At 48.3% G+C, this 57,671-nt stretch carries 49 protein-coding genes, 1 tRNA gene and 2 pseudogenes (1 of these 52 running past the window's edge); 37 read left to right on the forward strand and 15 right to left on the reverse strand.

Annotated elements, in window-relative coordinates; genetic code table 11:
- Window positions 1-150: 150 nt before the first annotated feature.
- From CBW46_RS00005 to CBW46_RS00045, 10 genes and pseudogenes are all read left to right on the forward strand, one after another.
- Window positions 151-255 (forward strand): annotated as a pseudogene (locus CBW46_RS00005) (GNAT family N-acetyltransferase); the annotation flags it as partial.
- 261 nt (window positions 256-516) lie between these two features.
- On the forward strand, window positions 517-741 hold the full coding sequence (locus CBW46_RS22205; protein WP_424445844.1) for a JAB domain-containing protein: 225 nt from the start codon (window positions 517-519) through the stop codon (window positions 739-741).
- A gap of 225 nt (window positions 742-966) precedes the next feature.
- Window positions 967-1,947 (forward strand): aldo/keto reductase, encoded by a 981-nt coding sequence (locus CBW46_RS00015; RefSeq protein ID WP_089198002.1) that lies wholly within the window; start codon window positions 967-969, stop codon window positions 1,945-1,947.
- Between the two features lie 326 nt (window positions 1,948-2,273).
- On the forward strand, window positions 2,274-2,714 hold the full coding sequence (locus CBW46_RS00020) for a DUF4395 domain-containing protein (protein WP_089198003.1): 441 nt from the start codon (window positions 2,274-2,276) through the stop codon (window positions 2,712-2,714).
- A gap of 227 nt (window positions 2,715-2,941) precedes the next feature.
- Window positions 2,942-3,424: a GNAT family N-acetyltransferase gene (locus CBW46_RS00025; RefSeq protein ID WP_089198004.1), complete on the forward strand. Its 483-nt coding sequence runs from the start codon at window positions 2,942-2,944 to the stop codon at window positions 3,422-3,424.
- A 522-nt stretch (window positions 3,425-3,946) separates the two neighbouring features.
- Window positions 3,947-5,869: a selenocysteine-specific translation elongation factor gene (gene selB / locus CBW46_RS00030; RefSeq protein WP_089198005.1), complete on the forward strand. Its 1,923-nt coding sequence runs from the start codon at window positions 3,947-3,949 to the stop codon at window positions 5,867-5,869.
- An 87-nt stretch (window positions 5,870-5,956) separates the two neighbouring features.
- On the forward strand, window positions 5,957-7,009 hold the full coding sequence (gene selD / locus CBW46_RS00035; protein ID WP_089198006.1) for a selenide, water dikinase SelD: 1,053 nt from the start codon (window positions 5,957-5,959) through the stop codon (window positions 7,007-7,009).
- A 364-nt stretch (window positions 7,010-7,373) separates the two neighbouring features.
- Entirely contained in the window at window positions 7,374-8,795 is a 1,422-nt protein-coding gene (gene selA, locus CBW46_RS00040) for an L-seryl-tRNA(Sec) selenium transferase (RefSeq protein WP_243633106.1), read from the forward strand.
- A 117-nt stretch (window positions 8,796-8,912) separates the two neighbouring features.
- The gene (locus tag CBW46_RS21985) at window positions 8,913-9,002 is read left to right on the forward strand and encodes a thioredoxin (RefSeq protein ID WP_165842150.1); all 90 of its coding nucleotides are present in this window, start codon (window positions 8,913-8,915) and stop codon (window positions 9,000-9,002) included.
- A 15-nt stretch (window positions 9,003-9,017) separates the two neighbouring features.
- Window positions 9,018-9,221, forward strand: a complete 204-nt coding sequence (locus CBW46_RS00045) for a thioredoxin family protein (RefSeq protein ID WP_089198007.1) — start codon at window positions 9,018-9,020, stop codon at window positions 9,219-9,221.
- 207 nt (window positions 9,222-9,428) lie between these two features.
- Here CBW46_RS00045 and CBW46_RS21095 read toward each other — a convergent pair.
- Window positions 9,429-9,525, reverse strand: a tRNA-Sec gene (locus CBW46_RS21095).
- A gap of 412 nt (window positions 9,526-9,937) precedes the next feature.
- Between CBW46_RS21095 and CBW46_RS21100 the strand changes: the two genes are divergently transcribed.
- From CBW46_RS21100 to CBW46_RS00070, 6 genes are all read left to right on the forward strand, one after another.
- Window positions 9,938-10,111 (forward strand): hypothetical protein, encoded by a 174-nt coding sequence (locus CBW46_RS21100; protein ID WP_165842151.1) that lies wholly within the window; start codon window positions 9,938-9,940, stop codon window positions 10,109-10,111.
- A 243-nt stretch (window positions 10,112-10,354) separates the two neighbouring features.
- Window positions 10,355-11,788, forward strand: coding sequence for an MATE family efflux transporter (locus tag CBW46_RS00050; RefSeq protein ID WP_089198008.1), 1,434 nt, complete (start codon window positions 10,355-10,357; stop codon window positions 11,786-11,788).
- Between the two features lie 58 nt (window positions 11,789-11,846).
- On the forward strand, window positions 11,847-11,939 hold the full coding sequence (locus CBW46_RS22210; protein ID WP_424445846.1) for an SUMF1/EgtB/PvdO family nonheme iron enzyme: 93 nt from the start codon (window positions 11,847-11,849) through the stop codon (window positions 11,937-11,939).
- A 269-nt stretch (window positions 11,940-12,208) separates the two neighbouring features.
- Window positions 12,209-12,511, forward strand: coding sequence for an HAD family hydrolase (locus CBW46_RS21565; protein ID WP_481353852.1), 303 nt, complete (start codon window positions 12,209-12,211; stop codon window positions 12,509-12,511).
- A 262-nt stretch (window positions 12,512-12,773) separates the two neighbouring features.
- A complete protein-coding gene (locus CBW46_RS00065; RefSeq protein ID WP_089198009.1) occupies window positions 12,774-13,157 on the forward strand; it encodes an NIPSNAP family protein in 384 nt (127 codons plus the stop codon).
- 92 nt (window positions 13,158-13,249) lie between these two features.
- Window positions 13,250-14,041 carry a PP2C family serine/threonine-protein phosphatase gene (locus CBW46_RS00070; protein ID WP_089198010.1) on the forward strand — a complete coding sequence of 264 codons (792 nt, stop codon included), beginning with the start codon at window positions 13,250-13,252 and terminating at the stop codon, window positions 14,039-14,041.
- Between the two features lie 1,190 nt (window positions 14,042-15,231).
- Here CBW46_RS00070 and CBW46_RS00080 read toward each other — a convergent pair.
- The 4 genes from CBW46_RS00080 to CBW46_RS00095 form a co-directional block, all read right to left on the reverse strand.
- Window positions 15,232-16,638 (reverse strand): sulfatase family protein, encoded by a 1,407-nt coding sequence (locus tag CBW46_RS00080; RefSeq protein ID WP_089198012.1) that lies wholly within the window; start codon window positions 16,636-16,638, stop codon window positions 15,232-15,234.
- A 108-nt stretch (window positions 16,639-16,746) separates the two neighbouring features.
- Window positions 16,747-17,574: a carbohydrate ABC transporter permease gene (locus CBW46_RS00085; RefSeq protein WP_089198612.1), complete on the reverse strand. Its 828-nt coding sequence runs from the start codon at window positions 17,572-17,574 to the stop codon at window positions 16,747-16,749.
- 46 nt (window positions 17,575-17,620) lie between these two features.
- A complete protein-coding gene (locus CBW46_RS00090) occupies window positions 17,621-18,511 on the reverse strand; it encodes a carbohydrate ABC transporter permease (RefSeq protein WP_089198013.1) in 891 nt (296 codons plus the stop codon).
- A gap of 96 nt (window positions 18,512-18,607) precedes the next feature.
- A complete protein-coding gene (locus CBW46_RS00095; RefSeq protein WP_089198014.1) occupies window positions 18,608-19,870 on the reverse strand; it encodes a sugar ABC transporter substrate-binding protein in 1,263 nt (420 codons plus the stop codon).
- A gap of 908 nt (window positions 19,871-20,778) precedes the next feature.
- Between CBW46_RS00095 and istA the strand changes: the two genes are divergently transcribed.
- The 19 genes from istA (at window position 20,779) to CBW46_RS00180 (ending at window position 43,365) form a co-directional block, all read left to right on the forward strand.
- Window positions 20,779-22,200, forward strand: a complete 1,422-nt coding sequence (istA, locus tag CBW46_RS00100; protein ID WP_111361051.1) for an IS21 family transposase — start codon at window positions 20,779-20,781, stop codon at window positions 22,198-22,200.
- A gap of 2 nt (window positions 22,201-22,202) precedes the next feature.
- A complete protein-coding gene (locus CBW46_RS21570; RefSeq protein ID WP_165842152.1) occupies window positions 22,203-22,379 on the forward strand; it encodes a hypothetical protein in 177 nt (58 codons plus the stop codon).
- Between the two features lie 72 nt (window positions 22,380-22,451).
- A complete protein-coding gene (locus CBW46_RS22215) occupies window positions 22,452-22,559 on the forward strand; it encodes an ATP-binding protein (protein ID WP_279386445.1) in 108 nt (35 codons plus the stop codon).
- Window positions 22,560-22,602: 43 nt separating this feature from the next.
- Window positions 22,603-22,929, forward strand: a complete 327-nt coding sequence (locus tag CBW46_RS00105; RefSeq protein WP_279386449.1) for an ATP-binding protein — start codon at window positions 22,603-22,605, stop codon at window positions 22,927-22,929.
- A 287-nt stretch (window positions 22,930-23,216) separates the two neighbouring features.
- Complete coding sequence (locus CBW46_RS00110; protein ID WP_165842153.1) at window positions 23,217-24,245, forward strand: LacI family DNA-binding transcriptional regulator; 1,029 nt, start codon at window positions 23,217-23,219, stop codon at window positions 24,243-24,245.
- Window positions 24,246-24,295: 50 nt separating this feature from the next.
- Window positions 24,296-25,618 (forward strand): ABC transporter substrate-binding protein, encoded by a 1,323-nt coding sequence (locus CBW46_RS00115; RefSeq protein ID WP_165842154.1) that lies wholly within the window; start codon window positions 24,296-24,298, stop codon window positions 25,616-25,618.
- A gap of 30 nt (window positions 25,619-25,648) precedes the next feature.
- Window positions 25,649-26,575 carry a carbohydrate ABC transporter permease gene (locus CBW46_RS00120; protein WP_207802208.1) on the forward strand — a complete coding sequence of 309 codons (927 nt, stop codon included), beginning with the start codon at window positions 25,649-25,651 and terminating at the stop codon, window positions 26,573-26,575.
- Complete coding sequence (locus CBW46_RS00125; protein ID WP_089198017.1) at window positions 26,569-27,411, forward strand: carbohydrate ABC transporter permease; 843 nt, start codon at window positions 26,569-26,571, stop codon at window positions 27,409-27,411. Before CBW46_RS00120 ends, CBW46_RS00125 begins: the two co-directional genes overlap by 7 nt.
- Window positions 27,412-27,437: 26 nt before the next feature.
- Window positions 27,438-28,493, forward strand: coding sequence for a zinc-dependent alcohol dehydrogenase (locus tag CBW46_RS00130; RefSeq protein ID WP_165842183.1), 1,056 nt, complete (start codon window positions 27,438-27,440; stop codon window positions 28,491-28,493).
- Between the two features lie 35 nt (window positions 28,494-28,528).
- Window positions 28,529-29,338 carry a sugar phosphate isomerase/epimerase family protein gene (locus CBW46_RS00135; RefSeq protein WP_089198019.1) on the forward strand — a complete coding sequence of 270 codons (810 nt, stop codon included), beginning with the start codon at window positions 28,529-28,531 and terminating at the stop codon, window positions 29,336-29,338.
- Between the two features lie 123 nt (window positions 29,339-29,461).
- On the forward strand, window positions 29,462-31,165 hold the full coding sequence (locus tag CBW46_RS00140; protein WP_207802209.1) for a sugar phosphorylase: 1,704 nt from the start codon (window positions 29,462-29,464) through the stop codon (window positions 31,163-31,165).
- Between the two features lie 233 nt (window positions 31,166-31,398).
- The gene (locus CBW46_RS00145; RefSeq protein WP_089198020.1) at window positions 31,399-32,415 is read left to right on the forward strand and encodes a Gfo/Idh/MocA family protein; all 1,017 of its coding nucleotides are present in this window, start codon (window positions 31,399-31,401) and stop codon (window positions 32,413-32,415) included.
- 125 nt (window positions 32,416-32,540) lie between these two features.
- On the forward strand, window positions 32,541-35,294 hold the full coding sequence (locus CBW46_RS00150) for a glycoside hydrolase family 2 protein (protein WP_089198021.1): 2,754 nt from the start codon (window positions 32,541-32,543) through the stop codon (window positions 35,292-35,294).
- Between the two features lie 695 nt (window positions 35,295-35,989).
- The gene (locus CBW46_RS00155) at window positions 35,990-37,312 is read left to right on the forward strand and encodes an ABC transporter substrate-binding protein (protein ID WP_089198022.1); all 1,323 of its coding nucleotides are present in this window, start codon (window positions 35,990-35,992) and stop codon (window positions 37,310-37,312) included.
- 59 nt (window positions 37,313-37,371) lie between these two features.
- Window positions 37,372-38,310 (forward strand): carbohydrate ABC transporter permease, encoded by a 939-nt coding sequence (locus CBW46_RS00160; RefSeq protein ID WP_243633109.1) that lies wholly within the window; start codon window positions 37,372-37,374, stop codon window positions 38,308-38,310.
- An 11-nt stretch (window positions 38,311-38,321) separates the two neighbouring features.
- Complete coding sequence (locus tag CBW46_RS00165; protein WP_089198023.1) at window positions 38,322-39,164, forward strand: carbohydrate ABC transporter permease; 843 nt, start codon at window positions 38,322-38,324, stop codon at window positions 39,162-39,164.
- A gap of 331 nt (window positions 39,165-39,495) precedes the next feature.
- On the forward strand, window positions 39,496-40,698 hold the full coding sequence (locus CBW46_RS00170; RefSeq protein ID WP_089198024.1) for an ROK family transcriptional regulator: 1,203 nt from the start codon (window positions 39,496-39,498) through the stop codon (window positions 40,696-40,698).
- Between the two features lie 46 nt (window positions 40,699-40,744).
- Window positions 40,745-41,926: an alanine racemase gene (locus tag CBW46_RS00175; protein WP_165842155.1), complete on the forward strand. Its 1,182-nt coding sequence runs from the start codon at window positions 40,745-40,747 to the stop codon at window positions 41,924-41,926.
- A gap of 119 nt (window positions 41,927-42,045) precedes the next feature.
- Window positions 42,046-43,365 carry an ArgE/DapE family deacylase gene (locus tag CBW46_RS00180; RefSeq protein WP_089198026.1) on the forward strand — a complete coding sequence of 440 codons (1,320 nt, stop codon included), beginning with the start codon at window positions 42,046-42,048 and terminating at the stop codon, window positions 43,363-43,365.
- 114 nt (window positions 43,366-43,479) lie between these two features.
- On the opposite strand, the gene CBW46_RS00185 is transcribed toward CBW46_RS00180, so the two are convergent.
- A complete protein-coding gene (locus CBW46_RS00185) occupies window positions 43,480-45,129 on the reverse strand; it encodes a hypothetical protein (protein ID WP_089198027.1) in 1,650 nt (549 codons plus the stop codon).
- Window positions 45,130-45,484: 355 nt separating this feature from the next.
- On the opposite strand from CBW46_RS00185, the gene CBW46_RS00195 reads away from it, so the two are divergent.
- The gene (locus CBW46_RS00195; RefSeq protein WP_089198029.1) at window positions 45,485-46,249 is read left to right on the forward strand and encodes a sugar phosphate isomerase/epimerase family protein; all 765 of its coding nucleotides are present in this window, start codon (window positions 45,485-45,487) and stop codon (window positions 46,247-46,249) included.
- 1,144 nt (window positions 46,250-47,393) lie between these two features.
- On the opposite strand, the gene glpK is transcribed toward CBW46_RS00195, so the two are convergent.
- The 9 genes and pseudogenes from glpK to CBW46_RS21110 all read right to left on the reverse strand — a co-directional run bounded on the left by glpK (window position 47,394) and on the right by CBW46_RS21110 (window position 57,065).
- Entirely contained in the window at window positions 47,394-48,884 is a 1,491-nt protein-coding gene (glpK, locus tag CBW46_RS00200) for a glycerol kinase GlpK (RefSeq protein WP_089198030.1), read from the reverse strand.
- 34 nt (window positions 48,885-48,918) lie between these two features.
- Complete coding sequence (locus CBW46_RS00205; RefSeq protein ID WP_089198031.1) at window positions 48,919-49,737, reverse strand: MIP/aquaporin family protein; 819 nt, start codon at window positions 49,735-49,737, stop codon at window positions 48,919-48,921.
- 1,187 nt (window positions 49,738-50,924) lie between these two features.
- Window positions 50,925-51,329 carry a Gfo/Idh/MocA family protein gene (locus CBW46_RS00215; protein WP_089198033.1) on the reverse strand — a complete coding sequence of 135 codons (405 nt, stop codon included), beginning with the start codon at window positions 51,327-51,329 and terminating at the stop codon, window positions 50,925-50,927.
- Between the two features lie 818 nt (window positions 51,330-52,147).
- Window positions 52,148-52,862: pseudogene (locus CBW46_RS00220) on the reverse strand (class I SAM-dependent methyltransferase).
- A gap of 217 nt (window positions 52,863-53,079) precedes the next feature.
- Complete coding sequence (locus CBW46_RS00225) at window positions 53,080-54,003, reverse strand: tyrosine-type recombinase/integrase (RefSeq protein ID WP_243633110.1); 924 nt, start codon at window positions 54,001-54,003, stop codon at window positions 53,080-53,082.
- An 855-nt stretch (window positions 54,004-54,858) separates the two neighbouring features.
- Entirely contained in the window at window positions 54,859-54,984 is a 126-nt protein-coding gene (locus CBW46_RS21995; RefSeq protein WP_279386446.1) for a hypothetical protein, read from the reverse strand.
- Window positions 54,985-55,396: 412 nt separating this feature from the next.
- Window positions 55,397-56,041: an SOS response-associated peptidase gene (locus CBW46_RS00230; protein ID WP_089198034.1), complete on the reverse strand. Its 645-nt coding sequence runs from the start codon at window positions 56,039-56,041 to the stop codon at window positions 55,397-55,399.
- A gap of 414 nt (window positions 56,042-56,455) precedes the next feature.
- Window positions 56,456-56,791 (reverse strand): hypothetical protein, encoded by a 336-nt coding sequence (locus CBW46_RS00235; protein ID WP_089198035.1) that lies wholly within the window; start codon window positions 56,789-56,791, stop codon window positions 56,456-56,458.
- 118 nt (window positions 56,792-56,909) lie between these two features.
- Complete coding sequence (locus CBW46_RS21110; protein ID WP_165842156.1) at window positions 56,910-57,065, reverse strand: hypothetical protein; 156 nt, start codon at window positions 57,063-57,065, stop codon at window positions 56,910-56,912.
- 202 nt (window positions 57,066-57,267) lie between these two features.
- On the opposite strand from CBW46_RS21110, the gene CBW46_RS00240 reads away from it, so the two are divergent.
- Window positions 57,268-57,671, forward strand: partial view of an AI-2E family transporter gene (locus CBW46_RS00240; RefSeq protein ID WP_089198036.1) — the 5' end (the start) only. 688 nt of this gene lie beyond the right edge of the window; 404 of the gene's 1,092 nt are visible here — the first part of the coding sequence; the start codon lies at window positions 57,268-57,270; its stop codon lies beyond the right edge, outside the window.

Genomic DNA, 57,671 nt, shown 5'->3' on the forward strand with positions numbered 1-57,671 from the left:
CGTCATCCATGGTTTTCAAGTTATTTTCTTTTACAAAAGCCTTCACTTGGTCTTTGTTAAATCGAGCCATTTCAGCCATCCTCTCAAACCAACCTTTCTTCCATTTTAATGTATGGTTTGAGAGTTTACACAAAATATTTTACAGACTCAATTGTTGGTGTGGATATAGATTTTTTCATTAGACATTACTCAGAAGAAATTTATGAGAACGGTATACAGTGCAGGGATATGATTCGCTTATGTCAGGATTTATAGGGAAACCTATTCTAATAATTTTCCAGTATAAGTGAGAGTATCGTCAGATCTAATCTCGATTTACTTTCACCAAGTTCCTTGTTGTCTTTATATGCTTTTAGCTCGAGAATATATTTTTTCTCACGAGCATCCTCATTATTTTTCACACTTAGAGTCGGGCTCTAGTAAATAATATCACCTGACTTTATATCAGTATTTTTCCCTTTACTAAGCACTTGAGAATCAGGAGGGGTCCAAGAGAAACATTCTCCATCTGTCCTGATCGTCAACACGCGGCATGAGGTGGTCGCCATCCACCGGTGCCACGTAGGAACGTTAAACACGTCGGTGGCCGCAGCCGAAGTATGCAAGACCGCGATCTTGAATCATGCGGCGGGTCTCATTGCGGCACATAACCATCCGAGCGGCCACGTCGAGCTGTCAAAGCAGAATATGCAAATGACTACCACACTTATGGAAACCGGGCATGTTCTAGGGAGATCATGACATTATGGGCGGGCAACACGTCTATTGGTAGCAGGTGCAGCTTTGCCGTTGTTACAGTCCCGTGCCTTTCCGAAACGCTCATTGAATTTTTCAATCAACGGGATACACCGCTCCTGCATAAAGCACTCACCGAAATGTAAGTAAATAACAGATAAGTGCGTACTTCTAGTCCACTGTGCTTCACAGTAAAATATAAAACATCCCACGTGAAGGAGGATGTTCAGATTGAAATTCACTTATTTAGGAAAGTCAGGATTAAAAGTGAGTCGTCTGTGCTTGGGCACAATGAACTTTGGCGTGGACACAGATGAGCAGCAGGCGTTCCGGATTATGGATGCAGCCGTAGACGCTGGCATCAATTTCTTTGATACAGCCAATGTGTACGGGTGGGGAGAGAACGCAGGTCGTACGGAAGAGATTATTGGGCGTTGGTTTGCACAAGGAGGCGGACATCGTGAGAAGGTAGTGCTCGCCACTAAGGTGTACGGCGATATGCACGATCCGGCCGATGGCCCAAACCGGGAAGGTGGCTTATCCGCGTACAAAATCCGCCGTCACCTCGACGCCTCGTTGCGCCGCTTACAAACCGATCACATCGAATTGTATCAAATGCACCATGTAGATCGAAATGTTTCATGGGACGAATTGTGGGAGGCATTCCAAGTGCATCTGCTGGCTGGTAAGATCGGCTATATCGGCTCTAGCAATTTTGCCGGCCGCGATTTAGTGAAAGCCCAGTGCGAAGCCAAAAATCACCGGATGCTCGGACTGATTTCCGAACAGCACAAGTATAGCCTTCTTTGCCGGTTGCCTGAGCTCGAGGTGCTCCCGGCAGCGGAAGAACTGGGCCTTGGCGTGATTGCCTGGAGCCCACTGGATGGAGGGTTACTCGGTGGCAACGCACTCAAGCCGGCCGAGGGTTCCCGCCGCGCAAATGATCCTAAGCGGGTGGAAAAACATCGCGCACAGTTGGAGCAATTCGGCGCGTTGTGCCGCGAGCTGGGTGAATCAGAGGCTAATGTCGCGCTGGCTTGGACGCTGGCTCATCCGGCGATGACTGCACCCATCATCGGTCCGCGCACATTAGAGCACCTGCAAGCCGCACTGCGCGTGGTAGATATCCGTTTGGATGAGAGCACTTTGAACAAGCTGGATGAGATTTTCCCTGGCCCCGGGGGCGATGCGCCTCGCGCATACGCCTGGTAAGATCACGTACATTCCGCACCGCGCACGGTTTTTCATACCGTCTGAATAAGCGGCTGGTTTATATGGGCGATCGCTGAAGAGCTCCGATAGCGTGTGACACTGGCCCGCAAAAGGACACATGATAAATACCAGGCGGTAGCTCAAGTTTATAGCGCAGGTAAGCCTGCACGCGACTTTAGCGTGCAGGCTGTATGCGTTGCACGCGTTAAGTCCCATATTTTACGAACGCTGCTCAACAACTCTCATTACAAAATAATTCGGACAAATTATAATGGCCGCAAGTATGTTACAATACACACATTGTTACATCTAGGAGGCGGCGTTATATGTCCAACTTTAACGAATCGAGCTACGATTGCGTAAATGATTTTCCGCTGCATTGGGTTCGGGGAAATCAGCTTGGGATTCTTCTCAGCGTTGTGGCAAGTGTGCTCACGCAGCAAGCTTGGGTGCTTGTCATTCCACTTGCGGTGCAGCTGATCAGCCGCTGGGCTGGAATCCGCTACAATATTTTTGTTCGAATTTTTTCCCCCATCTTCCCGAAAAGCTCTCGCACAGAAAGCCGGGAACTCCTTCGTTTCAATAATCTGTTGGCGATTCTGATGCTGGCGGTGGCGCTCATCGCCTGGCTGTTGCAGGCAACGGTCCTTATGTATACCAGTTTGATTATACTGAGTACTGCCGTGGTCGCCGCGTTATTCGGATTTTGCATGGGTTGCTTTATGTATTTTCAATGGAAGCAATTCAAGGCTCGGCGGCGGACATAATTAAAAGCCATTTCGAAACAAGAGGAAAAGCGCTCCGTGACGGCATGTTGTCAGGAGCATTTTTTATTGTTCTGTAGCAATGGCAAAGGTGGACGGCTGATGCACTTGAAATGAAATAAAAGGGCCTTAGCTTGGTCATGACGTCAACTCTAGCTAACAAGAAGCGCAGCACTTCCACAGACAGTTCAATTTAGTCAGCTCGAAGTCAGCGGTAAGGAGATGGGGAAGTGGAGCAAAAAATCGTTATCCAAAAAGTTAATCAACTTGATACAGCTTCGTTGATGTTGTTGGTCGGAGAAAGCTCATACGAAGGATTCCGTCATGTTAAACGATTGGTAAACGACTATGAAGATGGGGCGAACAAATTCGATGAGCCTGGAGAAGCACTGTTTATTGCTTATCAACACGACAATATTGTGGGCGTATGCGGTTTGAATCGAGATCCTTATTCGAATAACAAAGATGTTGGTCGTGCTCGGAGATTATACGTATCCCCCAGAGCACGTCGATCCGGGATCGCGCGAATGTTGATGGATTCGGTGGTTGCCGAAGCCACGAAACACTATAAAATGCTTGTGCTCAAGACCCATAATCCAATAGCCGATGCTTTTTATCGCTCTATTGGTTTTTCTGTTGATTGTGATTCAGAAAACAACAGTCATTTTCTCCGGTTAGAACGCCACACACCTAGCGACGTCTTTACATCATAGGCAATGACACAACACATGAAATCGCCCTGACCAGGCATTAGACTATAATATTTAAGTAATCTGTCTATAAAGCCCAGGGTTGGCGATATGTATTGAGCTCATGATAATTAACGCGGTCCCAAGGGGGACAGCTCACTAATGGCCGATGTGCTTCAATTTATGAATGGAAGCGAATGTGGAGGACGTAGCCCAAGCGAAAAGCGGGAGCGTTCTCTTTTTTTTGGATGTCTCTATTTCGCGGTTCAAATCACAGTCGCCTTTGGAAATATTTGTTAGCTACCTATGCACTGCTTTGATAGGCTGAGCAATAGTAAGTATAATACATTCGGTGTGCAAGTTTCGTGAGTTTCTAAACAGCCGATAGCAGATCCGATAATGCAGAGGCAGTTTACTGTCAGGGCATGATTCGTATCGGCAGAAAAGCCATCTCAGTCCGTCAATTGCAGACCCAACAGTGTTTGGATATCGGTTGTTAGTACCATATTTAATGATATAGGACCTTAATAAGAGAAGGTGGACCACATGAAACCTCACTATTTTACAATTGGCATGGCCGGTCATATTGATCATGGAAAAACTTCCTTAACCAAAGCTCTAACGAACGTAGATACCGATCGCTTGAAGGAAGAGAAGGAGCGGAAAATCTCTATAGAGTTGGGGTACGCGCCTTTTCCGTTGGATGAGTACAAAACGTCGATAGTAGATGTGCCGGGACACGAAAAATTTATTCGTCAAATGATCGCCGGTGTGGCCGGGATTGATCTGGTGATCCTGGTCATTGCCGCAGACGAAGGTGTCATGCCTCAAACAGAAGAACATATTGAGATCTTATCTTTTTTAGGAATTGAGCATGGCATTATTGCCGTAACAAAAGTGGATCGGGTGGAGCAGGACTTCATCGAATTGATCGAAGAAGATATTAAATCAACGGTGAAGAGCACGATATTCGAACATGCCGACATCGTATTTGTAGACAGTATAACGGGCACAGGATTAACAAATTTACGGTTAACAATCAAACAAAATTTGAGTAAGCTTCCGCAAAGGAATGCAATTGGAGCTTTTCGTCTTCCCATCGACCAGGTATTTACCGTCCAAGGACAAGGAACGGTTGTGCGCGGCACTGTATACGAAGGCACCATAGAGACAGGTGATGTTTTAACGGTTCTACCACAGAATGTATCTGTAAAAGCAAGGAAGCTGCATGTTCATAATCAGGAGAAGGAAGTGGCTGTCGCCGGTCAGAGGGTAGCAATTAATCTAAGCGGCTTAACCAAGGAAGAGCTCAAGCGGGGAGATGTCCTCGTTTCATCCGGTGAATTCCCAATGAGCGACACAATAGATATCTCGCTTACAACGGTGCATGATCTACAATTCCCGGTGAAGCAGCGTGCCCCCATTAAATTTCATTCAGCGACATCAGAAGTCATGGGCAAAATTATTTTTTTTGACCGCAAAGAACTGCACAAGAGTGAAGAGATACTGTGTCAGATTCGGTTGGAGGAGAAGATCATGATAAAACGAGGAGATCGGTTTGTCATTCGTCGTCCATCTCCTGTTGAAACAATTGGCGGCGGCTGGGTCATCGATCCATTGGGCGAAAAGCAAAAGTTTGGTGAAAAGACGATACAGAAGCTGGAACGAAAAAAAGAAGGCAGTCCGACAGAGAGAATACTAGATGCTTTACATTCCCTGCAATTGGTGACAAAAAAAGAGCTGCTTCAATTTACATCCATACCTGTGGAGACAATGGGTGAAGCACTGAACGTAGCGTTGACGGAAAACTCTATCGTAGAATTAGACTCAGACGTATTTACTTCGAAGGCTGTATATGAAGATGCTAAAAGCCAGCTTTTTGAGCTTGTGCGTAAATACCATGCAGTTTATCCATTGCGAACCGGAATGAACAAAGCCGAATGCATGAAAGCCCTGGATAAGAAGATCCCGGCCAGATTAACGGAAATAGTCATCGATAAGGAAGTGGAAGAAGGAATTTTGGCTAAAAATAAACAATACATCGCAGTTTTCGGATTTAAGCCACACTTTCCGGATTCATGGAAAAATCGGTTGGAACATGCATTCGCACGATTACAGGACGACGAATTAGCAGTTAAGCCATGGAATGAATATATGACGAATGAAAAAGTGCCTGAAAAGCTTTACCCGGAGGTCACACATTTTTTGCTGCAAAATCAGTTAGCTTTTCCGTTGGATGAGTCGCATTTGATTCATCGAGACGTATTTGTTGCACAGCTCAAAAAGCTCTATGAAGCCACTTCAGGCCAAGCCTTTGGCGTGCAAGAAGCGAAAGCTGGTATCGCGGCTTCAAGAAAAAACTTGATCTTATTTTTGGAACTGCTTGATCAATTGAAGATTACGCAAAGAACGGAAGAAAAACGAATCTGGGTCAAAGAATCCTGTCCCGTGCATTTTGAAGACGCCTAATTTTATGATAACATCCTATTATGTAAGCTATCTTACATAAGTGACTATTCAAGTAAAGGTATATCCTCAGGAGGGAGGTGCGCACCTATGGCACAAGGCGATAAGTTAAAATTAACTCATTTATCCAGCAAGGGTGGCTGAGGCTGCAAAATTGGTCCTGAGGACCTGGCGCAAGTTTTGCGTCATTTACCTAAAAATGCTCCAAATGCAAACCTGCTAGTTGGAATCGATACTTCTGACGATGCAGGCGTTTATAAGATTTCCGAGGACACGGCCTTGATTCAAACCGTGGATTATTTCACTCCGATAGTGGATGATCCCCGCATGTTCGGTCAGATTGCCGCGGCCAACGCGCTTAGCGATGTATACGCAATGGGTGGCAAGCCGCTAACTGTCATGAACATCGTGGGCTTTCCCGTGAGCAAGCTTGATATGTCCGTTCTGGCGGAGATACTGCAAGGTGCAAGCGAGAAGGTGCAGGAGTCCGGTGCCGTACTCGTTGGCGGACATTCCATCGATGACCAGGAGCCGAAATTCGGCATGTCTGTCACGGGCGTCGTCCATCCTGACAAAGTATGGACCAACAGCGGGGCTAAATCCGGGGATGCTTTGCTTTTAACCAAGCCGATCGGTGTGGGCATTCAAACCACAGCCATTAAAAAGGATGCGCTGACCGATCAGCAATTGGACCATGTAATGAAAACGATGGCGACACTTAATAAGACGGCTTCTGAGGTATTGCAGCAATTTGACGTGCATGCATGTACCGATGTAACGGGGTTCGGGCTTTTAGGCCATGCGAAAGAGATGGCATCGGGCGCTGACGTTGGTATGGAAATTTTCGCGGATAAGGTACCTGTACTCGATGGAACGAGGAAGTTGGCGGAGGATGGATTTGTTCCTGGAGGCACGAAGTCGAACCACAGATGGCTGAAAGACAATGTACAATACGCTGGCACCGTTGATGAAATTACGCAGCTGATTTTATGCGACGCCATAACCTCTGGTGGTTTGCTTGTCGCACTACCGCAAGAGCAAGCTGAGAAGGCGGTACAAAAGCTTGTTGAAGCTGGAGTGGAGTATGCGGCTTTGGTTGGCCGGGTAGTGAGCGAGCATGCCAAGACTATTGTCGTAAGCTAATTCATGCAAAAAAGATTCCTGTTGTGACAAACAGGAGTCTTTTTTTATTCTATCGATTGAGCCAAGAGGTTTCGGGATATCTTGATATATTCGTTGTTGAATCCCAGGTGTTACTTCAGTGGAATTCCATCAAAAAAGTATTCTGCGGGTTTTGCATTATCAAACGGGCAATGGCCACACAGTGCTTTTGCCCTCCGCTGAAATTTCTATCCTTTGCTCCATAAATCATGCCGCTGGAACCAATGATGCCAATGCACGCATAAAATCACCGACTAAGGTTGGAAGCCCAATGTATTTGAGAATAATTAAAATTGTATGTAAGATACATTACAAAGAAACAGGAATTAACGAGGGAGACATAGTGATGAACATCAGCACAGAGCAAAGGGGTATGCTCAGGGCCATACCTGCGATACATCGGCTCATCGAGCAACCGTTGGTGCAGCAGCTCAGAATGGATACGAATGTTCCCCATGAATTTATCGTCTATGCAGCAAAGCAGCTGACCGATGAATGGCGTGAACAGATTCTGACTGCATCAATACAGATTATGAATGAACAGCAGGTGCTCGAACATATGGAGCGGGATTTGTATAAAAAAATGACAGAATGGCTATCGCCGCGCCTACGCAGAGTGATCAACGGCACCGGTGTGGTCTTACATACCAATCTTGGACGGGCCCTGCTCAGTGAAACCGCTGTGAAACAAGTCATCGAAGCCGCGGCCTATTATTCCAATTTGGAATACGACATTCAAGGCGGAGAAAGAGGATCGCGGCACAGTCATGTGGAGGACCTGATCTGTCGGCTTACCGGAGCTGAAGCAGCCATGGTCGTCAATAATAATGCGGCTGCAGTTTACTTGATTTTGCGGGAAATGGCCAAAAACAAAGAGGTGATTGTATCAAGAGGGCAGTTGGTTGAAATCGGCGGATCGTTTCGGGTATCCGAAATTATGGCGGAAAGCGGAGCGAAGCTGGTTGAAGTGGGGACGAGCAATAAGACCCATCTTTATGATTACGAACGGGCTGTGCATGAAGAGACCTCATTACTCATGAAGGTGCATACGAGTAACTTTCGTTCCATTGGTTTTACCAGCTCGGTCTCCACTGAGGAACTAGCGGCACTTGGCAGGAAATACGCAATTCCTGTATATGAAGATTTGGGAAGCGGGGTACTCTACGACTTACGGCAGCATGGCATTGGTGATGAGCCCTTAGTTCAAGAGGTGATCAAAGCGGGAGCGGATCTTGTATCATTCAGTGGGGACAAGCTGTTGGGCGGTCCGCAAGCGGGAATCATTGCAGGCAATAAGCGTTGGATTGATAAATTAAAGAAAAATCAGCTGGCTAGGGTGCTCAGGGTGGATAAGATGACATTGGGAGGACTGGAAGCAACCCTTCGAATGTATTTGATTCCTGAACAAGCTAGAAAAGAAATACCTACTTTAAGAGACATTTTGAGTTCAGTGCAGGAAATTGAAGAAAAAGCACAGCACTTCATGACTCTAGTGGGAACGGATCAAAACATCACTATGAGCTTGATCGACGATGAATCGGCGGTTGGCGGCGGCACTTTGCCTGGAATTACCTTGCGTACGAAAGCTGTTGCACTTCAGTTCCCCGAATGGCCTGCGCATCATGCAGAAGAGAAGCTGCGAATGGGCACTCCTTCCGTCATTGTGCGTGTGGTTAAAGAGCAGGTGCGAATTGACTTTCGTACCATCATGAAGGAAGATATAGAGCTTTTGGCGGAGGCTGTGAAAAGGATTACTAAGCAGCGCTGAACAATCTTTTGTAATCTATGCTACTGTTTTTTAATTTCTTGGCTGTAAAATGTATGTTAATCCAAAAAGATGTACTTGGAGACAATATGCGTATTCTCTTGAAGGAGGTGAAATGAAATGGCCAAAACGATTACAGCTTCCGAGTATGAAACACTCGTAGCACATGCAACCAAACCGGTTGTTCTTGAATTCGGTGCCGATTGGTGACCGGGCTGCACTCAATTGAGACCGGTGGTCTCTAAGGTAGCCGAGCAGGAAGCAGGTGTGGATTTTTACTATGTGGATGTGGATCAATCTTCCGAGCTTGCCGATCGATTCGGAATCAGAAGTATCCCGACGCTAGTATTAATCAAAGAAGGAAAGGAAACCAATCGCTCCGTTGGCTTCATTCCTGAGGCAAAAGTGAAAGAATTTGCACTCTCGTAGGTAAAAATAAAGAGGCACCGAGCGTGTCTCTTTATCTCATAACTACTCAGGAAGTCATTTGTCCAACTTAACATAGGGATGAAGTCTAATGAAAACCGTTGTAGTAACACCTCATTATCACCAGCAAAGAGGACATAAAAATACTTAAATGCTTGTCCAATTAAAAAAAGACCAAACCTGGGCTGGTCTTTGTTCATTTACGTGATTTGGCGAGACTGTGTGGGAATCGAACCCACCAGAGACGGCACGCGCCTCCCAAATGGTTTTGAAGACCAAGGGGGACACCAGTACCCCAGCCAGCCCCATGTGGCATGAGCAGCAGTTCACTCATACAGGCGGCATTGACCTGAAATCGGTCAACATCGGAATGAGTTAAATCTTGATGCTGTAGTTTAGTATACCCTATTGTAGCCATGATTAATATAATCTGTGCTACAGACATACGTGGAAACGGAATCAGAATCATTGAATCGAACGAAGAAATTGGGTGATCACAGCGGAATTGAACTCTCGTCCCTTGCTGGGCGCGGAGTTTTTTATTTTTTCAAAAGGGAGTTTGGTAAATGGGGAAAAAAACACCTTCAATGAAATCGAAAAAAGAGCACGAAAAGTAACTAACGGAGTATCGGTTTGCACGTGTGCATACTCTGCCATAGTTCTGAGAAAAATATTCATGTATTTCACAACCAAATTCAACAATCTATGGAGGGGAAAAAATGACGCCACAAGATACCAACAATCTGGCTGAACGTACCCCAGCCGCTGCCAGCGGAGTGCCGACAAACAACGTTGGAGATCCGGATGCAGAATTGCAATCGACGAGATTTCCCAAACCTGAGGGGCCCGATGGAGTGAGGCGGCTACTTGAGGAGACGCAGGATCAGCGTTAGAACGCCCAGGGTTAACTCAGCTAGTGAGCCAAAAGCCGGACGATTGTCTTCGTCCGGCTTCTTTCTTGTACGCCCAGATGGGAGTCAATCTTTGGGTGCAAGTCCCGAACTGGGGATGGTCACGCTCTCAATAAAATATTTTCTTACTGCAGAAATGGTCGGAGTGATAGCTAATATTTGGTGAGCATTCGCAGCGATTAGTGTTAATATAGATTTAAAGCCGGTTACGAAAGGGAGAGAGCAATGTGTCCACAGTCCGATGAAGAGGTTGATGAACGTGTTGCCAAACAGCGTAGTCCGAAGAGGCTGCTTGACCCGCAGCAATTATTGAGACTGGAGTCAGGAGGAACGAATGAAATCCGAAAGGTCATCCGCCAGCTTGTCGGGCCGTCGTTAGTCGAGAACATTTTGCTGAATGTGCTTCAGATGATCGTGATGATTATGGTCGGGCACGTTGGAGCGGAGGCGGTCACTGCTGTAGGCTTAACCAATCAGCCCATTTTTTTCGCATTGGCAATTTTTATGGCACTCAATATCGGAACAACGGCAATCATCGCCAGAGCGATGGGAGCGGGAAATGTAGAGGAAGCGAATCTGACGGCCCAGCAAACTTTTATCCTCAGTATGCTGCTTTCTGTGGGAGTCATTATTCTTAGTTATTTGTACGCGGAAAACATCATGATATTCATGGGGGCCACGCCGGAAGTGATGCAAGAAGGAGTCGGCTACGCGCAGATCATGTTTCTGTCGCTAGGTTTTACGATTTTGTCGATGAGCTTGTCCGCTGTGCTGCGCGGAGCCGGAGATACGCGTACGCCAATGAAAATCAATGTGCTTTCGAATATCATTGTTGTGGTGCTCGGATATCCGCTCATTTACGGCATTGGCATCATCCCCGGCCTTGGCGTAGCGGGAGCTGCGATTGCTACAGCTCTGGCGAAAGCGTTTGCCGCGATATGGGTGTTGAAGGTACTGTTCGGCAAAGGCTCGTACATCAAGCTGTCCTGGAGCCAAGTAGGGACCTTCCATTATCCGACGATTCGCCGGCTGGTAAAGATTGGTTTACCGTCCATGGGCGAACAATTTGCGATGCGATTGGGTCAGCTTGTATTTACGATCGTTGTAAGCGGTTTGGGAACGGCGGTTTTTGCAGCGCATACGATCTGCTTCAATATTATGGGGTTTGCCTTTATGCCAGGTATGGCTTTCGCGCTTGCCGCCAGCACGCTTGTCGGGCAAGGCCTGGGTGCCGGGAAGCCTGATTTGGCTGAAAAATTCGGTTGGGAAACGCAGCGATTCGGCCGTATATTTGGAGGGATAACGGGAGTCTGCTTCATTATACTGGCTCCGTACATTATGATGCTGTATACGAATGACCAGACCGTAATCAACGCAGGGAGCAGCGCATTAAGAATTATCGGATGTATTCAGACTTTCCAAGCGACACAATTTATATTAGCCGGGGCGCTGCGCGGGGCGGGTGATACCAAAATTCCGCTCATTTCGACTTTTGTCGGCGTCTGCATTTTTAGAAGCTTATTAGGCTTACTTTTTGTAATCGGTTTCAACTGGGGAATTATAGGCGCTTATTTATCGATTGCGATCGATCAAATCGTGCGAACAGCCATTATTTTTTACCGTTATAAGAGCGGCAGATGGAAAACGGCGATTGTGTAGTATGCAAACGCATTCATTATAAAGAAATGAAAAGTAGCTAATAGCGGAGACGCTTCATATTCAAAAGTATGCTCCAAATAAGTGGGGACTTTGTGCCATGGCAGGAAGTGTAGATGAATGGTGTGCTGAGGTATCGTATGGAATAATGTAGAAATACAGGAGTTGATGTGTAATGGTTTTATGTATAATTTTTGATTTAGATGGTACGCTGTGTGATTATAATCAAGCAATGGAAAACGCAAAACAGAACCTGTCAATTATGCTATCGGAGGCCAATATAAAAACCTTATTCATTTTGGAATCGTTATCATCAGGCTAGAGCCTAAACTATTTAAACAATTTATTAATAGCGAAATATCCATTGATGAGTACCGAATCAGGCGGTATTCTGATATTCTACGAGAAATTGATGTAAGTTCAATTTATTTGGCTAAACAAATGAATATCACGTATATGAAGGAAGCAAATCATAACGTAAAATCATTTGAAGATATAATACCTTTTCTTACTGCTTTCAAAAGAACCGGTATGAAAGGAGCAGTTTTAACCAATGGTCCTTCAGATGGTCAAAGAGATAAAATCAACGCATTAGGGTTACACGAATATTTCGATAAAGTTTATATCAGTGCAGAAGTAGGTTTTGGTAAACCGCAAAAAGAAGCGTTTCAATATGTCCTGGATGACTTGAATTTGCTTGCTTCCGATTGTATGGATGATTGGTGATTCAATTCAAAATAATATTGTAGGTGCACAGCAAATCGCAAAGGTTTTTTGATAGACCGTACCAATAAATATCCGGATTATCAGAGTCCCAAGATTAAAAGCCTGTTGGATCTGCTCGACGAGAAAGAGGGACTGATATGTTAGTAAATAATATTAACTGGGAAAGTTAAAGTTTCTAGGAGTCACGCTATACTTTAAATAATCATAAAACTTGTGTTATTTGGTTCACAGGGTTACCTGTTATTGAAAGGGTGTGGCTATTTTGTTTTATAGAAGGAAGTTTTATATTGTAAAAAATGAGTTTGTTGACATTTTTAATGCACATTTTAATGAAACAAATTTACCTAATCAAATTAAGCATGGGGCTCGATTAATTGGAAGGTGGATGCTGCCCAATGATGAATCGACTACTGAGATATTCGCTATTTGGGAGTACGACAGTTATGAAAAGTACAAGGAGATAGAAACGGCTGTCAGAGGAGACAGTGAACACAGAAATCGAATAAATAAGTGGTATGAAGAAAATGGTGGTAGAGAATACGTTTATAAACAGTGTATTTTTGAGGTTAAAAATGAGCAGTTAATTTCTACTTCCATACAGAATGAATTCACTAATCATGATGTGCAATTTTGGCTAAAGAAATAACATTTCCGCGGTACAAGGGGCTTCATCGTTTTGTAACACGGTACAGTGAATCAAGTAGAAGAAGTCTGCTCCCGATTGAGAGGTGTGCCAGAGTGAAATCGAATAGTGTAACAAATTTAAACTGGATTGGATCAGAGCGAGCATACCTCAATTTGCCATCAGTAGAGAAACTGCAACATATGACGATCGGCAGGTATGGTGGAAACACTGAGAGTGGAGCGCATAAAAATGAGGATGGTTTATTAGTCTGGCAAAGTATTTCATGGGAGTTTGTAACACTAATTGATTCACATAGCTCTTGTGATAGTACAGAACTGATTATTGCCACACTAAAGGAAAATGAAAATGCGATTAAAGAGATTCTCGATTCAAAAATAGATGTGTTGTTCGATCAAATTGAAAAATTACTGCTTCAAGTATTTAAATCGGATAGGTTTAAGGATAAATGCCGTGTCCTACAGGGTGAAGCGTCTTGCTTAATCTGTATTCGAAAAGAGAACGTTCTTTGGTGGTTTTCCGTTGGTGATTGTCAGTTATTTCTGATTCATGATGATTTAGAAAAGTGGGGACAAGTGAGTTTAAACCAAAGAAATTATTACGAATGGATAGGTAAAGTAAATACGTTCGAACAGGCAGTACCAAGTTATTCACTTGGTCGTAGGGAACTTAGAAGAGGAATCAATTATATTTTGTTGATTACAGATGGATATCTAGAAGCGAAAGAGGCTGCAATCTCAATTCCTGATCTTTGCCGCTCGGAGCGTTTGGTTGTATCCTTTCTGAATATTCTACATTGTCAGCAAACGGTGGATAGTACTACATTAGTACTTTGGGCTGTACAGAATGAGCTGGATGCAGCAATTCCCTTCAGATTGATCATTTAATAAGGCAGGGAACAAAATCAAAAAGCTTTGAGCGGAGGAATGGCCGTTCGCATTCCCGACATGAAGCATCCGTACAAAGCGGAGCTCGCCATTTAAATCAAGTTCGAACAGCAGCCTTAGTCAGCGGTATTCCTTACGCCGGTCTAGGGCTGTTTTCATTTTGCTCAAATTGATGCCCATAATCAGGACCCGTTTCGCGAGGGAAACAGGGTCCAGTACGCTGCTTGCGTTTCACATAGGGGTCACAAACAGGGCGAGGTAAACCTGTTATAAGGAGAAGCTAAGGTATGGACCATCTCGGGAATCGGTAACTCGGATTCGTGATTGGGGGGATAAACCATATGGATGATACGTGTAGGAAATCTGGTGCCTAATCTGACGATGAAAAAAAGGGGCATCTTCGACTGACTCGTACGGCAGTGAAAACGAGTTGGGCGGAACGGTATAACCTAATCTTTCTGGAACAGGAACTGGGGCTGAAGGTACATCCGGAGAAAACCATGGTTGTGGACAATATGGAAGAGCCATTCGTCTTCCTGGGTACGAGTTTTGGAATGGTTCAAGGATGAAGCCTTCGGACAAAGCGAGCGCAAATTCAAAGGAACGGGTAAAAGAACTGCCGCGAAGGAACCAGACGGTCAGCGTCGAGCAGTTCATAAAGAGGAAGCTAAATGCGTGATGGGGCAATTACTTCGGTTAGCTTTTTCCGGGACATGGATGGTTGGACGCAGACTACGGGCTGTACAACTGAGAAGTTGGAGGAAAGTCCGCATGAACAGCCTCTGCCTCAACTAAGGATGACGGTATGGAGAAATTCCATGGCTTCCACGCACAATTTGCGATGCCTAGCCTATGGGTTTAGGAAATCGGTCTCTGCTCATTAGTCGACCTTTACACTGAACTTGATCCTCAGCAGGGATAAACACTGGAAGAGCCGTATGCGATGACCCGCACGTGCGGATGTGTGAGAGGCCCATGCAAATGCGCATGGGCCTACTCGATTTGTGTGCCGTCAAACGAATATTGGATTGCTTGAATGGTCCCCTTTGAAGATACTGAAGACAGTTCTGTGCATGTCGTTGGGTCAATGCAAAACCGTTGCAAAAAATAATAGCTAACGAAGCCCTGTGTAAGAATATCATCAATAATGATTAGACATAGTCACGGTGTTTTCGACCAATATGTTTGCGCTAATGAACGGGCTCATCATTCACATCCACGATCAATTGCTCCAGCTCTGCGGTCAAAGCAACTGTTCGGTGAGAATATTCGGGCTTGCCGTATACGTTGTTTAGCTCATACGGATCTTGTTGCAGATCAAACAGCTCCCATTCCGGCGGCCGTGACTCGTCGCGGGAATCGGTGGTGCCTAGTGCCTGCGCATAATAGTAGATGAGCTTATAATCATGGGTGCGGATACCATAATGCGCGTATACTTCGTGACAGCCGTCCAGGTGCATCCAGTAGCGATAGTACATCGAAGTGCGCCAGCCTTCAGGCGTAACGCCGTTCAGCAACGGACGTATGCTCTTTCCTTGCATCCGTGCGTGAATTGGTAGCTTCGCATATTCTAGGAAAGTAGGAGCGAAATCTGTGTTTAGTACAATATCCGTGTTGACTGTGCCCGGCTTAATCTCCCGCGGATACCGCACAAGGAACGGCATGCGCAGCGATTCCTCGTACATGAACCGTTTGTCGAACCAGCCGTGGTCGCCGAGGAAAAACCCTTGGTCTGACGTATAAATGACGATCGTATCATGAGCAAGACCTGCTCCGTCAAGGTAATCGAGCATGCGGCCCACATTATCATCTATTGAAGCTATGCAGCGTAAGTAATCCTTCATATAACGTTGATACTTCCACTTGCGTACTTCCTCTGCGGTTAATCCTTCCGGAGGAGCGCCTTTCGTATCGAGGTCATTCAGGTCATCGATGCGCATCTTGGCCTGTGCGGCTGCTTGTGATCGAGTCGCATAATCGTCGTTGAAGGTTTCCGGCTCCGGGATCTCGATATCCTCATAGAGATGCATATGCTTCTCGTCCGGCTCCCAGTGGCGATGTGGTGCCTTATGATGACACATCAGCATGAAAGGGCGTTCAGGATCCCGCTGCTTGATCCAGTCCAACGACATATCCGTAATGATATCCGTGACGTAGCCAGTATAGCGCGTTCGTATACTCATATTGATGAATTCCGGATCATGGTAGTCCCCCTGATCAGGCAGAACATTCCAATAGTCAAAGCCTGTAGGATCATAGTTACCACCATGTCCGAGATGCCATTTTCCAATAATAGCGGTCTGATAGCCGTCTTCCTTCAATAGCTTGGGGAACGTTACTTGCCTGCCGTCCAGATCATCGCCGAGCGTCTTTACGCCGTTGATATGATTATAGACGCCTGTTAATATCGTAGCGCGGCTAGGCGCACATATCGAGTTCGTGCAGAAGCAGTTGTCAAAACGGGCTCCTTCATTCGCAATTCGGTCGAGATGGGGTGTGGTATTGACCTTGCTCCCATAGGCGCCGATTGCGAGTGAGGCATGGTCGTCAGACATGATGAACAGTATATTTGGACGTTTTACAGTCTGCAGAGACATAGGAAGCACCCTTTCCTAGGTATAAAATGGCAAAAAGATAAATAAACATGAGCTCCGTTTCTTTATTAAAGAAGCTTTACTAAAGCATCCAGTCTCGTCCTCCATATCTTACTTCATTCCGGATATCGTGAAATTCTCGATGATATGCTTTTGGAAGTAGGAGAAGATCAGGATGACCGGAACAACCATGAACGCGGAACCAGCCATCTGTAAGGCGAAATTGCCCCCGTATTGTCCTTTTAATAACTGTAGTCCAACGGACAGTGTATACAGCTTTTCATCATTTGCGATAATCAAAGGCCACAAGAAGCTGTTCCAGCCGTGAATGAACGTAAGTATGGCTTGTACGGCCAAGATCGGTTTCGACATGGGTAAAACGATCTGTAAAAAGATTCTATATTCGCTGGCACCATCGAGACGAGTAGCCTCGAGCATTTCACTAGGTATAGTCGACATAAATTGGCGGAACAAAAAGATTCCGAATGCTCCTACTAGACCGGGCAATATAATACCAGCCATGCTGTTCGTCAGCCCAACAGAGTTCAGAATAAGGTAGACAGGAATCATCGTAACCTGAGATGGAATCATCATGGTTGCAAGTACAAGCACGAATAGTCCATTCCTGCCTTTAAAGTCATATTTGGCAAAACCGAAACCGGCCACTGCATTCAGGAACATCCCGAAGAAAGAAAATATTACAATCGTTAGTGTGTTTACCAGGTAAATATCAAAATTCATATTCGTAAACAAATTTCGGAAATTTTCTAAGGTGAAGTCTTTTGGCAACAATGTAGGCGGAATCTGCATAACTTCGCTTTCTGGCTTGAATGCGGATATAATCATCCATGCGAAAGGCATCAAGAACAAGATACCGGCAAGCGTTAATAGACTTGCAGATATCCATTGAAAAATTTTATGCTTCTGACCATTGTTCATTGCTTTTAGTTTAACGGTTGTTGGGCTCACCGCTGCACCTCCAGTTCTATAGCATACCCGAATCCTTGTTCTGCGCTCGCATCTGAATAAGCGTGACTATTATGATCGCAGCGAACAACACGAATGATCCTGCCGCAGCATAACCAAAGTTGCTTAACTGAAAGCCGTTGTTGTAGATGAACAAAGCGACCGATATGGTACCGTCGAGTGGGCCGCCCTCTGTCATAACAAACGGCTCCTCGAAAAATTGCAGCCAGCCGATCATGGTAGTAACCGAGACGAAGAAGATAGCGAAGCGGAGCATAGGAATTGTAATCTGAGTTACTTGTTGCCATGCATTAGCACCATCTAGCTGAGCTGCTTCATAGTAGGACCTGGGAATGCCTTGAAGCGCTGCGATGAAAATAACCATATTGAGACCGATCGCTTTCCACAGTGCAAGCAGAATGAGCGATATCTTTGCCATTGTCGGATCGGTTAACCATGGAACTTCAGGCAGGCTAAAAAGACTTAGCAGGTAATTCAACAAACCGAGCGTTGGGTTATACAAGTAGCTCCAGACAACCGCGACCGCAACAATGTTGGTTACGGACGGCAGGTAATAGACAACTCGAAACACTTTAAAGATGCGTGATGTGCCGAGGTTAATCAATATTGCGATCGTAAGTGAAAACAAGAGAACGAGTGGAACCCCGACAATAACGTAGAAGAGGGTGTTCGTGATGGACTTCAGGAAGACTGGATCAGCGAAAACCTCTACATAATTATTGAGCCCGACAAATTCGATGTCGGAGAAGTTCGCCAGCCCGCCTAGATCCATATCTGTAAAGCTTATGATTAATGCTATCGCTATAGGAAGCAAGGAGAACAAAGTAAGCAGCAGTAGAGTGGGAGCAATAAAGAAGTACGGTGCATTTTTGTTCATAAAGCCATACATACTAAACATCACTTCCTTTAGCTCTTGCGAACATCGCAAGCGGACTGATAGTAATTAACCGGCATTTCTGCCGGTTAACAAGTTATGAATATGTGTCTACTTGCCAAGGCTCTTTTCGGCGCTTTGATTGAATTGATCCATCTCTTGCTGTACGTCTGCATTACTGCGGTAGATTCTCTCGAAATGCTTCAGGTAGTTTTTGCTGATCTCTGCCCATTGTGTCATAACCGGCATTGGTTGAGCTGTATCAAGCTGTTCTTTAATGATTTTGTAGTTATCTGTGGTAAGTAGTTCATTGTCCCATGCTTTTGTATTCGCAGGAAGCGAACTGGTGGCTTCCATCCATTTCAATTGAGTTTCAGGCTTGCTCATGTATGCAACGAATTTTGCAGCTGCATCTTTGGTCTCGGAATATTCAAATACGGACAAGTTGGATCCACCCAAGATGGAAATATTGTTTTCTTTCTTAGGCAGGACAGCGATACCCCACTTGCCGTCAAGTTCAGGAGCTTGATCTTGAATCAGCTTAATCATCCAAGGACCGCTGATGAACATAGGCACGATACCCTCGCCTTTGAATGCAACGATCGCATCCAGACCCGAATCTTTAGGAGCAGATCCGGTTTGGAAGAAGCTGTTCAGGTACTGTACCGCTTCAACATATTTAGGCTGATTGAACAACGGCTTACCGGTGTTGTCAAACCATTCTGCACCGGCTTGACGAGCGAACATGAAGCCGAGAGATTGCTCTTTCGTGTCGATGCTTATACCATACTTGCCTTTGCCGCGTGCAGCAAGCTTCTGTGCAGCGTCGGACAGCTCTTCCCAAGTTGTTGGAGCTTGCTGATAGCCGACTTTCTTCAGCAGATCTGAACGATAGTAAAGGAAGCGCGTTTCTACGTACCAAGGAGCTGCTACATAGGTCTTTTCAAAAGTACCGGCTGCAACTGCACCTGGATAGAAGTTTTCAGTCTTAAGCTCTGGATATGTATCAACATAGGGGGTGAGATCCATAAGAGCTTTTGCATCGGCAAATTCTGGAATCCACGTCGTACCCATTTGGATAACGTCAGGGCCTTTTTTGGATGCGACAGCTGTCAACAGCTTGTCATGTGCCTGGTTCCAAGGGATAGCTTGTACTTTGACTGTGATATTCGGATTTTCTTTTGTAAATTCATCTGCGATTTTCGGAAGGGATTTTGCTTCCTCACCCATTCCCCACACATTAAGGGTAACTTTTTCATCGGATGCATTCCCGGACGCCGCGGCAGAACCTTTGTCATTTGACGAGCATCCGGTAAGTATGCCCAGCAGTAACAGGGTTGTTCCTAAAAACACAGCTGCTAATGCTTTACGCATTGTTTTTGCTCCTCTCAACAATTGCTTGATGTTGTAATTAGAATCCTAAAATAATTCCTGGCTGCATTTGGGAAATTGGCACTATAAAATGATCATCTCCACCCCCGTCTAATTGTGAAAAGCCCCTTTTGTCCAAAACAGGAAAGCAAGGAATTTCATAATACGAAACGTTTCGATACTGTGTTTTATCTTCTCTTATACTTTATCTAAACGTTTCAATTGGTATTATAAATCAATTTGTAACCGCATTCAATAAGAAAATACCATGATTTTTTAATAAAATAAAAACGTTTCGAATCATAATTGACGGTAAATAGTAAAGCTATTTATAATCAAACCGTACTAATAGAATCGTTTCTTTTGAGATGTCAGACGGCAAAAACCCACTAATTACGCAGGCCGTACCAGCGGGTATTCATGGGATGAGCCTAATTAAATGAACTTGGTGTAACGTCTACACCATGGAACAGATTCAAGAGGTTATTGCTGTGCTAGGCGATGGTTCGCTGGTTACCCGTATTACGGCCGTTTTAGGCATACAGTATAGAAGCCGCGACTTGCCTGTAACGTGGGAGGAAACACTGTCTCCGTCTGGAGCTCGTACACAGGGTTCCCTTCAGCGCTACGACCAACTTGTGGGGGTGATCTAAGATGGCGGCAGAGCTGGCAGATTTGTGTCGACAGCTTCGACTACCGCATGTCATGGCTATGTGTCTTATCGTAAAGTAAAAATACCCCGAAAAATCATCATGCTCTACCCAAAAAAATCGTGCACAATTACCCATCATAATCGACCTGGGTAAAACGAACGACGATTGAGAAACCGATACTCTTCGTGGCGATACAGCGAAGGGTGCGGGGACGGGAGATGTTGAAAATGAGCCAGATCGAGACGATTAAGGAATCGCATGCGAAGGGGCTGGGGTTCGGTGGCGATCGCCGAGCGACTGAACATCACACGAAAGACGGTTAGCAAATACATGGCAGAAGACGGATTTCAAGAAAGACCGAAAGAACATAAGGCAGCGCAATCTTCCAAGCTGGATCCGTTCAAACCGCTCATCCAGGAGTGGCTGGAAGAGGACCGGAAAAACCGATACAAACAGTGGCATACCGCAATGCGGATTCACAAGCGCCTCACGGCCGAATGCAAGGGCTACGACGCCTCGTATCCCATCGTCCAGTGCTATGTGAAGAGCTTGCGGAAGCACCGGTACCAGGAAGGTACATTGGAACTTGACTGGCAGCCGGGCGAAGCGCAGGTGGACTTTGGCGAAGCCGAGTTTTACGATGCAAGCGGCGAGAAGCGGATGCACAAGTTCCTCTGCGTAAGTTTCCCCTACAGCAACGCCGGCTACGTCCAGCTCTTCGGCGGAGAAACGGCAGAGTGCGTCGCGCATGGTCTGCAAGATATATTCCACCGAATCGGCGGCGTACCGACGCGCCTCATCTTCGACAACGCCAGCGGCGTAGGCCGCCGGGTCAGCGAGAATGTGCGAATCGCCGAAGTATTCCTGCGCTTCAAGGCGCACTACGGCTATGAGCTCACCTTCTGTAATCCGTACGTCGGCCACGAGCAACGGAATGTGGAGAACAAAGTTGGCTACATGCGGCGCAATCTGTTCGTTCCGCTGCCCACCGTCACCGACGTGCAGGCGTTTAACCGGGAGCTGCTGGATCGCTGCGAAGCCGACTGGCAGCGCAAGCATTACAAAAAAGGCGTGCCGATGAACCTGCTGTTTGAAGACGACAGAAAGGCGTTTCTCTACCTGCCGAAGATGCCGTTTGCCGCCTACCGGTACACACGCGTGAAGACCGACGGCTACGGCAAGTTCCTGGTGGATGGCAAGCACTTTTATTCGTCGGCTCCGGAGTGGGCCGGCAAGGAACTCGCCGTCCGGATCGGTGCGCATACGGTCGCACCGCTTGCGCCGAGCGGCGAGCCCATTAGCGTACATATCCGCATATTCGGCAGGCAGCGGACGGACAGTGTCGATGTGCGGACCACACTCAGCCGCCTGCTCCAAAGCCCGGGCGCCTGGCGAAACAGCCTGATCCGCAAAGCCCTTCCCGAGCGGCTGAGAGAGGAAATGGACGGGCTCGAGCGCGCCGAACTTCGGGAGGCGCTGCCCACGGTGCAGGACCGCTCCAGCCGGTATGATTTCGATACGGCGCTCCAGGCCCTGGAACAGGCGACCGAGCTCGGAAGCCTGAGCAGTTCCAACAGTGTGGTGCTGGCGGCCAGGCTGGCCGCGTTTGAACCCGAAGAAACGAGCGGTGTCGATCGTGGCGTTTACGATGAGCTTTTGCAGACGACCGGGGGTGGGTAGCGATGAGCCTGACCCGTGAACGCGAGACGCTGCGAGGCGAGATCTCCGTCTTCTGCAAGAAGCTCGTGTTCAGCCAGCGCGCCGTGCAGCTGTGCGAGACCGAGGCTACACCCAAGCAGGAGGAATTCCTTCACCGCGTCCTCGCCGATGGAAAGCCGGGAGCGCAGCCGCCGGGCTAGGTTGCTCAGCCGCGCCGGGTTTCCGGTCTATAAGACGCTGGACGGCTACGTGCAGCTGCCGTCGTCGCTGCAGTGGAGCGATCTGATGGGGCACGTTTATCCAGGGCAGACGAAAACCTTGTCCTCTACGGCCCGGTCGGTACCGGCAAGACGCATCTGGCGATTGCTCCGCGCCTGTGAGCTGGGCATGACGGTAAAGTTCTACACGGTCGCCGTACTTGTGATGCGATTGGCTGAAGCACGGCACGGCGGCGTACTTGAACCGCTCATGAGCGAGATCCAGCGCTGCCAGCTGCTTATCCTGGACGAGTGGGGCTACATTCCGGTTGACAAAGAGGGCTCGCAATTGCTATTTCGCGTCATTGCTGACAGTTACGAGCGCCGTAGCTCGGTCATTACCACGAACCTCCAGTTCTCCAAATGGGGTTCTGTCTTTACGGACGACCAGATGGCCGCGGCGATGATTGACCGGCTCGCGCACCACGCACATTTGCTTGTTTTCGAGGGCGAAAGCTACAGAATGAAACATGCACTCATGAAGGAACGATGAAAAATTACCCCTGACGATCATGGTCAAAAATGCACGATTTTTTCGGGTAATTTTGCTTGACGAAATGCAGAAGTGGCTGTTATAAGTACTGGTCTTGCAAATCACAGGAAAAGAGGCGCCGAAGCGAGGGTTCGATGGAGATCCAATGCGCAACTTAATACCTACCAAGAACATGATGCACACGCGACTCGTCTGCGACATTAGGCCCATTGACCATGCTCCGTGCCTCTCATATAATTTATGAAAACGCAACCAAAAACGTTTCCGAAAATAAGGGGGGATGCCCTATGGTGTCGATAAAAGATATTGCCAGCAAAGCGGGTGTTTCCATATCAACAGTTTCAAGAACGTTGAATCACTACGCGGATGTTAATCCGAGGACGAGAGATAAGATTTTCAAAATCGCAAAGGAGCTTAATTATTTTCCCAATGCCGTGGCTCGGAGTCTCGTGCAGAAGAAAACGCATACAATAGGCGTATTCTTCGGCAACAAAACGAATTCCGGCTTTGATCACCCTTTCTTTCAGGATGTGATTTCCGCGGTGAGGGAAGTCGTAGGTAACGCCGGCTATGATCTGCTCGTGTTTACCAACAAAAACAAAGAAAGAGCAACCTACACGACGCTAAGCAAAGAGAGAAGTGTGGACGGAATCGTGTTGCTTTTAACAGGGGAAGGCAAAAAGTGGGACCACCAGCTCACGGAGCTTCAGGAAAGCGGAATCCCGTGTACGGCTATTGACGTTCCACTTGTGGGTGAGAAGTGCGGGTTTGTAGAGTCGGACAACTTCTCCGGTGCCAAACAGGCCATCGAACACTTGATATCTCTTGGTCATACGACCATAGCATTCATAGGTGGGGACGAGATCAGCAAGACAAGCTTCGACCGGCTGAGAGGTTACCAGCAGGCGTTGATGGACCATAAACTTGGGCTGGACCCTACGCTGGTGAGACTGGGTTACTTTATCAAGGAGAAAGCAATGGAGGAAACCCGCAATCTAATTGAAACCGGTAAGCAGATCACGGCCTTCTTTGCAGCGAGCGATGAAATGGCCATGGGTGTTATCGAAGCTCTCACCGCTATCGGACTTCGGGTTCCCGAGGACGTCTCCGTCGTCGGATTTGACGATATCAGAGAGGCAGCGTACTTCCGGCCGGCTCTCACTACGATCAGGCAGAACAAATACAAGCTGGGCAGTACAGCGGCAGAGGTACTGTTAAAAATTATTGAGAATACAGGGCCAAGCTCCTGTCCGGTCGTGCTTCCCTGTGAACTCATTGTAAGAGAGTCCACAGCTGCTTGCAGCAGACGAGAATAAAATTTTTTTTAATGATTTCCAAAAACGTTTTTGGAGAATTGGAGGCCGCTATGAAAAGAACATTCTCACTTTCACTCGTGACCTGTCTATCCTTTTCACTGTTCGCTGGTTGCGCCAGTTCCGGCGCTGATTCCGACGAAGCCAACAATGGAGTGGTTACCATTCAATACTGGCATACTCAGACGGAAGAAGAGCGGGTAGCTCAACTGAAATCGATAATCAAAACCTTCGAAACGCAGAATCCGAACATCCGCGTCGAGCAGGTTCCGGTTCCTGAAGAGGATTTTCCGAGCAGAGTCTCGGCCGCTCTCGGAGCAGACCGGCTGCCGGCTATGATCGAAGGCGGAATCGACCAAATGCTCTTTCTCGGTTCTGAGCTCGTGACGGACAATGCTCTCCACGAAGCGGTCATTGATGAGATCGGTAAGGATACCTTTTATGAAGGCGCTTTAAATACAATGAAAGCCGGTGGTAATCAGGGCTATTACGGTGTTCCGATTTCCGGCTGGGTGCAGGGCATCTGGTATAACGGGAAACTGTTCAAGGAGAAAGGATTGGAGCCGCCTGCAACATGGGACAACATCCTGAAAGCGGCACAAGCGTTCCATGCCCCCGACCGTCAGCAATACGGTATCGTGGTGGGAACATCGAAGGACGATTTCACGGAACAGACGTTCAGCCAGTTTGCCTTATCCAACGAGGCTCAGGTATTCGATCAGCAAGGGAAAGTGAATTTCAATTCTCCAGAAATGCTGCAAGCTTTGAGTTACTATAAAGAGCTCGCCAAGTATACGCCACCGGGCTCGGAAAGCTGGCGGGAGGCGCGGGAGATGTATTTGTCCGGTCGGGCTCCTATGGTGATGTATTCTTCCTATCTGATGGGTGACCTGGCGGAGAATCAAGAGCTGGCAGAGAATACACATTTTGTAGTGCCGGAGAACAAAACAAAAGCCACATACGGTGAAATCACGTCGTTAGCGGTGATGAATACGATTTCCGAACAGGAGCGTGAAGCGGCCAAACGGTTTACCCTTTTCCTCACGCAGAAGGATATTAACATCAAATACTTGCATATGTCACCTGGGGGAGCCAATCCGACGAGAGCAGTGATTGCCGAAGACCCTGCTTACCTCGAGAACGAAGTGCTGCAGGCATATGGCCCTGAAGCGATCAAGATTGCGTCGAGTCTGGATAACTTGAAGCGATTCGGCTTTGTCAACGGCAGCATGAAACCCGCGATGGGAGATATCTCCGCCCAATTTGTCATCGGCGAGGCGGTGAACAGTATAACCGAACGAAATGTTGGTCTGGAGACGGCCGCGCAGAACGCTCAGGACAAAATGAGCAAGATCGCAAGAAGATCAACGGAATAACGCCAATCACTGCAAAAAGGAAGTGAAACCATGCAAAATCATAATGCACTGAATGAGGGTTTATCCGGCGCAATCAGTCCTGCCCGTAAAAAACCAACAATGAAAGACAAGGAGGCGAGGCTGGGTTATCTGTTGATTGCGCCCTCACTCATCCTGATAGCCATCGTGATCTTGTATCCTGTGATTTATAACATCACATTAAGCTTTCAGAACGTTGCGTTAAACCCACGGCGGTCGAACACATTTATCGGGTTCGATAATTATGTGGCGCTTCTTACAGATCCGAGCTTGTGGCATTCGCTATGGGTGACTCTGATTTATACGACGGCGACCGTGATCGGAGCGACAGTGCTGGGAGTAGCGGTCGCGCTGCTGCTCAATCAGCAGTTAAAAGGAAGACGGCTCTACCGGTCGGTTGTCCTGCTGCCCTATGTTGCACCGATCATTTCTCTGGTCTTTGTCTGGCAGTATATGTTTAATCCCGTATACGGGATGGTCAACTATACGCTCGTACAGCAGTTGGGAGTGCTGGGCGAGTACGTGGATTGGCTGGATTCGCCAAATGCGGCCTTAACCCTTGTCAGCGTGTTCGACATTTGGCACCTGTTTCCTTTTTGCTTCATGATGGTTCTGGCAAAGCTGCAGTCCATCGACCAGACGGTTTATGAGGCGGCAGAGATCGACGGGGCCGGCGGCTGGAACAAGTTCCGTTTTATCACAATGCCGGAAGTGCAGTTTGTGGTGGGTTCGCTAATGATCCTGCGGTTCATCTGGAACTTCTACAAATTCGACGATGTCTACCTGTTGACGAAAGAAGTGCCGGTGGTCGGTGTATATACGTACGAGCTGGCATTTACAACCTTTGACCATGGATTAGCCGCCGCCATTACAGTCACTCTATTTATTTTGATCATGGTATTTGTACTCTTTGCCGTAAGGAAGGTGCTGAAATGGTAACGAATAACCGGCTGATTAATCGAGTCATTCTGTACTGTCTGGTCCTGTTAACCGTCGTCACTACGGTTTTTCCATTTCTCGTGATGTTAAGTACCGCTCTCAAGCCAAATGACGAAGCGCTGCAAGCCGTTCCGCACCTGATCCCGCAGAGTGCTACACTTCAACATTTTAAAGATGTGCTGAACCCTACAATTTTCCCATTCTGGACTTACTTTACCAACAGCTTCCAAATTTCATTCATCACCGCATTAATTTCGGTTGTGGTGGGCACGATGGGTGCTTACAGCTTTGCCCGTCTTGAGTATAAAGGACGCGGAGCCATCCAAAGAGGGGTTCTCCTGATCTACATGTTCTCTGGAATTCTCTTAGTGGTGCCTCTTTATAAAATGGTTACGATGGCAGGCCTGTACGACACCAAAATGTCTCTGATTGTAACCTACCTGGTATTGACGATGCCGGTGTCGCTTTACATGCTCGGCAACTATTTCAGAACCATTCCGCAGTCGCTGGAGGAGGCGGCGATCATCGACGGCTTGACGCGAATCCAGGTGATTTACAAGATCGTTGTTCCGCTGTCGATTCCCGCCATCGCATCGGTGTTCATTTATGTGTTCATGATCGCCTGGAACGATTACCTGTTCGCGTCGGTGTTCATCGTGTCCGAAAAGAATATGACGCTTCCGATCGGATTAAGCCACTTGTTCCATACCAAACATTACGTGTGGGGCAGAATGATGGCGGCCTCGCTTTTATCCGCCATTCCGGTTGTCGTCCTGTTTAGTATCGTGGAGAAGTATTTTGCCGGCGGTTTGACTGCAGGCGGAGAAAAAGGATAAATAAACTAAACGGAGGAATTTCTATGTTGAAACAATTGGTAGCGGCAGCACCCCGGGAAGCAAAGCTTATGGAGTACGAGGATAGAGAGATTGCTTCGAGCGAGATTCGGGTCAAAGTAAAATACGCATCTCCCAAGCATGGCTCTGAACTTGCCGATTTCCGTGGCGAAACTCCGTTTCTGGATGAGCAGTATGATCCGGAGTGGCAGATGTTCATGCCCAGAGATCCTTCTGATGCGAAGGGGGTGAAATTCGGGGAGTGGAACCTTGGAAACCAGTGGGTGGGCGATATCATAGAAATAGGCTCCGATGTGAAGGACTTTGCTGTAGGAGACAGGGTCTGCGGTTACGGCGGCATCCGTGAAACCCATATCGTGAACGCGGTGAATAACTTCCGCCTGAAAAAGATGCCTGCGGGCATGTCCTGGAAGAATGCCGTCTGTTATGATCCCGCCCAGTTTGCTTTGAGCGGCATCCGCGACGCTAACGTCCGGCCAGGCGACCGTGTCGCCATAGTCGGCCTGGGAGCCATCGGCCAAATCGCCGCGCAAATGGCCAAAAAAGCCGGCGCCAGCTATGTAGCGGTGGTCGATCCAATTGCCATCCGCCGCGAAGTTGCATTGAAAGCGGGCATAGACGAAGCTTTCGACCCGTTATCACAAGATGTGGGCCTGGAACTGAAAAAATCGACCGGCAAGACGGGTATGGACGTCATTATTGAAACAAGCGCCAACGTACATGCCCTGCAGGCTGCCCTGCGCGGATTGGCTTATGGCGGCACAATCGCTTACGTCGGCTGGGCCCGTGAGTTTAAAGGCGGTTTAGATCTGGGCAGGGAAGCGCATTTCAACAACGCGAAGATCGTCTTCTCCCGCGCGGCGAGCGAGCCTAATCCGGATTATCCCCGGTGGAACCGGAAGCGCGTAGAGGAAGTCTGCTGGCAAATGCTCAGCTCCGGGTGGATTGATTGCGAGGATATCGTAGCTCCCGTCGTGCCCTTTGAGCAGTGTGCAGAGGCTTATTGCGAACATGTTGATCAGCACCCGGAATCCAGCATCAAGCTGGGCATCACCCTGGACTAACATTCATATTTTCTTGCGAAAAGAGGCGACGAAAAATGAAATTAGCCACCCAAGACAAACCGTTCTTCCCTGAGTCGATGGAAGACAAGCTTAGAGCCGTTCAGTCCATGGGCTTTGAAGCTTTTGAAATTGACGGCAAACTGCTAGTTGACCGTTTCGATGAAGTGAAAGAAGCCGTGGAGAAGACCGGAGTTCCCGTTATTACGGCTTGCGGCGGATATCGCGGATGGATCGGACATTTTGAAGAAGACAAACGCGAGGACGCTGTCCGGGATATAAGCGAAATTCTAAGGCATATCGGGCAAATCGGAGGCAAAGGAATCGTTGTGCCGGCCGCGTGGGGCATGTTCTCCAAACGGCTTCCGCCCATGCAGCCTCCAAGGTCGGAGGAGGGGGACCGGCGGGCACTTCTCGATTCTCTTGGTAAGCTTAATCAGGTTGCTGCAGAGACCCGTACATTCGTTTACCTTGAGCCGCTGAACCGGTACGAGGATCATATGCTGAACAGGCTCTCGGATGCGGTGAGTATCATTCAGGAAGGCCGGTTTTCCAATGTCAAGGTAACCGCAGACTTTTTCCATATGAATATTGAAGAACCGGAGATCACAAGCAGTATTACACGGTATAAGCACTATATCGGACATGTGCATATAGCGGACAGCCACAGATACCAGCCGGGTGACGGACACCTTGATTTTATCCCGGGCTTTAAAGCGCTCAAAGAGATCGGCTACGAAGGCTATATGGCATTTGAGTGCCGAGTTCTGGCTGAGGACGAGGAGGCCGCCTTCCGACAGTCCGTCCTGTATATCCAAGCTTGTGTTAAGCAGGCAAGTGGGACCTGACAGCCGCACATACCGTAGGCACCACACTGTGCCTGGCACGATCACCAATGCAGTACGATGCCTGCCACGCGTGGCCGATGACCGGGTGCCGCAGCTAGCAATGAAGTTCCTTCGGAGGTAGATATGAAAACGTATACCATTGATTCAGAGAAGAAAAAGACCATGTTGGAGAAGCTGAACCTGCTGTATGGGGACCGCGGCGAAGAAGTATTCCAGAGAATCGATGCTTTGCTTGGCACCTGCGCGCAGTCCGGGCGTGAACAGAAGCCGTGGGTAACGGAAAACGACGTGATGCTGATCACTTATGGAGACTCCATTCAAGATCAGGGGAGCAAGCCTCTTCGCACGCTGCATGGATTTCTGAAGGATTATGCATTGGATACGGTCAGTGCGGTTCACATTTTGCCGTTCTATCCATACACATCGGACGACGGCTTTTCTGTTGCGGACTATCGTCAAGTGAACCCCGAGTTGGGAGATTGGGAAGATGTTAAAGCCATGGCCGAAGACACCGCCCTGATGTTTGATGCGGTCATTAACCATATTTCGAAAAGCAGTGAATGGTTTCAAGGGTATTTGCGGGGAGAAGGCAAATATGTGGATTATTTTATCGAGGCGGACCCGGAGAGGGATTACAGCAAAGTAACGCGACCCAGAGCGCTGCCGTTATTGACCGCATTTGATACTTCCCGTGGAGTCAAGCATGTCTGGACGACTTTCAGCGAAGATCAGATCGATCTTAATTACAAAAGCCCGGATTTGCTGCTGGAGGTGTTGGACATCCTCGTTTCCTATGCCAGGAACGGCGCACGGTTCATCCGGCTGGATGCGATCGGGTTCATGTGGAAGGAGCTTGGGACGACGTGCATGCATCTGCCCGAAACGCACCAGCTGATCAAGCTCATGCGTGAAGTACTGGAGCTGTGTGCTCCGGGTACGATACTGATTACGGAGACGAATGTTCCTCATCTTGATAATATCAGCTACTTTGGTAACGGTCATGACGAGGCTCAGATGGTATACCAGTTTCCTCTGCCCCCTCTTACCCTGTTCTCCTTCCATACGAAAAATGCTAGAAAACTAATGGAATGGGCCGACCGTCTGGAGCCTACAACAAAGGAAACGACATTCTTCAACTTCCTCTCTTCCCACGACGGCATCGGCATGCGGCCCACAGAGGGGATTCTGACAGCGGAAGAAAAGCAAGCCATGGTGGACAAGGTGCAGCAACATGGAGGCCGGGTGTCCTTCAAGGACAACGGGGACGGAACCAAAAGCCCTTATGAACTGAATATCAGTTATATTGACGCGCTAACGCATCCTGAAGAACCTGACGACGTGCGTATCAAGAGATTTCTGGCCGCACATACAATCCTCCTCTCGCTGGCCGGTGTCCCGGGAATCTACATTCATAGCCTGCTCGGTTCCCGTAACGATTACAAAGGCCTGGAACAATCAGGCATCAACCGTAGGATTAACAGGGAAAAACTAGAAAAGGAGACATTATACCGGGAACTGGAGTCCGACCGGCACCGTAAGCCTGTTTTTCAGGCGCTGAGCGCCCTGATCCGCCTGAGAAGGCGGCAGAGCGCGTTCAGCCCCCAGGCGGAACAGCAGATTCTGTTCCTGGACGATAGGATCTTCGCTGTCCACAGAACCAATAAGGAAACAGCCGAAGAAATTATCGTATTGGTCAACGTATCTGATGAAACGGTACAGCTTGCCACATCGTACTCGGGTACTGACCTGATCGGGAACACAGCGATTGACAAAGAAGTGGAAATTGCACCGTATCAGGCGATATGGATCCGCTCGGTGGGTGGGTGAAGTACAGTTTTCGAACGAACAGATGTTAAAAGAGTATAAAAAGTTCGATGGAAAACTATTACTCGAATTAGGCGCCGACATTGAGCTCCCTCAGCATGATTTAGAAACTTTCACTATATGTATCGGCTCATAATTGCCGGCTGACTAACGTAGTATTGTATCGCAGGATATTTAGAACAGAAAATAGATTAGTGCACCGTTGGAAGCAAAGAAAGAGTGACGGAGGGGATAACATGCTATCAGTTGCATTGCTGAGTAAGTGGCACGTCCATTGGGTGGACTATATGAATGAAGCACTGGCCAACCCCAACATTTCGATTCAGCGGGTTTGGGATGAAGATGCACACAGGGGGGAAGCTTGGGCGGCGGACTTAGGGGTCGCCTTTGAGCGGGATTTGGATAAATTACTCGCGGACCCCTCAATTCATGCGGTGATCGTAACTACGCCGACGAATATGCATAAGGATGTTATCATCCGAGCTGCGAACAGTGGTAAACATATTTTTACAGAGAAAGTACTCGCTTTGTCTGTGAGCGACTGCGCAGAAATTTATGAAGCAGTTGAACGAAATAACGTTCAGTTAATGATTTCTTTGCCCCGCTTAGTCGAGCCTTATTATTTGTTCGCGCAGGAAGCTGTGGACCAGGGAATCCTGGGTGAGCTGAATACGGTCCGGGTCCGCGTGGCCCATGACGGCACGGTGCGCACCTCTAAGAATCCGCACGGATGGCTTCCGCAGCATTTTTACGATCCCGTGCTCTGCGGTGGAGGTGCCTTCGTGGATCTCGGCGCGCATGCGATTTACTTAACTAACAGATTTGGGGGAAAGGCGAAGACGGTGACGGCCAACTTCGTTGTTCCGAAGGGTTATGAAGTTGACGTTCACGCTGTCGCAACTGTAGAATACGAATCCGGCGCTATCGGCATATTGGAAACCGGGTTTACATCGGGAGCGGGGATGTTTATCATGGAGCTTCACGGCACCAAAGGAACCATTGTGGTGGAGAACCATAAAGTGCGAATGCGCCTAGCCGGCTCGGAGTGGGAAGAAGTAAATGATTTGCCCGCCCGGATGTTGATGCCGATGGAGCAATGGGTGATGTCTATACAAGGTGGATATGCACCGACAATTTGCAAGGAGGATGCGATCTTGCTAACGGCGATTAATGAGGCTGCCGCTCTATCGGCAAGCACGGGCGGTCGGATCAAATTACAAGGAGTATCAGCAGCCACGGGAAAAGCGATCTAAGTTCTTTTGTTGCGCGCTCGGTTGAGGCGGCCCTCTGGCTGCCTCAGTGTAAATTCATTATACATTGAACCAACATAATACAGGTGCTAGAATAGGGTTAACTTACCAAAGAAAGGTCGTGTTCTATGCTAACCCAAGCAGAAATGTCGGAGTCAGCCGCCTATCCTCGCGCGGAACATCCTCGTCCGGACTGGCAGCGCGCAGATTGGCTGAATTTGAACGGCGAGTGGTCGTTCCGGTTCGACCCTAACGATGAGGGATTGAGGGCGTCCTGGCAGAATCACACTGTAAGCGCTTACGATTCCCGTATTACCGTGCCCTTCTCCTGGGCGAGCCCGCTTTCCGGCATCGCGCAGAACGTGAAAGGCATCGCGTGGTACTGCCGATCAGTTGCTTGGCGACCGTCTCCATCAGATGCCCGGATTTTCCTCCGTTTCGGCGCTGTTGATTACGCGTGCGAGGTGTGGATCAATGGCGTCTCCGTTGGGACTCACCGGGGAGGGTACGGCCCTTTCGAATTTGAAGTAACGGATGCGTGGCGGGCGGAGGGAGACAATGCAATCACGGTGCGGGTACAGGACGAGGACGAAGACTATCAGGCGCGCGGCAAACAGGGCTACGGCGAGATCCGGGGCATTTGGCAGCCGGTATGGCTGGAGGTAAGGCCTCAGGCTTATGTGCAACATGCCAAATTTGAGACCAGGATCGACGGGCAAGTAAATGTTACCGCAAAAATCGATGCCCGCTCGGCTGGAGAGGCAGCGCTGGAGTTCTCATTTGCCAACGGACAGGTGAGACACCGGATTAACGCGACACTGGGTCCGGGCACGACTGAGATTACGACTTCGTTCACCATTCAATCCCCATTGCTCTGGAGTCCGGAAGAGCCCAATCTGTACGAAGGGCAGGTACGCCTGTCAGGTGACTTTGGAGAGGATGTAGTCACCACGTATTTCGGTGTACGAGAGATCGGTACGGCTCGATTTGATGGCCGCAACTACCGGTGGATCACTCTGAATGGCAAGCCGGTGTATCTCAATGGCACGCTGGATCAATCCTTTCACCAAACCGGGTATTTTACTTTTCCAAGCGACGACGACATGCGGAATGAAATATTTCTGATGAAACGACTGGGCTTAAACTTCGTGCGTATTCACATTAAACCGGAAGAGCCGCGCAAGCTGTATTGGGCCGACAAGCTAGGCATTCTTGTGATGGAGGATATGCCTTGCTTCTGGGGCAATCCCGATGAGCGGTCGCGATCTTCGTACGAAAGAGAAGTGCTGGAGGTAATCGAGAGAGACTTCAATCATCCGTCTATTTTTTCCTGGGTGATGTTCAATGAGACATGGGGACTTAAAACCAAGGCTGAAACAACGAGCTTGACAGGCCGGTCGGATCAGCCGAACAACTATCTTCCGGATACACAGGAATGGGTGCGTGCCATGTATCGATGGGCTAAGCAAATGGATCCCACCCGCATCGTGGAAGATAACTCGCCATGCAATTGGGACCATGTCGAAACAGATATCAACACGTGGCACTTTTACATTAATGGTTATGAGCAGGTGCGCGCGCATTTAGAAGAAGTGGTGTCGAAAACCTTCCCCGGCTCATCCTTGAACTATATCGGCGGGAACGTGCAAACCGATGCACCTCTGATGAACAGCGAATGCGGCAACGTCTGGGGCATCGAAGGTGGTGCGGGTGACAGCGACCTAGCCTGGCATTATCGCTACATGCTGAATGAGTTCCGCCGTCACGACAAAATTTGCGGTTTTGTGTTCACGGAGTTTCGGGACGTCGTCAACGAGTTCAATGGCTATTACAGGCTCGACGGCACAGATAAGGATTTCGGATATGGAGCGTTTGTGCCCGGCATGACCATCGCCGACCTTCATGCTCCGGACTTCATCGTCATTGATGCACCGCCGTGTCAGACTGTCGATGCCGGTACGGCAGTGACGGTACCGCTGCTCCGTTCCAGTTTTTCAGACCGGTATCATGGCAAAACACTCTCTCTCGTGTGGGAGTTATGGTATGACAATCTCGGCGTCAGGGTTACTGCCGCTCACGGAACGGTTGATGTGGCTTGGGACGGTTTTGGTGTGGCGCCGGTCACCGAACTGCATCTGACCCTTCCGAATCAGGATGCGGTTGCTGTGTTGGCGTTGAAACTGGTGGATAGCACCGGCCGTGCGTTGACGAGGAACTTTACCACCTTCGATGTGCGCAGCAGCACAGCAGATGGTACGTACGACAAGGATGGCCGTTTTGTCAGTGTTCCGGTGGCCGATTTCACTGAATACTCGTTCGAGCACCAGTGGGAGGCGATTGGCGTGGGGAAGACCTCCGGCGCCGGAGAAGGCCGTTTTGTCTACACCATTAGTTTACCGGACAGCACAGAACAGCCCACAATCAACGAGATGGAAGTTTTCTTTGAGGCCAGTGCTAAGCGGACATTGGCACGCAATATCGAGGGCGCCAAAGTGCGTGAACCGGGGATTAATTACATGCATGGTGCTGCGGCCAATGTGGAGTACAACCCGAACACGTATTATATGACCGACGAAGAGTGCCATGCATCGCGAATCCATGTCTTCGTGAACGGCGAACGCGTTGGCTCGTTCGACCTGCCGGACGACCCGGCTGATAGTCGGGGTGTGCTGTCCTGGCATTATCAGCCCTTGCATAACAAGCTTGATGAAGCTGGCTCGTATGGTTACTTATGCAGAGCGGTCGTGCCCGGCCGGATCGTGGCGCAACTAAACTTCAACCGCTGCTTTAAGCTGGAACTGCGGGCGGAGTCGGGCGGGGTTGCGTTGTATGGCCGAAATGCCGGGCGCTACCCAATCGATCTCATGGTCCGTTTCCAATAGACTTGTGGCAAGCCAGAGGGGCAGCTAATTAGTAGTTGCCGTCGGACTGAGAATGGGATGTGTCGTGCCGTAGGGGAGAGCCGTTTACCGCGCTTTCCCCTGTTCTTTTAATATGCAAAAAATCAGATCAGAGCGGACAATGTCGGATGCTGGCGTTGACCAGCAATGCATCGGAGCGGCTGCGGAAAGTGACGCATGCCTTGGCGTTGGAAGTTAACGAAGCGGGTAATCAAACCATCCGACGAGCCCTCCTATGGTTATCATCCTTTATCATCCCGGCCGGTGTTTCTGGAGGTATAAACTCTGTTTGGCAAGGCGTTTGGCGATGACAGCCAGGATATCATTATGCGAATCATTTTATTGACGGTATACCACCGGAGTCTTCCACAAACGTTTTGGTGCTCCCTCACCATAGACGTTTTTGCGCATGGAAATTTCCTGGATCTGAGACAATGTTAACTGCTGCTTGGAAAGAAAAACGTGCTTTATTACTGATTATCTGTAACAAACAGAAAATCAAGAGAAAGTATTGACATAGGAATTTTTTACCACTAAAGTTTGGGTAACGCTGTAATCAGCGCCAAACGCTGCAGGACATTGATAACGTCCGAAGGGAGTGTGATCAAATAATTTTGCGCAACTGATTCTTGTAAGCGATATCATAAATTCAATCTTGATGGGTGAGGGGGATTTGTGTGAAACGTGCTAAGGTGTTATCGGTTAGCATCTGTATGGTGCTGATGTGGACATTGCTTCTCACTGCCTGTTCCGGCGGTAAGCAAGGTGGAGACAATGGCACGCAAGACGGGACCGCAAACAAGACGCAAGAATCTGCTGCAGAGGGACAGAAAGTTACGATCACTTACTGGAATATGTTCAGTGGCGGGGACGGCGCGATTATGAACCAACTGGTGAAGCAGTTTAACGATGAGCACCAAGGCCGAATCGAAGTGAAAGCACTGACTCAGGACTGGGGGCAATTCTACACGAAGCTGCAAACGGCGGTGTCCGGAGGCAACGCGCCAGATCTTGCCATCTCCCACACCTCCAAGCTCGCCGAGCTAGTTGACCTGAAGATCATTGAGCCGATGGACCCTTACTCTCTGGACTGGTCAGGCTTCAATGAGAACATGTTGAAGGCTACGATGTTTGACGGCAAGCACTACGCCATGCCGATCGATGCACACCCCTTGATTCTTTACTATAACAAGAAAATTCTACGAGATTTAAATCTGCTGGATGAAAATGAACGGCCAGTGATAGACCCGGGCCCTGACGGTTTTAAAGCGTTCCTCCAAAAAATTAAAGACGGCGCGCCGAAAGGCGTGGTCAACATGCTGCTAGGCTCCAGTGGTGAAGATCCGTACCGCGTATGGTGGGCGCTGTACAACCAGCTTGGCGGACAGGGGCTGTTCGATGAATCCGGAAAGAAAGTAACAGTCAATAACCAACAAGGAAAGCAAGCCGCTGCTTATGTTGCCGATCTGTTTTCGAGCGGACTGGTGCCGAAAAACCTGCCCAAAATCGGTGAAACGTTCCAAGCCGGTAAAGGCGCTCTGCTTCCGACCGGTGTCTGGTTCACTGGGACGCTCGAAGCAACCAAAGGATTGGAGTTTGGCGCAATTCCGTTCCCGCAAATCTACGATAAACCGGCCACCTGGATTGATTCCCACAGTTTTATTCTGCCAGTGCATAAGAAGGGCGCCGATGAAAACAAAGTGAAAGCTTCGCTGACCTTTGCGAAATGGGTAACGGATCATGCGGCACAGTGGGCCAAGGCCGGACATATCCCTCCTTCGAAGACGGCGATCGAATCCGAGGAATTCAAGAATCTCCCACTTAGGCAAGATTACCTGCAGGCGGCGAACGACGGTGTCTATATGCCTCAGCAGCCCAAGCTCTGGCCGGTAAAGGATCAGCTGGTCCAGGCCCTCGAGACCATCTGGACTGGTAAAGCGACTGTCGATCAGGGATTGCAATCAGCCGAGCAGAACATGCAAAAGATCCTGGCACGCTAACACAGATCTGCGTGGGAAGTACCTCGGGTGGCTCCCGCGCAGGATTGGAGGGAAAAATCATGGCTACGGAAACCACACTCGGACCGAATTCTTTGTCGGATGCGAAGCTGGCGAAGCGCAAGAGGAGAATGCATAACGAGTTGCTCGCGGGCGCATTTTTGGCTCCTTATTTCACATTTTTTTTGATTTTTTCCATACTTCCGATTTTTTACGGCTTGTATGTCAGCTTTCATGACTGGACCTTGGCCGGCAAGGGCGAGTTTGTCGGTCTGGACAATTATATCTATGCTTTCAAAGATGCCGATTTTTGGGCGTCCCTTCTGCACAGCGCGTACTTCGTCGTGTATTCCACACCATTTCTCATCCTGGTGCCGTTTTGTTTGGCCCTCATTCTTGACGCAAAGCTGAAAGGTAGAACATTTTTAAGGACCGTCTATTTCATGCCCCAAGTGTTATCCGTTGCAGTTGTCAGTTACATTTGGGTATTCATTCTGCAGCCATACACCGGTCTGATGAACACCGTGCTGCATAAGATTGGTGTGCTTGCGGAGGGCACGGAATGGTTTTGGCTAAATGACGCCAATCTCGCCTGGGTTTCCATCGTAATGATCACGCTTTGGTGGACGCAGGGCTTTAACATGATCGTACTTCTCGCAGGCCTTCAGGATATTCCGCCAGAGCATTACGAGGCGGCGACTCTCGATGGAGCGAACGGCTGGCAGCGGCTGAAGTACATTACACTGCCGGCAATGCGCGGCATTATCGCGCTCATTATGATTCTCCAAGTGATAGCTTCCTTTAAGGTATTCGGCCAGGTGTGGCTGGTAACGCGTGGGGGTCCGGGCAATGAAACGAGAACCATGATTCAATATATTTATGAAACTGGCTTTTCCGCGAACGAGCTCGGCCTTTCCACTGCCATGTCTTTCATCTTTTTCGTCTTTCTTATCATTCTGTCCCTTTTGCAGGCGAAATTCTTTAGTCCAAAAAAAGATTAAGGAGGATCAGTATGAAGGGATTAGCCGGAGCAAAAAAGCTGACATTGGGGAACGTGGTCCTGCACGTTATCGCTTATGGGATCGCAGTATTCTTCTTCGTGCCGCTGCTCTATATGTTGTTCACTTCCCTGAAGCCGCCGGGCACAGCTATGGGAAATATCACGGACCGTTTTCTGCCGCCGTTTTCCTTGGAAAACTACGCTTATATCTTTGAGAATGCCCCGGTCATCCAATGGACGTTAAACAGTCTGCTGATTGCAATTGTTGCGCCTGTGCTCAGCTTGTTTATGGCCGCGCTGGCGGCATTCGCGCTTTCGCGCATCCCGTTCAGCTACAGCAAATTCGCTTTTTGGTTCGTTTTGAGCGGTCTGATGATTCCGGGCGAAGCGACCATTGTTTCGCTGTACATGATAGTAAATGAGATGGGCATATTGGATACTTATGCCGCGCTTATTTTGCCGGGGCTGGCAGGGCCGCTGGCTGTTGTCGTTTTCAAGCAGTTTTTCGACGGCATGCCGGGCGAGCTGGTCGAAGCGGCGAAGATGGATGGATGCAGCCTGTTCCGTATTTGGTGGAACATCTTCATGCCATTGTCCAAGCCGATCGTTTCAGCGTTAATGATCTTTGCTTTTTTGGGCTCGTGGAACGATTTCTTGTGGCCGTTTTTGGCCGTGCAGTCGGAGGAACTGTTCACGCTACCGGTTGGCATCCCGTTCTTCATGAGCTCCTACACCCAAGATGAAACACTGCCAATGACAGTGAATGCCTATGCGTCGATCCCTATCATCATTATCTTCGTGATCTTCCAAAAGTACATCGTTAAAGGAATTACCTTATCCGGAATTAAAGGGTGATTCTACTCGGGCGGATGGAAAAGCCGGCAAAAGCATAAGAAGGTTGCTCATAATGGCAGCCTTTTTCACCTTGCAGAGCACGCGATTGCTTGTCTCGATTCATCTATACCAACAAACCGCCCCGTTTTTTACTGCTAAACAAACAGCATAGCATCGCGCGGCTCTTTTTTGACTTATATATTTGTGTCGCCAAAGAGTGCAAATGTAAACATATGTATCCACGAACTAACATATGTATCCACGAACAACAGCATTTCCGTTTAAAATACAGATGTTGGTATATTGCAAAAAACAAATGTATGCGCGTCAAAGACAGGAGGCTTAATCCAACATGCATTCTAATGTTCCCAGCCTGCGAAGAGAGATGAATAAATCACTAGTGCTTAACGTGCCAAGGCAGCACGGACCGCTATCACGTGCGCAGGTAGCACAGAAAACGAACATTACTCGCGCAACCGTTTCCGGTATCGTAAACGATCTTCTGGCTGATGGGGCTATTTATGAAAGTGACACTGAGTATTCCTCAGACGGGCGCAAAGGAGTTCTGCTTGATTACAACGGGGAGCTTGGGTATGGAGTGGCCATAGATCTAGGCGGAACCAAAATATCTTTCGCTTTGTTTGATGGCAATGCTGAGTTAATCGCGCGCAAAGAAATTTCCACTTATCAAACAAAAACACGCGATGCTTTTATAACGCTCTTAATCTCATCCATCCACGGGCTGATCGAAGAATGCGAGAGAAGCGTGAGTTCACTTCAGGTCATTGGAATCGGAACGCCGGGAATCGTAGATAACAAACGGGGTATTGTGATTGAAGGCTCACCCAATTTACCCGAATGGGACAATGTCAAATTGAGCGAACGCCTTGGGCAGGAGTTCGGAATACCTGTCATTTTGGAGAACGACGTCCGTGCAGCATTAATCGGGGAAATATGGCAGGGGAAATGCAAAGGCTTGAAAAATGCCGCCCTTATCGCCTTGAGCACGGGCATCGGTTCCGCATTACTTATCGATGGGAATATTATTCGTGGTTCTCGCAATGCGGCTGGAGAAATTGGTTATATGCTCTTTGAACGCGGACACTTAAGACAAGATTGGAGTAATAAAGGCTGTTTTGAAGTATTGTGTTCTGGTTCCGGGCTGATGGAACGATACTGCTCATCAACTGATAAAAAAGGAAACACTAGCAAGTGGACTTCCTCAGCGGATATTTTTCAATGTGCCGCTAATGAGGATCCGGCGGCTATCGCGATTGTCGACGAGTTCACAGATTACCTCTCCATCGTAGTTCTTAATCTCGTATTTACCGCTAATCCCGAGAGGATAGTGCTCATGGGAGGTTTGACGAAGTCTGCTGATATGTTTTTACACCGTCTGATCGGCAATGTACGTAAACACACGCTATCTCACACTTCAGTAGAAATTGTGGTGTCTGACTTGAAGCTGCTGGCACCGTTGTATGGGATGGCCCTCTTAGCGTTAAATAGCGTCAAACCTTCACTTACCTTATTGAAAGATATTCGCTTAACATAAGCAATCTGCGTAGATAGGCTGTTTACTATGAAAGGAGATGGTCTCTGTGTTTTTAAAACCGCTGCTTCGGCGTAACCCCGATTTTGTGAATTCCGTTTTACAGCTGCATACCGCAGGAGAGCTGGAGGCCAACACCTATGTGCTCGATTTGCAAAAGATCCGTGAAAATGCAGCTATCATTAGTGCAAAAGCAAAAAAACTGGGGTTACACGTGTATGGCATGACGAAACAAGTCGGTTATAACCCGCATTTACATCAAGCCGTGGTGGAATCGGGTATCGAATCGTTCGTGGCCGTAGACTGGATGGGAGCAAGACAAATTCATATGCAAGGGTTCAAGCTCGGTCACGTAGGTCATCTGGTCCAAGCGCCCCGAGGTGTTGCATTGGAATTAGTGAGCATGCAGCCGGAAGTATTTTCTGTGTTCTCACTAAAAAAAGCTCAGGAATTAAACGAAGCAGCTAAACAAATCGGGGTGCAACAAAGCATTTTGTTAAGAGTTTATGGTGAGCAACCGCTCTTTTATCCGGGACATGAAGGTGGTTTTTTCCTAGGGGAAGTGATTGAGGCGGCCAGGGAGATTATGAAGCTAACCTATCTCCGAATTGTTGGTGTTACATCGTTTCCGTGTTTGCTGTTTGATAGCAAGGCCCAGGATATTCAGCCTACCGTTCATTTTGACGCAGTATTGGAGGCGGCTTGTTTGTTACAAGGCCAATTGGGCATCAAGATTGAACAGATAAATGTGCCTGGCACCAACTCTGCCGATATGCTGGAACTCATTGCTAAACGCGGCGGCACCCATGTGGAGCCAGGGCACGGGTTGACGGGAACGACGCCACTCGGCACTGTCAAAGACACCGCAGAAACTCCTGCTATTCTGTATTTGTCAGAGATTTCTCACCTGCACGAAGGCAGAGGACATGTATTTGGAGGCGGTCTGTATGTAGATCCAGTGCGCGGCAGCTATCCTTTGCGCGCTGTTGTAGGTGAACAGCTGGTGGAAAGAAGTGTTGAACTGATTCCGACCGGTGGAATCGATTATTACGGATATGTCAATGGCGAGGTGAATGAAGGAGACGTAGTGCTTTTTGGCTTCCGCCCACAAGTGTTTTTTACCCGCGGGCAAGTGGCTGCAATAGATGGGGCTGATCGTGGTGCGGCATCCGTGCTTGGATATTTTGACGCGCAAGGCAATGTCGTTTCTCGGGGGAAATTGTTCCGTTGATGGTCTCGTTATTTTCACATATCGGAAAGGCTACGGCGGCGCAGTGCTTCGTATCGCCTCATAATGTGGCAGCTTGATCGCATAAACTAGCTTCAGATCCAGTGTGGGGAGGAAACAATATGGGCGTACCTAAAGAAATTGAAGAACGCATTATAAGACGCGTAGAAGCGAAGCGGGACGACATCATTGAATTTTTGCAGGACTTGGTGAGAATACCAAGTGTGACGCACCCTCCGGGTGGAGATGAAGGTCCTGTACAGCAGTTCATCGCCAAAAAATATCATCAAATGGGCCTCACTGTAGATATTTTTGAACCTTCAGACGTAGCAGGAATACAAGACCATGAAGGATGGTGGCCGGGACTTGATTATACGAATCGGCCCAATGTTGTGGGAGTCTGGAAAGGCAGTGGCCAAGGTAAAACTCTAATACTTAACGGGCATTCTGATGTGGTGCATGAAGGTCCCCATGAATTATGGGAGCATGAACCTTTCGGCGGTGAGATTGATAAAGGCAGGCTATATGGGCGAGGTGCGGTGGACATGAAAGGGGGTCTGGCTGCGATGACCATGGCGGTGGAATGCCTGCAGGAATGCGGAATAACCTGCCAAGGCGATGTGATTCTGGAAAGCGTTGTTAACGAAGAACTTGGAGGTTACAACGGCACTCTCGCCTGCATAGTGAAGGGGTATCACGGTGAGGCAGCGATTGTACTGGAACCTTCCGATTTGAAAATTGAGCCTGGCACGAAAGGCGGACAAGCTTATAAAATTACCGTGCCCGGAGTGGGTGCCCATCAGAGCTTCTGGTGGGAAGGTGTAAGTGCGTTAGACAACGCTATAAAAATCAAAAAAGCAATAGAAGAATTCGAAAAAATTCGTCACCATCAGACCAGAGACAATGAACTGTATTCGGATCCATTGATCTTTCCAACGCCTGCAATTTCGGATAGTGTGTACTCATTTGTTGCTGGAAACCCGGCAATTATGGGCGTTCCCTATGAAACCAAAATGGAATTATGGATCGATGTGCTGCCTGGCGAAGACTTGGATGAAGTGACTAAATCATTTGAAGATCATATTCATAATGCAGCATTACTTGACTGGTACATGAAGGACAATCCACCTAAGATCGAACGCGTCGACATGAGGCCGATATACCCGACGAAGATGCCGAGCGACCACAAAATCGTGCATGACTTGAAGGACAGTTTTACGGCAATCATGCAAACCGAGCCGACAATATGTGGTTTTGAAGCAGCATGTGATGCCATGATGTTTAATATGCACAGTGATACTCCGGCATTAGTATTTGGGCCTGGACAACTCGGCTCGGCGCATCGGCCGGATGAGTTTATGGATATCGAACAGCTAGTTGCATCTGTTAAGATACTTGCATTAGTCATAGTGAATTTTTGTAACTATGAAACAAGCCATTAAGTTGATTGTGCCTGTGTTGCAGAGAAGAACACAACACATCTTCTTCAATGAAAGCGAAATCCAGCCGTCGGCCGAATGGCCCGACGGCTGGTTTCGCGGAGTTAAATTCATGGGTCAATCTGTATCTGATTGAGGCTTATGTTTGTTTGGCACCCACTTGATCGGTCCGCTCTGGCTGGTGTCCCACATGCGGGGGGAGCCCCCGTCACGCTGCTTGGGAACCTGGGACCGGTAGCGTGCCCACATATCCGTGACGAAATCGTCCCACGGAACGAAGGCACCGCCTTCCTCCGGTGGACGTGGAATTCCATTGCGCTCATCGGCATAGATGTCTTCCACCCGCATCCAATCGTCGACGTTGTCAAAGAAGGCGTCGTGGTTCCAAATGTGTTTGGCACCCATCAGTAAGGCGGCAAGCGACTGCCCGCCCCAGGTTCTCACGGTACAGCAGCGCCTATAGCTTTCCGACCGTTGATCCCATATTTCCCAATGATCAGGATGCTTGTGCAAGTAGGGCTCACGGTCGCCGTGATGTGTGACCATCTGCCACAGCGCCGACTGGCCGTGCCAGCCATCCCCGTAATAAGTTTGAGTGTCCTCATGGAAGATCGCGGTCTCAGGCATGTCAAAGAAATATTTGTCATCCAGCATGAGCCCCGCAAACAGGATCGGCCATTTCCGGCCGCTGGTGTGGCCGCCGCCTTCATTCCAGTATCCGCCCTGCTCGGCGATGCCGCGAAGATCAATGCCGTTTTGCACGAGCCGGACGAGCAGCTTGTATTTTTGTTCCCGTGGCACATCCAGGTGCAGCATCAACGAGGCAATTCCCACGATGCGGGCATTCTCGCGGCCGTAGGCCGGCTGGTTTTGGGTCGGCAGCAGCCATTGGCCCTGCCAGGCTCCGTTGAGGTGATCGAGCCAAGGCCGTTCGAAGTAGCGTTCAAACTGCTCCCAGGAGGGGACGTCAGCCGGGTCGAACTTCAGCTGCAACAGCCGATCCCACCGCAAATCCCGCGCCCGATAGATACGCTTGTCGTCGCCGAAGTAGCTGGGACGAAATGCATCTGGCGGCGGAATTTTAGAAACGCTGGTGAGCACCGCAGCGGTTTGCATCACACGGTCGGACTCTTGCTCCGAAGGCCACATCAGTTTATAGTGCATGACCTGTGTCGGAATGCTGACATTGCTAATGGAGGAAATCAGCGAGCGATTGGCCTCAAGCGAATACGGAAAAACGATGGATGCATCGGCGCTGAATGTCTTTCCGCGTGAATCGTACCCTTGGGTTGGACCAGGAGTCATCACAACCATCGATCCGTTGCGCAGATCATTGTTGTCTTGCAGGCCGGTGTCTCCCCACTGATTCGGCGGTGTCTCGGTCGTTTCGTCGGGAGGCGCCGGGGCCGGGCCGGGTGTTACCTCGACCACCGTGACGGGCCCCAACACCCACCAATCGCCGTTCACGAACTGGCCTACGGGATATGCCTTGTCAAATTTCCACGTGATCCCAAATTGGGACACCTCAGAAGCGAGCCGCCACTGCATGCGTGAATCCACGTCCTGTCCTTTGGTTATTGGAGTGGTGCCCAGCTGAAATGAGCTGATGCTGGCAGGTTGGCTTGTGGAGAGCGGTTCGTTGGCAGCGAATGTTGGAGTGCATAATGGGAGGGCAAGCGATATCAGCGTAGTGACGATGAGCAAACGTTTGAGGATCTTATTTTTCACGCCCGACATGATGGATGGTCCTTTCCTTGTGTATTTCACAGCGTTTTCACCTCCACCATTACTTATTATTTTGTATGGGAAATTATTCTAAAATAAGGAAAATGGAACAAGCGACTACGGATACCGTAAAGAACTTTGCCTGCTTCACGTTGTCGTCGGATAAACTCTTAGTTTTTTATCTGTTGACCTTCGTAACTACATCAGAGAGCCTATGCCGGTCGAAGCTAAAAAACAGGTGTTATTTTCTAAACGTGGAACTTATAATTTATTGTACGAGATGGACAAAGGGGGAGAACGAGTGGAGGGGGATGAACAACGAGCAAGGAAGAGAATGCCTGCGCGAGGTTACAATGAAAAATTTAACCAAGTTCCGCAAGAATAAGGAGGAAAATCAATGAATCAGTTTGGCTGGTGCAGGGGAATTCAAGACGCCGCTATGCTTCAGGAATTGGGATTCGATTACATTGAATGCGCATTAGCGTCATTAAAATTGGAGGATGACGAGGAATATAAGAAATTATTGCCGAGTTACCTTAACAGTCCGATTCCGGTAAGCGCATTCAATATCTTTTTTCCGAGCGATATTAAGGTTGTCGGCCCCGAAGTGGACAAGAGTAGGGTTCGAAATTACGTTGCCAAGGCTGCCGACGCTTTAGCCAAGGTTGGCGCAAGTGTTGCGGTGCTCGGTAGCGGCAGATCGCGCAATATTCCGGAAGGATGGGAACAGGCGCGTGCCGAGAACCAGTTTGTAGATCTTCTCAACTGGATTGCAGATGAATTCCAAGGCACGGGCGTGACATTGGCAATCGAGCCTTTGAACACGAAAGAATCCAACATAATCAACAGCGTATCGGAAGGGGTTTATTTTGCCAAGCAGGTAAACCGCGCTGCTATTCGTGGACTTGCTGATTTTTACCATATGGATGAAGAAAAGGAACCACTTAACACATTAATCGAAAATAAAGATTGGTTGGCGCATATCCACCTTGCTGATACAGGGCGCTTATCGCCGGGCACCGGACAGTATCCTTATGATACTTTTGTGGCTAACCTAAAAAAAGCGGGCTATAACGGCTTGATTTCCGTCGAGTGTACTGTGACTGACCCTGAGAAACAATTGCCTGCCAGCTTGCGCTTCATGAGAGAAAAGTGGATGTAAGATGCATAATAAGATAGAAACTGTCTAAATTTGGGCTTTGAGAAACTGCTGTTATGGATCCAGTCCAGCATGGTTCACAGTGGAAGCGCGGTGAAAGAATGACTTATTTTCAAATGGGGTGAAAGCGTTGGTCCACAATTGAGGAAATTTAGTTCCGAATTATGACTTCTCAGAAGGGCTGAAATCAGTCAGAGAATTGTAATCGGATATAATACGGCTTTAAAGCGTGCCTTACACAAATAATTTCCTTGGGCGGGGGTGTCAAAGCTTTGACACCCCTATAATTGTATAAGTTTTAAAAGCGCAAAAGGGATAGAGGATAAACAATTCACAGAATAGAAATGTCGGGAATGGGTTCAAGTTCTTGTCGGACAAAGATACCAGTAAGAAATAGACTTACAAACGATTCATAGACATATGTACAAAATACGGGTTTTGTGAAAAAGTAATCTGAAAAATCCTTGATATACATTGTCCCATTCCCGAGCCTCCCTTCGTAAAAAATGCCGATTCAGTTTAGACTAATCTGGAATCCGCATGCCATTTGTACATTCGAAATTTAAGTTCCTGTAATAATCTTCCCATAACTAAAAAAGCCGCGTTTATCGCGACCTTTAATGGGACAATGTTCTTGACCCCCGACACCAGCGTCAATCTTCTATTTTATCTGAACTTGGCAAAGCAAGCATCTGTCTCCAGAGGAATTAGCATAGTATAATTTCATTATATAATAGCGAACGAGGCCAATAGCCGGCCAGAATTTTAATTGCCTGGTTTGCCCATTAACTTAATGGTACTTACCCACTCTCCCCTCTCACGGGAATGAGACAACGTGCTTGACTCACTGTATTTCAATTCTTTGGCCAGTTCGCAATTGTTGCTCCTACTGACCCGAAACGTTTCAGATAAATGTGACATCAGTACAACGCAGGTGGGAGCGATTACAAGATAAAAGTCGCTCATGTAAGAAGGATAGTGGCAGGGACTAAGTCAAAAAAACAGAGATGCTGCTTAAAAAGGTGCAGTATCTCTTGTTCAGTAACTATTTTTAATTCGCCCGTATTCACCGTGAAGGGCGTGTGCAGTCTCTCCGAGTCTCCAGACACATATTAACTTGTTATATCCAGCTTACCACAACAGCGGCTTATTTGAAAGCCATTGCAGCATGTACCGCTTTTTTCCATCCATCGTACAGCCGAGTGCGCTCGTCTTCCTGCATGGCAGGTTCGAACCGGCGGTCGAGCTTCCATTTGCCGTAAATTTCACTTCGATCCTGCCAGAAACCGACGGCCAGGCCCGCGAGATACGCAGCACCGAGAGCGGTAGTCTCGTTGATTACCGGGCGTTCCACCGGCAGTCCCAGAATGTCGGATTGGAAGCCCATGAGAAAATTGTTCTTCACCGCTCCGCCGTCGACCCGCAGGTTGCTCAGCGGAATGCCGGCGTCCTGCTCCATGGCGGTGAGCACGTCTTTGGTTTGATACGCAAGCGCTTCCAAGGTGGCACGGACAAGATGTTCTTTGGTCGTACCCCGGGTCAGGCCGAACATGGCGCCCCGGACTTCACTATCCCAGTAAGGGCTTCCGAGTCCCACGAAGGCCGGAACCATGTAGACGCCATCCGTGGAGGGCACCCGCTCCGCATACGCCTCGCTGTCGGCGGCGTGCCGGAACATCCGCAGCCCGTCACGCAGCCATTGCACCGCGGAACCCGCCACAAAAATGCTGCCCTCCAGCGCATAGTGGACTTTGCCGTTCAGTCCCCAGGCCAAGGTTGTTACGAGACCGTGCTTGGAACGAACCGGTTTTTCGCCGGTGTTCATCAGCATGAAGCAGCCTGTGCCGTAGGTGTTCTTGACCATGCCCTTTTCATAGCAGGTTTGGCCGAACAGCGCCGCCTGCTGGTCCCCCGCCGCGCCGGCAATCGGGACAGTGGCCCCGAAGAAATGATAGTCCACCGTGTGGCCGTACACCTCGGAGGAAGGCCTCACTTCCGGCAGCATCGACCGCGGCACCGTCAAGTGCTCCAGCAGCTCGTCTTCCCACTGCAGATCGTAAATATTATACATCAATGTCCGCGAGGCATTAGAGTAATCGGTTACATGGACCTTGCCGCCGGAAAGCTTCCAAATGAGCCAGGTGTCGATCGTGCCGAAAAGAAGCTCGCCCTTCTCCGCCTTCTCCCGCGCCCCCTCGACGTTGTCCAGGATCCACTTCACCTTTGTGCCGGAGAAATACGGATCGATCAGCAGCCCCGTTTTGTCCCGGAACACCTTCTCCAGACCTTTGGCTTTCAATTCGTCGCAGATGCCTGACGTCTGGCGGGACTGCCACACGATGGCGTTATACACCGGTCGGCCCGTTTCTTTCTCCCAAACGACGGCGGTTTCCCGCTGGTTGGTAATGCCGATGCCAGCAATCTGCTCTGGTTTCACACCGGATTCGGATACACAGGATGCAATAACAGCCAGCACTGAACTCCAAATTTCCTGCGCATTGTGCTCGACCCAGCCCGGTTTCGGAAAATATTGCGGAAACTCGCGCTGCGCCGTGTACACGATATCCCCGTTTTTATCGAACAAGATCGCACGGGAGTTGGTAGTCCCCTGGTCTAGTGACAAAATGTATTGTTCCATCTGAAAGTCCTCCTCGCTTAAAAATAGTTGTGGATTAAGCAGCGGCATTGTGAGTTCGACCGGCTTGCCGCACGCCGATGTGGTGGGCGAGAATGAGCGCCACCGCGATCAGGGGCATGAGTACATAGAAAAGCGGATTCTGCTGTCCCAGGAAAAAGTGCTGATAAAATAAACCGCCGAAGCATCCCCCGAGCAGGGGTCCGGCTACCGGGATCCAGGCGTATTTCCATTTCGAGCTGCCTTTACCGTAAATGGGGAGCAGGAAATGTGCAATGCGCGGGCCCAGGTCGCGCGCCGGATTGATGGCATAGCCGGTTGTACCGCCGAGCGACAAGCCGATGCTGACCACAAGGAACCCGACGATCAGCGGGTTTAAGCCCTCCGTAAATTTATTCGCGCCGATGGCCAACAGCGCTACAATAAAAATAAACGTGCCGATTATTTCACTGAGCAGATTCGAAAGCGGATGATCGATCGCCGGACTGGTGACGAACACTCCCAATTTGGCGTCGGCATCCGCCGTCGCTTTCCAATGCGGTAGGTAATGCAGGTACACAATTGCTGCGCCCAGAATCGCGCCGGCCATCTGCGCGAGCAGATACGCCGGAACGTCCGCCCAGGGAAACTTACCAGTAGAAGCCAGGGCCAATGTTACGGCGGGATTCAAATGCGCCCCGCTGACATGGCCAACGGCATACACGGCAACGGCTACCGCAAGCCCCCAGCCCATGCCGATCACAATCCAACCCGCATTCGCGGCAAACGATTTGTTCAAAGAAACGCCTGCACACACACCGCCGCCAAGCACGATGAGAATCATCGTCCCCAGCAATTCACCCATCCATGCTGTCATGATAGCAACCTCCTGTGTCTCTAACTTGGGACCAATCTGCCGAGACAAAGAAAAAGAGAGCGCTAACAAAATGCCCCGCCGAAATCGGGGGGGGGTTTTTGCTGTGCTCTCCGGTTCTCCATCACGCTATTAACTTGATCCCATAATAATACTGATTGTAAGCGATGTCAATGCGCAAGCTTTCGGCAAATATATTAAAAACGTTAGCGTGAGGAGCTTAAATTAAGAATAAGACGCTGCCCAATCACGGCGCCTTGTGATGTAATGTCTTTTTCACCTATTGTATGCTAACGTACCCGTTTCCATCGTAATATCACAGTGATTAATAAGGCCGTTCATGCATATGATACCGATCGATAACCACAGTGGAGTCAAAAAATTATTTCCTTTTTTATTCTTTGCTGCTTCGACACTAATCTGTTGTTGCGTTGTGCTTTGTTTAAATGACACGTATTCTTGTTCTGTTACAATTCTTTATTTGTGTCAGCAAGGATAGCACGATATCGGACAAATACTTCTGAAAGTTTTTTGGAATCTCATCCACTTTGGGGAAAGGAATCCCCTCTGCATCAAGAACATTTGTTGCTCCGTCGAAAGCCCTGAGATCCATTTAGAATGTCGCTCATTATGTAATTTTCCTTATCGTATGATTAAATACTTACAAAGCTCTTTGCAGCTAAAGAATGTAATACAGCCTGCTTGATTCTCATGGCATCTATTGCTTGGCAAATATCAAGATATCTGCTTTTCTCGTTCTTTTCGATACAATCCCTAACGTGTTTTAATACTTCCTCGTAATCATCTTTCATTTCCGGCTCCACGATTCTCTTTGCGCCCATCCTTGTAATAAATTGCGAATTGTTCCTTCGTCTGTTCCCCATACTGCCCATCGAATGTAAGAGTTCCTTGATCACAGACAATCTCAAATCCTGTCAGAAAAGGCGATGAGACCGGTAAATGTGTGGCGCTTTCAATTATCGCAATCTTGTTATGGTAATTTAGAGTCGTAATGACAACCGATTCATCCTTTAGATCCAGTCCGTTCTAAAACACTTCTTGCGGCATTCCCATGACCTCTACCAAAAAGTCGAAGTTATGAATATGAAAGTCTGACACATTTTTGTTTAAGCCAAGACTTCCCCATTTGGGAGAAGTTTTTTTATAGGATCGGAATGAAATGACTTCCCCTAAATTTTGTTTATGGCTGTATGGTGCGGTGCTGAAAACTTATCAAATAAATCAACGAAAACCGCCCTTCCATTCTCTTCAGCTGCTTTTTTGATTTCCTCCGCCTCTGCCCGTTCATACGCCAAAGGCGTCTCGCAAAGAACAATCTTTTTATTGTTCAGCGATTCAATTGCCCATTTGGCATGCAATGAAGTAGGCAAGCAAATATCAATCAAATCAATTTCATGATTGGTTATGATTTCTTCAATGCTCGTCGTCGTTTTGATACCTAATTGCTTTTCGATATCCGTTAGTCTGGCCTCGTCTCTTCCATAGATCATTACCGGCTCGAATCCCTCGATCTTCTTGTACAACTCCGCATGGTACTTCCCGAATCCCGTTCCCAAAATACCGACTTTGATCATATTATAGTAACCCACCTTCAAGAAAATTTAATATAACTGAGGTCTAACTGTGTACGCTGGAACGAATCTTTTCCTTCATTAATTTGCCCAGGAACTGGATCGTCTGATTCTCCAAAAACTCTCGGTATGACGCACCCTTGCCTCGATATTGTTCATCGACCCCGTTCATGAAAGGGGTGTTATCCCAAAAAAATCCATATCTCAGCCATCCGATATTACTTTCATCTTGGTTCCTCAGAATGTATATTTCACTTCCCTTTATTTTTGATTAATCTCTCAAAATATGATGGTCACGATCTCGTATGTAGCCATAGTCTGAGTCAGTTGCAAAGGCGACCCTCATCTTTTTTCCCTCCTTTTACGTCATATTATTATCCAATAGTATTCTAACCGTACCCAATTAAGCGCGTTCAATGTAACGTCTATATCTGAACTCCACTGCCCGTGGGACCCGTAAGTGATAGATTCAGAGACCCATAATTCAGATAATTCAACAGCTCTTAATAAATCGTTTTCATTGGCTTTTCTAACATTAACGAGAATTATCACCTCCTAATGCAAGAATGCCCTTACACAAACGTTACCACGAAAATGGTTAGTTATCGTCCTTTTTCTACGTTAAACTGCCAGTCCCTCAGTATTAAGGTTTTTTCTCACGTATGCTCACTCACTCGCAGGATTTCAGCACCCAAAGAAATAACCATCCGTGGAAAACTTCTTTATAGACAACCATCCTTCCCGTGTCTGTCCAGTATCAATTAAATCCGAACTTCAGTAGCACATACCTCAAACTAAACTTAGGTGTCGATCTCTCAATATTATTTTGCTCTCTTTTGAAACAGAGCTGCCCATAATCCCGATATAGCAAAATACTCACTTGGTTGTTCTATATCCTGCATTGTCCGGATCTCAACCAGTTGAAAGTCTTTAAATATCCTCGTTAATTTTTCAGGAGTATATCCAAGTCCGCCTCTTAGGCTACGTTTACGGTAAACTTCCAATCAGTAATATCGGCTCCACCTACCACGCCATTCTCAACAAAACACGTGATTCCAAAGAATCCACCAGGTTTTAAAGCTTGGTTTAGCAGTTTGACATAATCAATTCTTCGATGTGGAGCAGTATGATGAAAGCATCCAGAATCGTATATTACATCGTATTCTGCCTTCTGAATATCCAAATCAAAAAGATTTTTAAAAATAAAATTATACTGACCCCTTGCTCTTTAGCCCTCTCATTACCCCATTGCAAAGCCTCTTCAGATAAGTCTACTGCATCAACATCATAGCCTTGCTTGGCAAAATAAATAGCGTTTCTTCCCGGTCCACAACCCAGTTCTAGGACCTTCCTCCTGGTGTCAGCAAATTGTTCTTAAAATATTAAACCAAGTTTTCATCCGGAGCATTTACGAAAAACGGAACTGTCCTGCCTCTTTCAGAATAGAAAGCATCCCAATTAAATTTAGATTGTTCTTTTAATCAGGAATCTAGCATAATTAAGGATCTCCTCATTAGAATAAATCGTCTCATCCATAAATTACCTTCTCGTTCGTCTTCTTAATGTAAATCACGGTCAAGCTCGGATACGACAATGCTAATCTTCTGCTGTTGATTAAGTGTATCTCTATCGAATCTTTCCCCAACGATTTAGGGCCGGGTCTAACAGTATACTGGTACCATGAGATTGTGTTACGCCTGCAGTGCCCAGCCGAAAACTCCCATACCACGCGACATTTAACCTGCACGGCGGGTTATATAATTTTGTCTAGCGGTATGTTGATCGTGGACATTGCCTGCTTTTTCTGATCGTCATTGACATGCGTGTATAACATGGTCGTCTCGATCGAGGCATGACCGAGCAATTCCTTGACCACCCGGATGTCCACCCCATTGCGCAGCAGCATGGTGGCAAATGAGTGTCGCAATTTATGCGATGTGAGCTTCATATCCGCTAGTTCCGGGTGCGCAGCCTTAAATGCGGCGAAGGTTTGAGCAGCTATTTTTTGTATCTGCCGAATGGACAGCCTTCTGCCCTTCTGCGAGACAAAAAATGCATCCTCTTTCTTATTGTACGGAGTGATCCGTTCTGTCTGAAGCCGTTCAAGGTACTCGGACAGCGCCTCGGGCACAGGGATCTCGTTCCATTTTCTCCCTTTTCCATAAACCTCGATCGTGCCCTTCCCCTTTTTGAAATTCGCCAAATTTAGCCTATGTACCTCACCCACACGCAGACCGCAATACGCCATTAGCAAGAAAATAGCGATGTTCCGGTCCCTATAACGTCCGTCGATATGGTTGAGCGCTACCAGCAGTTCGTGTTCATCCAAATAGATCGGCCTCTTGTTTGATTCGGTTTTTGACTTCTTCACTTCCATCGCCGGATTGCGGGTCGCCAATTCAAAATCCATCAACGCTGCATAAAAGGACCGTATCGCGGATAGCGTACGGTTTCGTGTCTTGTCACCGGTTGATTTTTGCTTTGAAACTAAGAAACCGATTACGTTAATTTTACCTGCGCCTGTTACCGGCAAACCGCCAAGCGATTCCAAGTAAGCCATAACTTCCCGCATGTATTCTTTCTGTGTCGTATCGGTAAACCCCGCTTGTTTCATCCAGATCGAAAAGGCATGTATCTCTTTTTCATAGCGTTCTTCCAGTTCATAATTGCGCGCCACCTTGCAACCCACCTACTACATTTTTTTGTATCGAAGATGCTTAATACTGCCCTGTCCTAGCGAAAAAAAATCGCTCAGAGATGAAAGTACGCAAAATACTTATTTTGCGCACTTAAGTATAGCACATATGTTCCTGAATATGACACTTTTTTAGCATAAAATCTCAATCCAGTCGATGATCCGACGAGTCCCACATTCCCTATGCGCGTCTCGCGGCGTAGCGGGCGAGTTTTTACTGCTCACGGCCACACACACGCGTTCCGTTGATTGATTAATCTTACTCATATGGAACATTTGTTCGATTCCTAGTGAATCTCCCGCTCCACGTCCGTTCCTGTTCGGCGAAAATGGTGCCGCAGGCACATCTCCAGCCTTACACCCAGTGTGCCCTATCCTCCCGCGCAGCCACGCTAACCCGAGTTTCTTAAATCCGGCAGGAGGATGGAACTGAACTCTTCTATGTCGACACGCTGTAAACAAAGTCTTTCAGACAGCTAAAATGATGCGTGTTAAATTTGTTTACTTTCAGTGCATACGCTGAGATTGAGGCAGGATGTTTACATAATTATTTATATGTTAACTATCATGGTAGAGCTCAGCGGTACAGCCGGTCGGCCTGCACAGCGGCCCAGCGCTCCATGTTAGCTGCCCGCTGATCTGCCCACTGAGCAAGTTCCCGCCTTCAGCCGTGAAAGTTCACTATACTCCACGCAGATTGCACGGCCTCGATGACCGGGAGCACGGGTTTCCCCAACGCAGTTGCTAGACTGCGGTTTCCCTCGGTAGTACGCTAAACGTGCCAAGTTCCCAGGAATAAGAAAAACACCCACGAACGGGGTGTTTTTTGCTCAAGTTTTAATCTCTCATTGGCTCCGGATCTCTCGGTGCTAGAATCTCATTCACCTGCTGCAGCCATTCTTCATGTGCATCCTCTGGTGAGTTCTCTTCCACCGTTTGGTTAAGTTCTGTTTCATTTGGCATGCCAAGACACCATCCTTTTCGTTCTGGTTAAACATGAAGCTGTTGATGTAGTTAGTTTTTCCAGCAAAACATTTTTTCATAACCTTGTACGTGCGGCACTTGCTTGTGCTCGCCTCGTTTTGCGCTAGAACCTACACTGACTCGCATGTCCCGGGATCGTCACATCATGTAAGACCCGTACTATTACTTACCCAAAAATGCGCTGTGTGAATTTTGCATACGGTGAGACGGCTTTCGCCGTTCGCCGTCGCAGCTGCCAAACGTGTTCACTCCCTACTGCTGGGGGCCCTGCGCCGTCGCAGATCCCAAAACCGTACTCGCTACTGTGGGCCGTTCCCCGTGCAGCTCCAAGCGTGCTCGCTCGCTACCGCCTGCAGCTTACCCCGTACGTCAGTCCAACCTGCCCGATGCGCTATGAATATGCCGGTTCCGGATCGTGCTGCGGCGCAAATTTATCCTTATGCGAATCCAACAGCTGAAAGCTCATGCGGGAGCCATCCGCGGGCCGCAGCAGTTTATGAAGTGCAACCGGATCTCGCAGCTCAGGCTGCAGCCATTGTTCCACCTCTCCGTCTTCGAGGATCGCGGGCATGCGATCATGATGCGCTGCGACCTCCGGATTGGACGCGGTCATCAGCATCGTACAGGTTCGAAGCTCCTCACCGGAGGGGGAGCTCCATACGTCATACAGACCCGCAATGCCGAAGGTACCGGCGCGCATAGCGATCCGTACCCACTGCGAGTGCCTGCCAACAGTTTTCGAAACGTAAAATGCGCTGCAAGGAATAACACAGCGCTGCTTTCCAAACATGCGCCGATAAATACGTTGGTCCGGAATAGAGTCGCTGTCCATGCATACCGCATTTCTCGCCCAAAATGGCATCAGACCCCAACGAAACTCATCCAGCTGCCGTTGTCGTTCGCGAACCACGATTGCCGGGATGGATTGAGTGGGGCGGATGTCATACCTGTTCGAAACATAAAACAGTATGTTATCCAGGCCAAACTTCTCAGTTAATTCCGCCGCGTCGGCAAGGATGCTGATCGATTCACACATTTTTCCACCGCCAGATGTTTTGGTTATTATGGCCGTTCTTCATGCACGTCATACACGCAGTCACATAACGGAAAATTGAATCGAGGCGGAAGCAACTAAGTTGTGGATGGCGCAACCGGCGGATTATGACCGTTTGAATGGAAATACGCATCTGAGCCATACTAAAACATAAACTGTTAGACCTAAATTTAGACGGGCTCGTTGTATGAGGAGACGATAGTCATGTGGCCTGCTTTATCCCCCGCCGATTTGATTTTGATCGGGATTGGCGTTGTTGGTCCCATTCTCGCTGCTTTCGGTTTCAGTATATATCGTAGACGCAGAAGAGAACGCGGTAAATCGTAACCGCGTTCTCAGGTTTTCGCGCTTGCTACCACTCATTCGGATGACGGCCACTGCCTGCTTACCCATCTGCTACCACGCGTGTTGAAAGATCACCACCGAAGCTTTCGTGCGATTGCCCAGAGGATCATTGGAATTCACGTGATTCTCATCATAGCCTGTCAGCAGTGCCGCATGTTGTGAGTAAGTCATGTGCGCCGGACCGCCGGCCGTTTGCCATAGTGTGAATCTCCCCGGACTTAGGGGCCGGTAGCCAAATACTGCTTGACCACGGAAAAATCCGCCCCCGTTAAATCTGCGCATAATCTCTCCCCGGACGTAGGCCGGTATTTTGCACTGGTCACCACCTACACCGGTGAGCCCTTCGCCGAATACTGCTTGACCACGGAAAAAATCTGCCCCGGTCAAGTCTGCGATTACCCCCCGATAAGCCTCATGGAACACGGCAAACTTGTGTTCCTTCCATTCAGAAACACCACGTAGCGCTAATCGGTAGCGGCGGTCGTATTGTCCCTGTTGGCGAAATCTAATTGGCGGCAGCAGCTTCAGCCGACTCGGTTTTTGCGTGGACAGAATACGTCGACGTGCTGTCGACGTGCGATCTACGTGCTGTCGACATGCGGTCTATGTGGTATAGTGCAGTCACCATCGACATAAAAAACACACCGGCCATTCTATTCATCGGTTGTCCTCCTCCTCATCTCCCTGTCGGTCTTGACGGTAAGAGCCTAGCCATGGAATATCATCCATTTCTGACAAAACATACCCATCACAAGCCGTGCTTGAAACCTGCAGCCGGTGCTGATGATTTGCGGACCGCCCGGTTGGGTTAATAAACGAGAAGCAACATTAGCGCAACTACTCGGTAGTGGGGAGTCGATGGCATGCTTCTTCAGAGCAAGTTTTTCAAAATTTGTCTAGGTATTATTTGTGTACTACTGATCATCCTGCTCTTATCCAAAGTCAACTTCATTTTCAAACCACTTTACATGATGTTTAACATTTTGATTGTGCCTATTACCTTGTCAGGATTTTTGTACTATCTGATGCGGCCCATAGTGAACTTTTTAAGCAAGCGCAAAGTGAACACTATGGTTGCGATCCTGCTGATGTACTTCCTGCTGGGCACGGGGTTTATTCTTTTTCTGGTCATGGTGTGGCCTACGCTTGAAACACAGATGAATAATTTCACACAGGGAGCGCCTGAACTCGTGCAACAATTTCAACAGCAGGTGGATGAGCTGCAGCAAAACAGGCTTGTTTCGATGTTCTGGCAAAACGGATCAAG

Source organism: Paenibacillus xerothermodurans (assembly GCF_002220865.2).
GTDB lineage: Bacteria > Bacillota > Bacilli > Paenibacillales > NBRC-103111 > Paenibacillus_S > Paenibacillus_S xerothermodurans.

Bases quoted from the DNA above. Each gene is read 5' to 3' on its own strand.
- glpK (WP_089198030.1), bottom strand. From the start codon at position 48,884: ATGGAACAATACATTTTGTCACTAGACCAGGGGACTACCAACTCCCGT.
- CBW46_RS00230 (WP_089198034.1), bottom strand. From the start codon at position 56,041: ATGTGTGAATCGATCAGCATCCTTGCCGACGCGGCGGAATTAACTGAG.
- CBW46_RS00215 (WP_089198033.1), bottom strand. From the start codon at position 51,329: ATGATCAAAGTCGGTATTTTGGGAACGGGATTCGGGAAGTACCATGCG.
- CBW46_RS00050 (WP_089198008.1), top strand. From the start codon at position 10,355: ATGTGTCCACAGTCCGATGAAGAGGTTGATGAACGTGTTGCCAAACAG.
- CBW46_RS00020 (WP_089198003.1), top strand. From the start codon at position 2,274: ATGTCCAACTTTAACGAATCGAGCTACGATTGCGTAAATGATTTTCCG.
- CBW46_RS00195 (WP_089198029.1), top strand. From the start codon at position 45,485: ATGAATCAGTTTGGCTGGTGCAGGGGAATTCAAGACGCCGCTATGCTT.
- CBW46_RS00165 (WP_089198023.1), top strand. From the start codon at position 38,322: ATGAAGGGATTAGCCGGAGCAAAAAAGCTGACATTGGGGAACGTGGTC.
- CBW46_RS00125 (WP_089198017.1), top strand. From the start codon at position 26,569: ATGGTAACGAATAACCGGCTGATTAATCGAGTCATTCTGTACTGTCTG.
- CBW46_RS00135 (WP_089198019.1), top strand. From the start codon at position 28,529: ATGAAATTAGCCACCCAAGACAAACCGTTCTTCCCTGAGTCGATGGAA.
- CBW46_RS00145 (WP_089198020.1), top strand. From the start codon at position 31,399: ATGCTATCAGTTGCATTGCTGAGTAAGTGGCACGTCCATTGGGTGGAC.
- CBW46_RS00180 (WP_089198026.1), top strand. From the start codon at position 42,046: ATGGGCGTACCTAAAGAAATTGAAGAACGCATTATAAGACGCGTAGAA.
- CBW46_RS21985 (WP_165842150.1), top strand. From the start codon at position 8,913: ATGGCCAAAACGATTACAGCTTCCGAGTATGAAACACTCGTAGCACAT.
- CBW46_RS00115 (WP_165842154.1), top strand. From the start codon at position 24,296: ATGAAAAGAACATTCTCACTTTCACTCGTGACCTGTCTATCCTTTTCA.
- CBW46_RS21995 (WP_279386446.1), bottom strand. From the start codon at position 54,984: ATGCCAAATGAAACAGAACTTAACCAAACGGTGGAAGAGAACTCACCA.
- selA (WP_243633106.1), top strand. From the start codon at position 7,374: ATGAACATCAGCACAGAGCAAAGGGGTATGCTCAGGGCCATACCTGCG.
- istA (WP_111361051.1), top strand. From the start codon at position 20,779: ATGCGAAGGGGCTGGGGTTCGGTGGCGATCGCCGAGCGACTGAACATC.
- CBW46_RS00080 (WP_089198012.1), bottom strand. From the start codon at position 16,638: ATGTCTCTGCAGACTGTAAAACGTCCAAATATACTGTTCATCATGTCT.
- CBW46_RS00160 (WP_243633109.1), top strand. From the start codon at position 37,372: ATGGCTACGGAAACCACACTCGGACCGAATTCTTTGTCGGATGCGAAG.
- CBW46_RS00085 (WP_089198612.1), bottom strand. From the start codon at position 17,574: ATGAACAATGGTCAGAAGCATAAAATTTTTCAATGGATATCTGCAAGT.
- CBW46_RS00170 (WP_089198024.1), top strand. From the start codon at position 39,496: ATGCATTCTAATGTTCCCAGCCTGCGAAGAGAGATGAATAAATCACTA.
- CBW46_RS00120 (WP_207802208.1), top strand. From the start codon at position 25,649: ATGCAAAATCATAATGCACTGAATGAGGGTTTATCCGGCGCAATCAGT.
- CBW46_RS00105 (WP_279386449.1), top strand. From the start codon at position 22,603: ATGCGATTGGCTGAAGCACGGCACGGCGGCGTACTTGAACCGCTCATG.
- CBW46_RS21570 (WP_165842152.1), top strand. From the start codon at position 22,203: ATGAGCCTGACCCGTGAACGCGAGACGCTGCGAGGCGAGATCTCCGTC.
- CBW46_RS00095 (WP_089198014.1), bottom strand. From the start codon at position 19,870: ATGCGTAAAGCATTAGCAGCTGTGTTTTTAGGAACAACCCTGTTACTG.
- selB (WP_089198005.1), top strand. From the start codon at position 3,947: ATGAAACCTCACTATTTTACAATTGGCATGGCCGGTCATATTGATCAT.
- CBW46_RS00090 (WP_089198013.1), bottom strand. From the start codon at position 18,511: ATGTATGGCTTTATGAACAAAAATGCACCGTACTTCTTTATTGCTCCC.
- CBW46_RS00140 (WP_207802209.1), top strand. From the start codon at position 29,462: ATGAAAACGTATACCATTGATTCAGAGAAGAAAAAGACCATGTTGGAG.
- CBW46_RS00110 (WP_165842153.1), top strand. From the start codon at position 23,217: ATGGTGTCGATAAAAGATATTGCCAGCAAAGCGGGTGTTTCCATATCA.
- CBW46_RS21100 (WP_165842151.1), top strand. From the start codon at position 9,938: ATGACGCCACAAGATACCAACAATCTGGCTGAACGTACCCCAGCCGCT.
- CBW46_RS00205 (WP_089198031.1), bottom strand. From the start codon at position 49,737: ATGACAGCATGGATGGGTGAATTGCTGGGGACGATGATTCTCATCGTG.
- CBW46_RS00150 (WP_089198021.1), top strand. From the start codon at position 32,541: ATGCTAACCCAAGCAGAAATGTCGGAGTCAGCCGCCTATCCTCGCGCG.
- CBW46_RS21110 (WP_165842156.1), bottom strand. From the start codon at position 57,065: ATGAATAGAATGGCCGGTGTGTTTTTTATGTCGATGGTGACTGCACTA.